General features: G+C 70.8%; 52 protein-coding genes, 2 tRNA genes and 2 pseudogenes (1 of these 56 running past the window's edge). 23 read left to right on the top strand and 33 right to left on the bottom strand.

Features of this window, described 5'->3' with window-relative positions; translation table 11 throughout:
* Positions 1-203: the end of an FAD-dependent oxidoreductase gene (locus ACFWZH_RS25180; protein WP_384435357.1), read on the top strand. 1,012 nt of this gene lie to the left of the window's left edge; the window shows 203 of its 1,215 coding nt (coding positions 1,013-1,215); its start codon lies off the left edge, out of view; the stop codon is at positions 201-203.
* A 58-nt stretch (positions 204-261) separates the two neighbouring features.
* On the opposite strand, the gene ACFWZH_RS25175 is transcribed toward ACFWZH_RS25180, so the two are convergent.
* The 3 genes from ACFWZH_RS25175 to ACFWZH_RS25165 form a co-directional block, all read right to left on the bottom strand.
* Positions 262-1,326, bottom strand: coding sequence for a hypothetical protein (locus tag ACFWZH_RS25175; protein ID WP_384435355.1), 1,065 nt, complete (start codon positions 1,324-1,326; stop codon positions 262-264).
* Positions 1,327-1,432: 106 nt separating this feature from the next.
* Positions 1,433-2,500 (bottom strand): MerR family transcriptional regulator, encoded by a 1,068-nt coding sequence (locus ACFWZH_RS25170; RefSeq protein WP_384435352.1) that lies wholly within the window; start codon positions 2,498-2,500, stop codon positions 1,433-1,435.
* Between the two features lie 112 nt (positions 2,501-2,612).
* Entirely contained in the window at positions 2,613-3,938 is a 1,326-nt protein-coding gene (locus ACFWZH_RS25165; protein ID WP_384435349.1) for an amidohydrolase, read from the bottom strand.
* Positions 3,939-4,140: 202 nt separating this feature from the next.
* Between ACFWZH_RS25165 and ACFWZH_RS25160 the strand changes: the two genes are divergently transcribed.
* From ACFWZH_RS25160 to ACFWZH_RS25145, 4 genes are all read left to right on the top strand, one after another.
* On the top strand, positions 4,141-5,172 hold the full coding sequence (locus ACFWZH_RS25160; RefSeq protein WP_384435346.1) for a methyltransferase: 1,032 nt from the start codon (positions 4,141-4,143) through the stop codon (positions 5,170-5,172).
* 94 nt (positions 5,173-5,266) lie between these two features.
* A complete protein-coding gene (locus ACFWZH_RS25155) occupies positions 5,267-6,433 on the top strand; it encodes a low temperature requirement protein A (RefSeq protein WP_384435343.1) in 1,167 nt (388 codons plus the stop codon).
* A 424-nt stretch (positions 6,434-6,857) separates the two neighbouring features.
* Complete coding sequence (locus tag ACFWZH_RS25150) at positions 6,858-7,691, top strand: L,D-transpeptidase family protein (RefSeq protein WP_384435340.1); 834 nt, start codon at positions 6,858-6,860, stop codon at positions 7,689-7,691.
* Between the two features lie 13 nt (positions 7,692-7,704).
* Positions 7,705-8,811, top strand: a complete 1,107-nt coding sequence (locus ACFWZH_RS25145) for a P1 family peptidase (RefSeq protein ID WP_384435337.1) — start codon at positions 7,705-7,707, stop codon at positions 8,809-8,811.
* A 16-nt stretch (positions 8,812-8,827) separates the two neighbouring features.
* Here the strand turns inward: ACFWZH_RS25145 and ACFWZH_RS25140 are convergent, their stop codons facing one another.
* Positions 8,828-9,538, bottom strand: a complete 711-nt coding sequence (locus ACFWZH_RS25140; protein WP_384435507.1) for a VIT family protein — start codon at positions 9,536-9,538, stop codon at positions 8,828-8,830.
* Between the two features lie 176 nt (positions 9,539-9,714).
* Here ACFWZH_RS25140 and ACFWZH_RS25135 point away from each other — a divergent pair, with 176 nt between their 5' ends.
* The gene (locus tag ACFWZH_RS25135) at positions 9,715-10,338 is read left to right on the top strand and encodes a Yip1 family protein (protein ID WP_384435334.1); all 624 of its coding nucleotides are present in this window, start codon (positions 9,715-9,717) and stop codon (positions 10,336-10,338) included.
* 40 nt (positions 10,339-10,378) lie between these two features.
* Here ACFWZH_RS25135 and ACFWZH_RS25130 read toward each other — a convergent pair whose 3' ends face one another.
* Positions 10,379-10,693 carry a hypothetical protein gene (locus ACFWZH_RS25130; protein ID WP_384435331.1) on the bottom strand — a complete coding sequence of 105 codons (315 nt, stop codon included), beginning with the start codon at positions 10,691-10,693 and terminating at the stop codon, positions 10,379-10,381.
* A 253-nt stretch (positions 10,694-10,946) separates the two neighbouring features.
* On the opposite strand from ACFWZH_RS25130, the gene ACFWZH_RS25125 reads away from it, so the two are divergent.
* Both ACFWZH_RS25125 and ACFWZH_RS25120 read left to right on the top strand, forming a co-directional pair.
* Complete coding sequence (locus ACFWZH_RS25125; RefSeq protein WP_384435328.1) at positions 10,947-12,179, top strand: CaiB/BaiF CoA transferase family protein; 1,233 nt, start codon at positions 10,947-10,949, stop codon at positions 12,177-12,179.
* An 81-nt stretch (positions 12,180-12,260) separates the two neighbouring features.
* Positions 12,261-13,607, top strand: a complete 1,347-nt coding sequence (locus ACFWZH_RS25120) for an Ig-like domain-containing protein (RefSeq protein WP_384435326.1) — start codon at positions 12,261-12,263, stop codon at positions 13,605-13,607.
* A gap of 88 nt (positions 13,608-13,695) precedes the next feature.
* Here the strand turns inward: ACFWZH_RS25120 and ACFWZH_RS25115 are convergent, their stop codons facing one another.
* The 4 genes from ACFWZH_RS25115 to ACFWZH_RS25100 form a co-directional block, all read right to left on the bottom strand.
* The gene (locus ACFWZH_RS25115) at positions 13,696-15,690 is read right to left on the bottom strand and encodes a fructose-specific PTS transporter subunit EIIC (RefSeq protein WP_384435323.1); all 1,995 of its coding nucleotides are present in this window, start codon (positions 15,688-15,690) and stop codon (positions 13,696-13,698) included.
* A gap of 64 nt (positions 15,691-15,754) precedes the next feature.
* A complete protein-coding gene (gene pfkB, locus ACFWZH_RS25110) occupies positions 15,755-16,702 on the bottom strand; it encodes a 1-phosphofructokinase (protein ID WP_384435320.1) in 948 nt (315 codons plus the stop codon).
* Positions 16,699-17,472, bottom strand: a complete 774-nt coding sequence (locus tag ACFWZH_RS25105; protein WP_384435504.1) for a DeoR/GlpR family DNA-binding transcription regulator — start codon at positions 17,470-17,472, stop codon at positions 16,699-16,701. Before ACFWZH_RS25105 ends, pfkB begins: the two co-directional genes overlap by 4 nt.
* A 220-nt stretch (positions 17,473-17,692) precedes the next feature.
* On the bottom strand, positions 17,693-18,694 hold the full coding sequence (locus ACFWZH_RS25100; protein WP_384435317.1) for an RNA polymerase sigma factor RpoD/SigA: 1,002 nt from the start codon (positions 18,692-18,694) through the stop codon (positions 17,693-17,695).
* A 624-nt stretch (positions 18,695-19,318) separates the two neighbouring features.
* Between ACFWZH_RS25100 and ACFWZH_RS25095 the strand changes: the two genes are divergently transcribed.
* Together ACFWZH_RS25095 and ACFWZH_RS25090 are read left to right on the top strand one after the other, a co-directional pair.
* Positions 19,319-19,837: a hypothetical protein gene (locus tag ACFWZH_RS25095; protein WP_384435315.1), complete on the top strand. Its 519-nt coding sequence runs from the start codon at positions 19,319-19,321 to the stop codon at positions 19,835-19,837.
* Positions 19,838-20,305: 468 nt separating this feature from the next.
* A complete protein-coding gene (locus tag ACFWZH_RS25090) occupies positions 20,306-20,803 on the top strand; it encodes a MarR family winged helix-turn-helix transcriptional regulator (protein WP_384435312.1) in 498 nt (165 codons plus the stop codon).
* Positions 20,804-20,845: 42 nt separating this feature from the next.
* Here ACFWZH_RS25090 and ACFWZH_RS25085 read toward each other — a convergent pair whose 3' ends face one another.
* Together ACFWZH_RS25085 and ACFWZH_RS25080 are read right to left on the bottom strand one after the other, a co-directional pair.
* Entirely contained in the window at positions 20,846-22,372 is a 1,527-nt protein-coding gene (locus tag ACFWZH_RS25085; protein WP_384435309.1) for an MFS transporter, read from the bottom strand.
* A gap of 179 nt (positions 22,373-22,551) precedes the next feature.
* Entirely contained in the window at positions 22,552-23,214 is a 663-nt protein-coding gene (locus ACFWZH_RS25080) for a TetR/AcrR family transcriptional regulator (protein WP_384435306.1), read from the bottom strand.
* A 248-nt stretch (positions 23,215-23,462) separates the two neighbouring features.
* On the opposite strand from ACFWZH_RS25080, the gene ACFWZH_RS25075 reads away from it, so the two are divergent.
* On the top strand, positions 23,463-24,710 hold the full coding sequence (locus tag ACFWZH_RS25075) for a M6 family metalloprotease domain-containing protein (RefSeq protein WP_384435303.1): 1,248 nt from the start codon (positions 23,463-23,465) through the stop codon (positions 24,708-24,710).
* A gap of 107 nt (positions 24,711-24,817) precedes the next feature.
* Here the strand turns inward: ACFWZH_RS25075 and ACFWZH_RS25070 are convergent, their stop codons facing one another.
* Positions 24,818-25,459 (bottom strand): TetR family transcriptional regulator, encoded by a 642-nt coding sequence (locus ACFWZH_RS25070; protein WP_384435300.1) that lies wholly within the window; start codon positions 25,457-25,459, stop codon positions 24,818-24,820.
* A gap of 63 nt (positions 25,460-25,522) precedes the next feature.
* Between ACFWZH_RS25070 and ACFWZH_RS25065 the strand changes: the two genes are divergently transcribed.
* From ACFWZH_RS25065 to ACFWZH_RS25055, 3 genes are all read left to right on the top strand, one after another.
* Complete coding sequence (locus ACFWZH_RS25065; RefSeq protein WP_384435516.1) at positions 25,523-25,726, top strand: hypothetical protein; 204 nt, start codon at positions 25,523-25,525, stop codon at positions 25,724-25,726.
* Positions 25,723-26,025, top strand: coding sequence for a hypothetical protein (locus ACFWZH_RS25060; RefSeq protein WP_384435297.1), 303 nt, complete (start codon positions 25,723-25,725; stop codon positions 26,023-26,025). The genes ACFWZH_RS25065 and ACFWZH_RS25060 overlap by 4 nt, the downstream gene beginning before the upstream one ends.
* A gap of 239 nt (positions 26,026-26,264) precedes the next feature.
* Positions 26,265-26,337, top strand: a tRNA-Arg gene (locus ACFWZH_RS25055).
* Between the two features lie 89 nt (positions 26,338-26,426).
* Here the strand turns inward: ACFWZH_RS25055 and ACFWZH_RS25050 are convergent.
* From ACFWZH_RS25050 to ACFWZH_RS25000, 11 genes are all read right to left on the bottom strand, one after another.
* Complete coding sequence (locus tag ACFWZH_RS25050; protein WP_384435294.1) at positions 26,427-27,548, bottom strand: tyrosine-type recombinase/integrase; 1,122 nt, start codon at positions 27,546-27,548, stop codon at positions 26,427-26,429.
* The gene (locus tag ACFWZH_RS25045; protein WP_384435501.1) at positions 27,548-27,760 is read right to left on the bottom strand and encodes an excisionase family DNA-binding protein; all 213 of its coding nucleotides are present in this window, start codon (positions 27,758-27,760) and stop codon (positions 27,548-27,550) included. The genes ACFWZH_RS25050 and ACFWZH_RS25045 overlap by 1 nt, the downstream gene beginning before the upstream one ends.
* A 2-nt stretch (positions 27,761-27,762) precedes the next feature.
* Positions 27,763-29,160, bottom strand: coding sequence for a replication initiator protein RepSA (gene repSA / locus ACFWZH_RS25040; protein WP_384435498.1), 1,398 nt, complete (start codon positions 29,158-29,160; stop codon positions 27,763-27,765).
* Between the two features lie 11 nt (positions 29,161-29,171).
* Complete coding sequence (locus tag ACFWZH_RS25035; protein ID WP_384435291.1) at positions 29,172-29,372, bottom strand: hypothetical protein; 201 nt, start codon at positions 29,370-29,372, stop codon at positions 29,172-29,174.
* Positions 29,373-29,465: 93 nt separating this feature from the next.
* Positions 29,466-29,744 (bottom strand): hypothetical protein, encoded by a 279-nt coding sequence (locus ACFWZH_RS25030; RefSeq protein ID WP_384435289.1) that lies wholly within the window; start codon positions 29,742-29,744, stop codon positions 29,466-29,468.
* 22 nt (positions 29,745-29,766) lie between these two features.
* Positions 29,767-29,955, bottom strand: coding sequence for a mobile element transfer protein (locus ACFWZH_RS25025; protein WP_384435286.1), 189 nt, complete (start codon positions 29,953-29,955; stop codon positions 29,767-29,769).
* A 12-nt stretch (positions 29,956-29,967) separates the two neighbouring features.
* Positions 29,968-30,690: a DUF2637 domain-containing protein gene (locus tag ACFWZH_RS25020; RefSeq protein WP_384435283.1), complete on the bottom strand. Its 723-nt coding sequence runs from the start codon at positions 30,688-30,690 to the stop codon at positions 29,968-29,970.
* 68 nt (positions 30,691-30,758) lie between these two features.
* Positions 30,759-30,941 carry a hypothetical protein gene (locus ACFWZH_RS25015; RefSeq protein ID WP_384435280.1) on the bottom strand — a complete coding sequence of 61 codons (183 nt, stop codon included), beginning with the start codon at positions 30,939-30,941 and terminating at the stop codon, positions 30,759-30,761.
* Positions 30,942-30,946: 5 nt separating this feature from the next.
* On the bottom strand, positions 30,947-31,147 hold the full coding sequence (locus ACFWZH_RS25010) for a hypothetical protein (protein ID WP_384435277.1): 201 nt from the start codon (positions 31,145-31,147) through the stop codon (positions 30,947-30,949).
* A gap of 91 nt (positions 31,148-31,238) precedes the next feature.
* A complete protein-coding gene (locus ACFWZH_RS25005; protein ID WP_384435274.1) occupies positions 31,239-32,582 on the bottom strand; it encodes an FtsK/SpoIIIE domain-containing protein in 1,344 nt (447 codons plus the stop codon).
* Between the two features lie 2 nt (positions 32,583-32,584).
* On the bottom strand, positions 32,585-32,914 hold the full coding sequence (locus tag ACFWZH_RS25000; RefSeq protein WP_384435271.1) for a hypothetical protein: 330 nt from the start codon (positions 32,912-32,914) through the stop codon (positions 32,585-32,587).
* A 138-nt stretch (positions 32,915-33,052) separates the two neighbouring features.
* Here ACFWZH_RS25000 and ACFWZH_RS24995 point away from each other — a divergent pair, with 138 nt between their 5' ends.
* Together ACFWZH_RS24995 and ACFWZH_RS24990 are read left to right on the top strand one after the other, a co-directional pair.
* Positions 33,053-33,919, top strand: a complete 867-nt coding sequence (locus tag ACFWZH_RS24995) for a GntR family transcriptional regulator (protein WP_384435268.1) — start codon at positions 33,053-33,055, stop codon at positions 33,917-33,919.
* A complete protein-coding gene (locus tag ACFWZH_RS24990) occupies positions 33,909-34,592 on the top strand; it encodes an HAD family hydrolase (protein ID WP_384435266.1) in 684 nt (227 codons plus the stop codon). Before ACFWZH_RS24995 ends, ACFWZH_RS24990 begins: the two co-directional genes overlap by 11 nt.
* 1,176 nt (positions 34,593-35,768) lie before the next feature.
* On the opposite strand, the pseudogene ACFWZH_RS24985 reads toward ACFWZH_RS24990, so the two are convergent.
* Positions 35,769-36,306 (bottom strand): annotated as a pseudogene (locus ACFWZH_RS24985) (tyrosine-type recombinase/integrase); the annotation flags it as partial.
* Positions 36,307-36,621: 315 nt separating this feature from the next.
* On the opposite strand from ACFWZH_RS24985, the gene ACFWZH_RS24980 reads away from it, so the two are divergent.
* Positions 36,622-37,071 carry a very short patch repair endonuclease gene (locus tag ACFWZH_RS24980; RefSeq protein WP_384435263.1) on the top strand — a complete coding sequence of 150 codons (450 nt, stop codon included), beginning with the start codon at positions 36,622-36,624 and terminating at the stop codon, positions 37,069-37,071.
* On the opposite strand, the gene ACFWZH_RS24975 is transcribed toward ACFWZH_RS24980, so the two are convergent.
* Genes ACFWZH_RS24975 through ACFWZH_RS24960 form a run of 4 tightly spaced genes read right to left on the bottom strand, consistent with a single transcriptional unit; the run spans position 37,022 to position 42,829 of the window.
* Entirely contained in the window at positions 37,022-37,642 is a 621-nt protein-coding gene (locus tag ACFWZH_RS24975; RefSeq protein ID WP_384435260.1) for a hypothetical protein, read from the bottom strand. The genes ACFWZH_RS24980 and ACFWZH_RS24975 overlap by 50 nt on opposite strands.
* On the bottom strand, positions 37,642-39,294 hold the full coding sequence (locus ACFWZH_RS24970) for a helicase-related protein (RefSeq protein WP_384435257.1): 1,653 nt from the start codon (positions 39,292-39,294) through the stop codon (positions 37,642-37,644). Before ACFWZH_RS24970 ends, ACFWZH_RS24975 begins: the two co-directional genes overlap by 1 nt.
* Positions 39,291-41,648: an ATP-binding protein gene (locus ACFWZH_RS24965; protein ID WP_384435254.1), complete on the bottom strand. Its 2,358-nt coding sequence runs from the start codon at positions 41,646-41,648 to the stop codon at positions 39,291-39,293. Before ACFWZH_RS24965 ends, ACFWZH_RS24970 begins: the two co-directional genes overlap by 4 nt.
* Positions 41,645-42,829 carry a DNA cytosine methyltransferase gene (locus ACFWZH_RS24960; protein WP_384435251.1) on the bottom strand — a complete coding sequence of 395 codons (1,185 nt, stop codon included), beginning with the start codon at positions 42,827-42,829 and terminating at the stop codon, positions 41,645-41,647. Before ACFWZH_RS24960 ends, ACFWZH_RS24965 begins: the two co-directional genes overlap by 4 nt.
* 850 nt (positions 42,830-43,679) lie before the next feature.
* Between ACFWZH_RS24960 and ACFWZH_RS24955 the strand changes: the two are divergent.
* The 3 genes and pseudogenes from ACFWZH_RS24955 to ACFWZH_RS24945 form a co-directional block, all read left to right on the top strand.
* Positions 43,680-43,989 (top strand): annotated as a pseudogene (locus ACFWZH_RS24955) (GntR family transcriptional regulator); the annotation flags it as partial.
* Between the two features lie 104 nt (positions 43,990-44,093).
* Positions 44,094-44,163: transfer RNA gene (locus ACFWZH_RS24950), tRNA-OTHER, on the top strand.
* Between the two features lie 249 nt (positions 44,164-44,412).
* On the top strand, positions 44,413-45,399 hold the full coding sequence (locus ACFWZH_RS24945; protein ID WP_384435495.1) for a DUF3048 domain-containing protein: 987 nt from the start codon (positions 44,413-44,415) through the stop codon (positions 45,397-45,399).
* Between the two features lie 33 nt (positions 45,400-45,432).
* Here the strand turns inward: ACFWZH_RS24945 and ACFWZH_RS24940 are convergent, their stop codons facing one another.
* Positions 45,433-46,392 (bottom strand): SGNH/GDSL hydrolase family protein, encoded by a 960-nt coding sequence (locus tag ACFWZH_RS24940; protein WP_384435248.1) that lies wholly within the window; start codon positions 46,390-46,392, stop codon positions 45,433-45,435.
* A gap of 180 nt (positions 46,393-46,572) precedes the next feature.
* Here ACFWZH_RS24940 and ACFWZH_RS24935 point away from each other — a divergent pair, with 180 nt between their 5' ends.
* Both ACFWZH_RS24935 and recQ read left to right on the top strand, forming a co-directional pair.
* Entirely contained in the window at positions 46,573-47,772 is a 1,200-nt protein-coding gene (locus ACFWZH_RS24935; RefSeq protein WP_384435245.1) for a PucR family transcriptional regulator, read from the top strand.
* 104 nt (positions 47,773-47,876) lie between these two features.
* Positions 47,877-49,898 (top strand): DNA helicase RecQ, encoded by a 2,022-nt coding sequence (recQ, locus tag ACFWZH_RS24930; protein ID WP_384435242.1) that lies wholly within the window; start codon positions 47,877-47,879, stop codon positions 49,896-49,898.
* 23 nt (positions 49,899-49,921) lie between these two features.
* Here recQ and ACFWZH_RS24925 read toward each other — a convergent pair whose 3' ends face one another.
* Together ACFWZH_RS24925 and ACFWZH_RS24920 are read right to left on the bottom strand one after the other, a co-directional pair.
* On the bottom strand, positions 49,922-51,196 hold the full coding sequence (locus tag ACFWZH_RS24925; RefSeq protein ID WP_384435239.1) for a sensor histidine kinase: 1,275 nt from the start codon (positions 51,194-51,196) through the stop codon (positions 49,922-49,924).
* Entirely contained in the window at positions 51,193-51,900 is a 708-nt protein-coding gene (locus ACFWZH_RS24920; RefSeq protein ID WP_384435237.1) for a hypothetical protein, read from the bottom strand. The genes ACFWZH_RS24925 and ACFWZH_RS24920 overlap by 4 nt, the downstream gene beginning before the upstream one ends.
* A gap of 362 nt (positions 51,901-52,262) precedes the next feature.
* Between ACFWZH_RS24920 and ACFWZH_RS24915 the strand changes: the two genes are divergently transcribed.
* Positions 52,263-52,547 carry a hypothetical protein gene (locus ACFWZH_RS24915; RefSeq protein WP_384435234.1) on the top strand — a complete coding sequence of 95 codons (285 nt, stop codon included), beginning with the start codon at positions 52,263-52,265 and terminating at the stop codon, positions 52,545-52,547.
* A 30-nt stretch (positions 52,548-52,577) separates the two neighbouring features.
* On the opposite strand, the gene ACFWZH_RS24910 is transcribed toward ACFWZH_RS24915, so the two are convergent.
* Positions 52,578-53,408 carry an isocitrate lyase/phosphoenolpyruvate mutase family protein gene (locus ACFWZH_RS24910; protein WP_384435231.1) on the bottom strand — a complete coding sequence of 277 codons (831 nt, stop codon included), beginning with the start codon at positions 53,406-53,408 and terminating at the stop codon, positions 52,578-52,580.
* Positions 53,409-53,686: 278 nt separating this feature from the next.
* Entirely contained in the window at positions 53,687-55,150 is a 1,464-nt protein-coding gene (locus tag ACFWZH_RS24905; protein ID WP_384435492.1) for a glycosyltransferase family 39 protein, read from the bottom strand.
* Between the last annotated feature and the right edge of the window lie 187 nt (positions 55,151-55,337).

Raw genomic sequence — 55,337 nt, 5'->3', positions numbered from 1 at the left:
CCGCCCACTACGACGGCTACACCTCCTGCCCCCTGGTCACCGCCCGCCACAAGATGCTGCTCGCCGAATTCGACTACGACCTTCGGCCGACCCCCTCCATCCCCTTCCTCGACACCACGCGCGAGCGCACCGACATGTGGTTCCTCAAGCGCTACGGCCTGCCGCAGCTGTACTTCAAGGGGATGCTGAAGGGCATCGCGTAGGGGTCGCCCCTGACACGGCAGGGCGAAGACCCCCAGGGCCTGTCCGAGGGGCCGGGCCCTAGAACAGATGAGGGTACGAGTGGCCGCGCACCCGGTCGTAGATGCCGCGCAGCCACGGCTGCCGGACGGCGGGGAGCCGTGCCAGCGTGTCGAGGAAGATCTGCTGGTCGGGCCATAGCGGCCGCCATGGACGCAGCGGCGGTGGATCGTCGCGGAGGACCCCGTCCGGCAGCCCGCCGCTCGCCGGGACCGGCAGCCGTTCGCGGGGGAAGGCCAAAGAGGCCCACACCTCGGCGGGCAGCGGCACGGCCCGGGCGGTGCCGGGGGGCTGCCACGGGTCCCCCGTCCGCGGGTGCCGGGGCACCAGGACGATGTCGGGGGCGGGGTCCGCGACGGGCAGGCCCGGTCCGGCCGGCGCCACGGTCCTCGCCGGCGCCCCGCCCGGGAGCAGCACGTCGAGCGGGCGGCCGAACAGGTCCCGGAGCAGGCCGCCGGGGACGTTCAGGGGTGTGCCCGACGAGGCCGCCAGCAGATGCGCCAGTCCCGCTCCGGCAGCCGCCTCCCACTGCGGGCTCCACTGCCCGGACTGGTCGACCGGCGGCGGTCCCGGCCGCTCCCGTATCGCGGCCGCCTCCCAGCCGGACGGCCCCGCGGCCGGCCCGTCGGCGGGCAGAGCGCGGACGGCGTCCGGGGCGAACCACACCGCCTGCCACAACGAGCAGTCGTCGATGCGGGTCGCCACGGCCCGTCCGCACCGCTCGCATGCGAGGTTCGGGCCGTCGCCGCCGGTCAGTCCGCAGCAGTGGCCGCCGCATCGATCCGGGATCAGGACGGTGCCGCGGGTGTCACCGGGCGCGACGACGATCGCTCCCGGAGCGCCGTAGGACAGGGCGTACACCGGCGCGAACACGCCGCGGGCGGCCGCCTCGTCCTCCCCGACCTCGCTCCACCGCCGCCATGGCGGCCCCCAGGGGTCCGGGTCCACGGCGTAGGTGCCCGACTCCATGAGCACCGGGAGCAGTACGCCGTTCCCCCACTTCTGGTGGGCGTGGACGGGGAGCGCGACCTGGGACACCGGGGCGCTCAACACCGCGTCGCATCCCGCGCACACGAACACCGTCATGCACCCTCCCCGCCCCGAACATGCGGATTATCCCGGCCCGACGATCGAGGGCCAACGGCTATTGCGGGCCGCCGCGCCGACCGGCCGGGCCTGCCCCACGGGTGTCTCAGTCGTCGTTCACCGCGGCCACGTCCGCGACGACACAGCCGATGTTGTCCGGTGCGCCGGCCCGGTGGGCGAGCCCGATCAGGTCCCGTACGGCCTGGTCGGGGTCGGCGGCCGCGGTCAGCACCTCCGAGATCGCCTCGGTCGGCACCACCCCGGACAGCCCGTCGGTGCACAGCAGGTAGCGCTCACCGGGCCGCGCCTGCAGCAACTGCAGGTCGGGGGCGAACTCCGGGCCCCCGTCGAGCGCCCGCAGCAACTGTGCGCGCTGCGGGTGCGACGGTGCCTCCTCGGGCGTGAGCCGGCCCTGGTCGACCAGGGACTGGACCAGGCTGTGGTCGTGGGTGATGCGGAACAGGCCGGAGTCGCGCAGGACGTAGGCGCGGGAGTCGCCGATGTGCAGCAGGGCCAGCTGCGAGCCGGAGAGGAGCAGGGCGGTCAGGGTGCTGCCCGTCGCCTCGTCCGCCGACGGGGCGGCGCGGTGGGCGCGCTGGGCGGCCTCCTCCAGCGCGGTGAGCGGGTCCGTCGAGGCCGGTTCCACGTCCTCCAGAGCCCTCAGTTCCGCTATCGCGGCGGCCGCCGCCGGTCCGCCGCTCGCGCCGAAGCCGTCGGCCACGGCGAGCAGCCGCGGTCCCGCGTGGGCGGCGTCCTGGTCGGCCGCGCGGACCAGCCCCCGATCGGTGCGGGCGGCGTAGCGCAGGGTCAGGGCGGGTGAAGTGGTCATGGCGGTGTCCTTCCGCTGCAGCTGATCGACGAGGAAGGCGGCCAGTTCACGGCGCGCGGCGGTGTCGGCCTCGACCTGGGCCCAGTACGCGGCGACCGCCTCGGCCGCCGCGGCCCCGGTCAGTTCGCACACCTCGCGGACGCGGGCCAGCGGCATGCCGAGCCGGCGCAGCCAGGCGACCAGCCGGGCCCGCTCCAGCTGGGCCGGGGCGTAGTGGCGGTAGCCGTTGACCGGGTCCACATGGGCCGGGCGCAGCAGACCGAGTTCGTCGTAGAGGCGCAGCGCCTTGGGCGAGAGCCGGCAGGCGCGTGCGAACGCTCCGATGGTCAGCAGTTCGGCGGCCATGTGGCGTGCTCCTCCCGGGCCCGGTCGGCCCGTCCGGCCGTCCGCCCTCTTCCTCGTACCGGGCGCTCGGGGCCCGGCACCGCCGATGCTGGGGCTTTCCCCTGGGACAAGGTCAACCAGCCGATACGGCCCCCGGGGCGAACTGGTTCAGCGCCGCCGCGGTCAGCGCCTCGACGCCCATGGTGAGGGTCGGCCGGACCACCGGTACGAAGTGCGGTGAGTGGTTGGAGGGGATGTCCTGGGCCAGCCGCCCGGCCGCCAGGGCCGTCCGGAACTCCTCGGGGTCCCAGCCGCCCAGCCACCAGTAGTACAGGGGCGCCCCGGCGGCGGTGGCCAGGAGGCCGGCGTCCTCGCTGCCGGTGGCCGGTTCGTAGGCGAACAGCCGCTGCTCGCCGAAGAGCCGGGTGAACTCCGCGTTGACGCCGTGCAGGGTCGCCGCGTCGTTGACCGTGACCGGGAAGGAGTCCAGCAGCTCGGTCTCGGGTGCGCGGCTCGCGCCGGAGGCGGTGGCCTCGGCGCGGGCGATGCGGTCGACGGCGGCCAGTACGGCGGTGCGTACGGTCTCGTCGAAGGTGCGGACGCTGAGCCGTACGACGGCCCGGTCGGGGATGACGTTGGCGGTGTCCCCGGCGTGGAAGGAGCCGACGGTGACCACCACCCGGTCCTTGGGCGCGACTTCGCGGGCCACCACGGACTGCACCCGCTGGACGAAGGACGCCGCCATCAGGATCGGGTCGACGGTGGTCTCGGGACGTGAGCCGTGGCCGCCGGTGCCGTGGAAGGTGATCTCCAGGCTGTCGGCGGCGGCCATACAGGCGCCGGGGCAGTACGCGATCAGCCCGGCGCCGAACGGGGCGACGTGCTGGGCCAGCACCACGTCGGGGGTGGGGACCAGTCCCTTGCTGTAGAGCCCGGCGTCGACCATGGCGCGGGCGCCGCTGCCGACCTCCTCGGCGGGCTGGAAGAGCGCGATCAGCGTGCCGGACCAGTGCTCCCGGCCGGCCGCGAGCAGGTCCGCCGCGCCCAGCAGACAGGTGACGTGCACGTCGTGGCCGCAGGCGTGCATCAGACCGGGGACCGTGGAGGCGTAGTCCAGGCCGGAGTTCTCGGTGACGGGCAGCGCGTCCATGTCGGCACGCAGCAGGACCACCGGACCCGGGCCGTTGCGCAGTACCCCCACGACGCCGGTCCGGGCGATGCCGGTGGTGACCTCGTAGCCGTGGTCGGCCAGCCGGCGGGCGGCCTCGGCGGCGGTACGGGTCTCCTGGAAGCCGAGTTCGGGGTGGCGGTGGAGGTCTTCGTAGAGGGCGACGAGGTCTGTGAGGCGGTCGTCGAGCGGGGCGAGGACGGCGGCGGACGCGGTCGCCCCTGCGGTCGTGGCGCGCTGTGCGGTCGTAGCGGTCTGTCCGGTCATTCCGTACGTGTCACTGTCGCTCATACACGCATTCGACCATGAAGCGCCGCCCGCCATCGAGCGGCCGCCCGCGGCCGGCCCTGGTGCCGGACACACCGACCGCTGGCCGGACTTAGCGGTTGGTCACCGCACTTACCGTGACACCGCCGCCCCCGGCTGCAACCGTGGATCACCCCGCCTGCGACCGCCGATCAGCAGGCCCCAAGTCGACGACCGGAGGCTGACGTTGGCCACTTCCACCCACCACCCGACCGGCGAGCCCCATGACCTCTCGGCCCATCTGATGGAGCACGCCATGGGCCACCTCTTCTCCGCCGCCTTACGCACCGCCGCCCACCACCGCGTCGCCGACCATCTCGGCGAGGGCCCCCGCACCGTCGAGCAGCTCGCCGCCGCCACCGGCACCCACGCCCCGCATCTGCGCCGCGTACTGCGCTACCTCGCCACCCGCGGCATCTTCCGGGAGGACGCCGCGGGCGCCTTCCAGCTGACGCCGAGCGCCGAGGCGCTACGCACTGATGCCCCGCAGTCGCTCCACCCCGCCGTCATGATGATGACCGACGACATGTTCCTGCGGGCGTCGGCCGGTATGCCGGAGGCCGTGGAGCACGGCGGCGCCGCCTTCGAGCGGCTCTTCGGTGCGCCCTTCTTCGAGCATCTGCTGTCGGATCCGGCCACCCGCGCGCTCTTCGACAGCGGGATGTCGTCCCTCTCCGGCCCGGTGGACGAGGCCGTGGTGGCCGCGTACCCGTTCCCCGAGACCGGCACGGTCGTGGACGTCGGCGGCGGCCGCGGCGGCCTGCTGCGCGACGTGCTGCGCCGCCACCCCCAGCTGACGGGGGTGCTCTTCGACCAGGCGCCGCCGCTGGCCGACCACCTTCTGGACGGCGACGAGCTGAAGGGGCGCTGGCGCACCCAGGAGGGCGACTTCTTCACCTCCGTGCCGTCCGGCGGCGATGTCTACATCCTCAAGCACATTCTTCACGACTGGTCCGACGACGCCTGCCGGCGCATCCTGCGCTCCTGCCACGCGGCCATGGCGACGGGCAGCAAGCTGCTGGTCGTCGACTCCGTACTGCCGTCGGGCAACGCCCCGCACTTCGCCAAGACCCTGGACGTCGCGATGATGGCGATCCTCGACGCCCAGGAGCGCACCGCCGAGGAGTTCTCGACGCTGCTGGGTGCGAACGGCTTCCGGCTGACGCGGGTGCTGCCGACCGCGGCCTATCCGTCGATCGTGGAGGCCGTCGCCGAATGACGGCCGCCCCGCGACACACCCGCTCCCCTCATGGGCGCCGCCCCCGGCCCGCGCTCTACTGAACACGCCGCCCCGGTCGACGTCAGGAGCTCAGGTGCCGGTCCTCATGCGTGCCCGCAGCCGCGAGGAGGCGCACCGCGCCGCCACACCGCTGGAGCTCTTCTTCGACCTGTGCTTCGTGGTGGCGGTCGCGCAGGCCGGCGGCCAGCTGGCGCACGCCCTGGCCGAGGGCCATCCGGGGCACGGCATCACCGGCTATGTGATGCTCTTCTTCGCCGTCTGGTGGGCGTGGATGAACTTCAGCTGGTTCTCGTCGGCGTACGACACCGACGACGCGCTCTACCGCGTGGTGACGCTGGTCCAGATGGCGGGGGTGCTGGTACTGGCCGCCGGGGTGCCGCGGGCGTTCGACCACGGCGACTTCACCGTCGTCTGGTTCGGCTATCTGGTGATGCGGCTGGCCATGGTCACCCAGTGGCTGCGGGCCGCCCACGGCAGCCGCGGCGCCGAGCGGCGCACCGCGCTGCGCTACGCCCTCGGGGTGACGGTGTGCCAGGTCGGCTGGCTGGGTCTGCTCGTCCTGCCCCAGGACGAGCTGCCCTGGGTGTTCGTGGTCGTGGGCCTGATGGAGCTGGCCGTCCCGGTATGGGCCGAGCGCGAGCGGCAGACGGCCTGGCATCCGCATCACATCGCCGAGCGCTACGGCCTGTTCACCATCATCGTGCTCGGTGAGACCATCGCGGCGGCCACCGTGGCCGTGCAGTCGGCGCTGGACGAGAACGGCGAGCTGGGCACGCTGCTGCCGATCGCGGGCGGCGGGCTGCTGGTGGTCTTCGCCGCGTACTGGATCTACTTCGCGGTGCCCATCCACCTCCATCTGCGCTCGAACACCCAGGCGTTTTTGTGGGGCTACGGCCACTACCTGGTCTTCGGCTCGGCGGCCGCGGTCGGCGCGGGCATCGAGATCGCGGTGGAGGAGGCGTTCGGCAAGGCGCATCTGTCGCCGTACGGGGCGGCCGCCTGCGTCACCGTGCCCGCCGCGCTGTACATGTTCACCGTGTGGCTGATCCACTCCCGCCACCAGAAGCGCGGCCCGGCCCAGCAGCTGGTGCTGCCGGTGTCGTCCGTGCTGGTCCTGGCGTGCACCTTCGCCGGGCAGTGGGCGGTCCTGGCGGCCGGCCTGGTGGCCTCGGCCACGGTCGCCGTGGGCGTCACCCTCACGGCACGTCAGGGGACCGCGCTGACCGAGCCGCGACCGTAGCCGCTTCGTCGCCCGGCCGGCCGCACTCCGCCGCGTCACCCGTCTCGACGAGCCGGCCGGCGCCGATCCGGGCGAGCCCGCGGAAAGGGCGCCCCGGCCCTTCCCCCATAAGCGTGCCGAACGGCCGTACAGGCCCCGAGATCACCCTGATCCCGCATCAGATTCAGCCATCTTCCGCCATGGCCCGAAGAGGGCCTTCACCAGCACGGCGGCACCCGCCCGCTACCCCATTCCCCGTCAATTACCCACCAATGGACCTCACTTCCCGGAGTGTCGCCCTCTTGTTCCCCACCGCTCACGACGGCCTCCGGAGGCGCCCCGACGCAGACGCGGTAGGGTGCAGATTGCCCTTTTTATGACAGGGGGCCTCCTACGGGAAGCCCTCGGGGCCGTCCGCCGCCCGCACCTCTAGGAGACGTCAGCCATGGCCCGCCACGCTCAGTCCCGCGCGCGGACGAGACTGTCCCGGCGCAGCAAGGCCGTGGGCGGTCTCGCCCTCTCCACACTGGTCGGCACCGCCCTGTGGGCGTGGCCGGCATCGGGCGACGACCACGACAGCAGGACCGACGCCAAGAGCACCACGTCCACGACCGCATCCGGTCCGGACACGCCACGCACTCCCGCCGTCGCGGCGAAATCCGCCCCGAACGCCGCAGGGAACGCCGCGGCCGATCGGTCGATCCCCGGCCTGAGCGACGCCACCCGCAAGCGGATACCGGCGAATGCCCGGCAGGTGCTGGTCGTCTCGGGCCAGGACATGAACTCCTTCCAGTCCCGGGTCGTCCTCTACACCCGCGAGGAGGGCTCGAACGACTGGCAGCCGGGTCCCTCCTGGTCCGCGCACAACGCCGCGCGCGGCTGGACCAGCGACCACCGCTACGGCGATCTGCGCTCCCCCATCGGTGTCTACACCCTCACCGACGCCGGCGGCCGGCTGCCCGCCCCCGGCGGCACCAAGCTCCCCTACGACCGCAACGACAGCTTCGTCGCCGACGGCACCGGTGTGGAGGGCGAGCCGCTGGCCGGCGCCTTCGACTACGTCATCGCCATCAACTACAACCGGGAGTCCGGCGCGTCCCCCCTGGACCCCCGGCGCCCCATGGGCGACGCCAAGGGCGGCGGGGTCTGGCTGCACGTCGACCACGACGGCCCCACGCAGGGCTGTGTGAGCCTCAAGCCCAAGGCGATGCGGGAGCTGCTGCGCACCCTCGACCCCGAGCTGCACCCGGTCATCGTGATGGGACCGGCCGATCACTGACCGGGCCGGCGCCGTGCCGTACCCCGCGGGGCCACGGGACGCGCTGACCGACGTCGCGGGCCTGCGGGTCGGCCACGCCCAGCGGATCGGTGACGGCGCCCTGACCGGCACCACCGTCGTTCTCGCCCCCGAGGGCGGCGCCGTCGCGGCGGTCGACGTACGCGGTGGCGGTCCCGGCACCCGGGAGACCGACGCGCTGGACGCGCGCAACCTCGTCCAGCGCGTCGACGCGGTCGTGCTGACCGGCGGCAGCGCCTTCGGCCTCGACGCCGCGTCCGGTGTCGCCGGGTGGCTGGAGGACCGGGGCCGCGGCTTCCGGGTGGGGCCGGACCCCGCCCAGGTGGTGCCGGTCGTCCCGGCCGCGGCGCTGTTCGACCTGGGCCGCGGCGGCGACTGGCGGGCCCGCCCCGACGCCGCGCTGGGCCGGGCCGCGGCCGAGGCCGCCGCGGCCACCTCCCCCGGCGCCCCGGTCGCACAGGGCACCACGGGCGCCGGCACCGGCGCGGTGGCCGGCGGCCTCAAGGGCGGCATCGGTACCGCGAGCGTGGTGCTGCCCTCCGGCACCACCGTCGCCGCCCTCGCCGCCGTCAACGCCGCGGGCTCCCTCGCCGACCCGCTCACCGGCGCCCTCTACGGCCTGCTGTTCGAAGGCCCGGTGACGCCGCCCGCTCCGGAGCGGCACGCCGCCGCGCTGCGCCGCCTGGCCGAGGCCAGAGAGGTATCCCGGGCCCGTGCGGCCGCGTCCGTGTACCCACCGCTCCACACGACCCTCGCCGTGGTCGCCACCGACGCCGCCCTCACCCGCGCCCAGGCCCACAAGCTCGCCGGCACCGCCCACGACGGCCTGGCCCGCGCCATCCGCCCGGTCCATCTGCTCACCGACGGCGACACGGTCTTCGCCCTGTCCACCGCCGCCCGCCCGCTCGCCTTGGAAGGGGCCCCGGCCACCCCGGCGTTCGGCGTCCACCCGGAGGCCGGCGCCCTGAACACCGTGCTGGCCGCCGGCGCGGACGTCCTCACCCGCGCGGTGGTACGCGCCGCCCTGGCGGCGGAGTCGGTGGACGGCCCCGGGGGCGTCTTCCCCTCGTACCGGGAGCTGTACGGGGCCGCGGCCGGCTGAGCCGCGGCGAGCGGCCTCAGACCCCCACCGCGCCCAGCGCCGAACCCGCGGCGTACGTGACCGCCATCGCCAGCGCCCCGCCGCCCACGTTCCGCAGCACCGCGCGGCCCGCCGGGGCGGCACCCAGCCGGGCGCTGCTCCACCCGCACAGCGCGAGCGCGACGAGCACCGCGACCACGGTGATCCACAGCCGGTGGTCGGCGGGCGGCAGCACGATCGCCAGCAGCGGCAGCAGCGCCCCGGCGGTGAAGGCGAGGAAGCTGGCGCCGGCCGCATGCCAGGGGTTGGTGAGTTGGTCGGGGTCGATGCCCAGCTCGACCTCCGCGTGGGCGCGCAGCGCATCGTGCTCGGTCAGCTGCTCGGCGACCTCCCGGGCGAGCTGGCGCTCCAGTCCCTTGCCGGCCAACAGCTCGGTCAGCTCGATGAGTTCCGCCTGCGGCTCGGTCGCCAGCTCCCGCTTCTCCTGCGCGAGGGCGGCCTTCTCCGAATCCCGCTGGGTGGAGACCGAGACGTACTCGCCGGCCGCCATCGACATGGACCCGGCCAGCAGTCCCGCCAGACCCGCGGTCAGCAACGTGCCGCGGGCGTCGGTCGCTCCGGCGACACCGACGACCAGTCCGGCGGTGGAGACGATGCCGTCGTTGGCGCCGAGCACCGCGGCCCGCAGCCAGTTGAGCCGGCTCCCGAGCCCGCCGCCGTGCGCCTCGTCGTGCTCCGGTGTCTGCATGGTCACCAAGAGAGCGTCTCATTCCTCGGCGGAAGCATCCCCTACGACGCGACCGCACGGCGCCCGGCTCGCTCCGCCCCTGCCCGTTCGATGCGCCCCGGCAGCCGTCAACGCGGCCGTCCCCGCGCCCGACGCCCCTGCGGCGCCCCTCATCTGCCGGTGGTAGAAACGGCCTTATGTCCGCACCACCCCCCTCTCATCCTCCACCGCCCCCGCCGCCCACGCTCCTTCAGCCGGCGCCGCGCGAGCCGGCGCCGCGCCGGCGGTTGTGGTGGCACCGGCTGATACTCGGGCTCTGGTACCGGCCGGTGGACGTCATGGACGAGGCGCGGGACCGCAGCGCCTGGAGCGCGGCGATAATGCTGTCCTTGATCAGCGGCGGTATCGGGGTCGTGTCGATGGACGCGTTCCCCGGCCAGTGGGCGGCCGACCGCACCGAGGCGCTGCAGCTCGTCGGGCTGGCCGAGGCGGGGGTGCTGACCGCCAGCCTCGCCCTGGGCGTGGTCACCCACGCCATAGCCCGCACCCTCGGCGGCAGCGGCCGCTTCGCGCCGACCGCGAGCCTGTTCATCGTGCTGTTCTGGGTGACGGACCTGCCGCGGCTGGCGATCGCCGCCTGGCTGCCGACCGGTGCCACCTTCGTCCAGGCCGCGACCTGGACGACCTGGGGCTTCGGTTACGTCCTCGCGGTGCTGCTCATACGCGGCCAGCACCATCTGCCGACGTGGAAGTCCGCGCTGTCGGTGTCGGTGCAGATGCTGGCCGCGCTGGCGCTGCTGAGGCTGGCTCCGATCCACTGAGCGCCCGGGGCGCGCACGGCACGCACCGGGCCGCCCCGGCTCAGCTCTGGCCGGACAGCTGCCGGACGAGCCCCTCGAACGCCGCGCGCTCCGCGGCACTGAGCTCCACGCACTCCGCCGGCGGGCCGGCCGTCCCGGTCTGCCGCGGCACCGACCCGAGCAGCTCCGGTGCCGTGGGCGGCTCTTCCCGGTCGCGCACCGCGTAGCGCATCCGCATCTCCCGCCGGTCCCGCCGCATCGCCGCCTCGTACCGCCCCCGTCGCAGCAGTCTGGACAGTCCGACGACCCAGACCACCGCCAGCGCGAAGAGCACGCCGAGGCCGATCTGCTGCAGAATCGATGCGGAGGGAAGCATGCAGTCCTCCCGGACGGATGAGGCGCTGGGCTTACGCCAGTAGACACCACACCTCGGGACTTTTGACAGGGGATCTTGGGACTTAAGTCCTGAAGTGACGCATCTCCTATGACTTTTCGTCACATTACCGGCACCGCACACGGCCGCCCCGGCAGGGTCGCGCCCGCCCCGTTGGACACCTCGGCGGCTTCCCCGCGAGGCCGGCCGTCACCGACGATGGCACCTCCTCGCCCGCGACGTCAGGAGTACGCACGTGCCGCAGCAGCCGCACCGTCCGCACCCCGAGCCGCCCACCGCCGCCCCGCCCACCGAGTGGCCGGCACGTGCACTGGAGGGCGTCCTCGTCGCCGACTTCAGCCGCGTACTGGCCGGCCCGCTGGCCGCCGCCACGCTCGCCGACCTCGGCGCCGAGGTGATCAAGGTGGAGCGGCCGGGCACCGGCGACGACACCCGCGCCTGGGGCCCGCCGTTCGCCGCCGACGGGACGGCCGCGTACTTCGACGCCGCGAACCGCTCCAAGCGCGGGCTCGCCCTGGACCTCGGCGATCCGGACGACGCGGCCACGGCCCGCGAACTGGCCTGCCGGGCCGATGTACTGATCGAGAACTTCCGCCCCGGCTCGCTCGCCAAGTACGGCCTGGACCACACCGCCACCCGCGCCGCCAACCCGGGCCTGGTGCACTGCACCATCACCGGTTTCGGCTCCGGCGCGGGCGCCCACCTGCCTGGCTACGACTTCGTCGTCCAGGCCGTCGGAGGCCTGATGAGCATCACCGGCGAGCCCGGCGGCACCCCGCTCAAGGCGGGGGTGGCGCTGGTGGACGTGCTGACCGCGAAGGACGCCGCCACCGCCGTCCTCGCCGCGCTGCGCCACCGCGACCGCACCGGCCAGGGCCAGCTGGTGGAGGTGAATCTGCTCTCGTCCCTGCTGGGGTCGCTGGTCAACCAGGCGTCCGGCCATCTGGCCACCGGCCGCGACCCGGGCCCGATGGGCAATCGCCATCCGAGCATCGCCCCCTACGAGACGCTGGCCTGCCGGGACGGGCAGCTGCTCGCGGTGGCGGTGGGGAACGACCGTCAGTTCCGGGCGCTGGCCGAGGCGCTGGACTCGCCGGAGCTCGCCGAAGACGTCCGGTTCGCCCGCAATCGGGACCGGGTCCATAACCGGACGGATCTGATCAAAGCACTGGAAGGCCGACTGGCGGCCGACACCCCGCAGGGCTGGACCGCGCGACTGGCCGCTGCTTCGGTCCCGTGCGGCCCGGTCAACACGCTCTCCGCGGCCCTGGAGTTGGCGGACCGACTCGGACTCGACCCGGTGACCTGCGTCGGCGAGGGCCGGATTCCCCAAATCGCCAGCCCACTGCGCCTCTCGGCGACCCCCGTGACCCAACCCGCCGCACCACCCCGCCTGGACGAACACGGCACCCCGCTGCGAACCTGGCTGTCGGGACCGGACGACCACCCACTACCCCCAAGAATGTGACCTTCATCACAACAACACCCGGTCCGCAACCAAATCCGCCCGTAGGTGCTGTTTACCAGCACGGAATCACAACACCCTGGTATGGAGCAGCTCGTGACATCGCCGGACAACCCCGCGCCCGCCCAGTCCCGCACCCCGCACCAGCTGCTCCTGTCGGACGAGCAGCGGACGCCGGGCAGGCCGCGCCGCACCCGTCGGATGCGCCGCACGCTGGCCGTGACCGCCCTGTTCGCGGCAGGTGCGCTGGCCCTGTCGGCCTGTGGCGGCGACGCCGAGGCGGGTGGCCACGACGACGGCAAGAACGGCCAGGCGGGCGCGGACGCCGCAGCCGCCAAGGACGCCTCGGACGCCAAGATCACGGTGTCCTCGAAGGACGGCGCGACGGACGCCAGCATCAACGACACCGGTGTGAAGGTCACCGGCGGCAAGTTGACCGATGTGAAGCTCACCGTCGCCGACACCGGGGCCACCGTGGCCGGTGCCATATCGTCCGACGGCAAGTCCTGGAAGCCCGGCGTCCAGCTGGAGCGCGGCACCAAGTACAAGCTCGTGGCGAACGCCAAGGACGCCAAGGGCCGTTCGGCCACCGAGAACGCGACCTTCACGACGGTCTCCTCGGCCAACAGCTTCATCGGCTCCTACACGCCCGACAACGGCAAGACCGTCGGCGTCGGCATGCCGGTGTCCTTCAACTTCGACAAGGTGATCACCAACAAGAAGGACGTCCAGTCCCACATCAAGGTGACCTCCAGCAGCGGCCAGCAGGTCGTCGGCCACTGGTTCGGCGCCCAGCGCCTGGACTTCCGCCCGGAGGAGTACTGGAAGGCCGGCTCCAAGGTCACCATGGAGATCGACCTGGACGGTGTGAAGGGCGGCGAGGGCATCACCGGCGTGCAGTCCAAGACGGTGACCTTCACCGTCGGGCGCTCGCAGGTCTCCACCGTCGACATGGACACCCAGATGATGACGGTCAAGCGGGACGGCAAGACCATCAAGTCCGTCCCGATCTCCGGCGGCAGCCCCGACAACCCGACCTACAACGGCCAGATGGTCATCTCGGAGAAGTTCGAGCAGACCCGGATGGACGGCTCGACGGTCGGCTTCACCAAGGAGAACGGCAAGGGCGAGTACGACATCAAGGACGTACCGCACGCCATGCGGCTGTCGTCGTCCGGCACGTTCATCCACGGCAACTACTGGGGCTCGCCGTCCATCTTCGGCAAGGCCGGCACCAGCCACGGCTGCGTCGGCCTGCAGGACAACAAGGGCGGCGGTGGCGACACCCCCGGCAAGTGGTTCTTCAACGAGTCGCTGGTCGGCGACGTCGTCATCGTGAAGAACTCGCACGACAAGACCATCCAGCCCGACAACGGCCTCAACGGCTGGAACCTGTCGTGGTCGGCGTGGCAGGCGGGCAGCGAGGCCTGACGAACGGCGCTCGCGGCACGAACCGCAAAGGCGGTGGCCGGCCCTGTGAGGGGGCCGGCCACCGCCTTTTCGTATACGGCGCCGGGGGTCAGGCCGCGACCGCGACCTGGGAGCCGTCGGCGGCCGGGGTGCCGGCCGGGCCCTCGGTCGACGGCTTGCGCAGGCCCTTGAGGACGACGACCAGGGCCGTGCTGACGAGCGTGCCCGCGGCGATGGCGAGCAGGTAGAGCAGCGGCTGGCCGATCAGCGGGACGACGAAGACGCCGCCGTGCGGGGCCCGCAGGGTGCAGCCGAAGGCCATCGACAGGGCGCCGGTGACCGCGCCGCCGGCCATCGCGGAGGGGATGACCCGCAGCGGATCGGCGGCGGCGAAGGGGATCGCGCCCTCGGTGATGAAGGAGGCGCCGAGCACCCAGGCCGCCTTGCCGTTCTCCCGCTCGGCCTTGGTGAAGAGCCGGCCGCGCACGGTCGTGGCCAGCGCCATCGCCAGCGGCGGCACCATGCCGGCCGCCATCACCGCGGCCATCACCTTCAGGCTCCCCTCGTTGGGGTGGGCCAGGCCGCCGATGGCGAAGGCGTAGGCGACCTTGTTCAGCGGGCCGCCGAGGTCGAAGCACATCATCAGGCCGAGGAGCACACCCAGCATGATCGCGTTGGCGCCGGAGAGGCCGGACAGCCAGTCGGTCAGCCCCTTTTGCAGCGCGGCGATCGGCTTGCCGACCACGAGGAACATCAGGAAGCCGACGATCGCGGAGGAGACCAGCGGTATGACGACGACCGGCATGATGCCACGCAGGACCGGCGGCACACCGACCCGCTGGATCGCCCGCACCACCCCGCCCGCGATCAGTCCGGCGATCAGGCCGCCGAGGAAGCCCGCGTTGATGGTGAGGGCGACCGCGCCGCCGACGAACCCCGGTACGAGGCCGGGCCGGTCGGCCATGCCGTAGGCGATGAAGCCGGCCAGGACCGGGACGAGGAAGCCGAAGGCGACGCCGCCGATCTGGAAGAGCAGGGCCGCCCAACTGGCGGACTCGGTCCAGACGAAGTGCTCGGCGACGGACGGCGCCTTGTTGATCGCGTAGCCGCCGATGGCGAAGCCGAGCGCGATGAGCAGACCGCCCGCGGCGACGAAGGGGACCATGTAGCTGACGCCGGTCATCAGCCACTTGCGCAGGCGGGTGGCGAAGCCGTCGGCGGCACCGGCGTCCTGGTCCATGGGGGCCGCGGCCCCTGCGGGGGCGGTCACCGCACCGCGTTCGGCCTTCTCGCGTACTTCGGCGATGAGTTCGGCGGGGCGGTTGATGCCCGCCTTCACCCCGACGTCGACGGTCGGCTTGCCGGCGAAGCGCTCCTTGTCGCGCACCTCGACGTCGTGCGCGAAGATCACCCCGTCCGCGTCCGCGACCAGCTGCGCGTCGAGCCGCTTGAACCCGGCCGAGCCCTGCGTCTCGACGAACAGCTCGACGCCTGCGGCTTCCGCGGCCTTCTCCAGCGACTCGGCGGCCATGTAGGTGTGCGCGATGCCGGTGGGGCAGGAGGTGACGGCGACGATACGGAAGGGGGCGGGCTCCTGGACGGGCACGGCGGGCTGCTCGGCGGGCTGCTCGGCGGCCGCGGCGGGCTCCTCCGCCGCCTCCGGCTCGTCGCCGCGGATCAGCGCCGCCGCGCGGGCCGGCTCGGTGGCGGACCGCAGCGCGCCGGTGAAGTCCTCGTCCATCAGATGGCGGGCGAGGGTCGAGAGGATCGACAGATGGTCCGCGTCGCCGCCCGCCGGGGCCGCGATCAGGAAGACCAGGTCGGCCGGGCCGTCCGGCGCGCCGAAGTCGATGCCGCCGGCGCTGCGCCCGAAGGCCAGCGTGGGCTCGGTGACATGGGCACTGCGGCAGTGCGGGATCCCGATCCCGCCGTCCAGCCCGGTCGGCATCTGGGCCTCCCGCGCGGCCACGTCCGCGAGGAAGCCCTCCAGGTCGGTGACGCGACCGGAGGCGACCATCCGCTCGGCCAGTGATCGCGCGGCGGCTTCCTTCGTCTCGGCGGACAGGTCGAGGTCGACCAGTCCCGCGCTGATCAACTCACTCATCACGCGGCTCCCTTGCTCGCAATCGGCATCAAACCCGTCAGCCCCGGGCCGGGCCGGCGGCCGTTCATGGCGCCGGCTCCGTGAGCTCCCGGTCCAGCGGCACCGCGTCCGTCACCCGCACCGCCGAGGGGTCCAGGTCCTTCGGCGCCGGCATCAGGCTGCCCGGCAGCTGAACCGCCGCCGCGCCATGGGCGAGGGCGGCGGCCAGCGCGGCCACGCCCGTGCCGCCCGCCGCGAGGAACCCGGCCAGCGAGGCGTCGCCGGCACCGACGTTGCTGCGCACGGCGGCGACCGGGGCGCTGCCGAAGTGGATGCCGTCCTCGTCGACCAGGAGCTGGCCGTCCGCCCCCAGGGAGGCCAGCACGGCGCGGGCGCCACGATCCCGCAGCTCCTCGGCGGCCTTGACCGCGTCGCCAAGGGTCGCGAGCGGACGGCCGACGGCCTGCGCCAGCTCCTCGGCGTTGGGCTTGATGACGTCCGGGCGTTCGCGCAGTGCGGCGGTCAGCGACGGCCCCGAGGTGTCCAGCGCGATCCGGGTGCCCGCACGATGGGCGCGGGCGACCAGTTCGGCGTACCACTCGGGCGCCAGACCGCGCGGCAGGCTGCCGCAGCAGGCGATCCAGTCGGCGCCCGCCCAGCGCTCGCCGACCTTCCGCAGCAGCGCCTCGGCCTCCTCGGCGGTCAGCTCGGGCCCGGCCGCGTTGATCTTGGTGAGCGTGCCGTCGGGTTCGGCGACCGAGATGTTGGAGCGGGTCTGGCCGGACACCGGCACCCCCGCCACCTCGATGCCCTCGGCGCCGAGCAGCCCGGCCAGCGCCGCGCCCGCGGGACCGCCCAGCGGGAGTACGGCCAGCGTGTGGTGGCCGCCGGCGGCGAGCGCCCGGGAGACGTTGACGCCCTTGCCGCCGGGGTCGATGCGGTCGGTGGTGGCCCGGAGCACGGCCCCGCGGTCCAGCGCCGGGACCTCGTACGTACGGTCCAGGCTGGGGTTGGGGGTGACGGTGAGGATCATGCGCGTACTACTTCCGTGCCCGCGCGTTCGATGGCGAGGGCGTCGTCGGGGCTGAGCCCGGTGTCGGTGATGAGCAGGTCCACGTCCGACAGCTCGCCGAAGCGGGCGAACTGCTGCTGCCCGAACTTGGCGGAGTCGGCGAGGAGGACGACCCGGCGGGCGGCGCGGATCAACGCCCGTTTGACGGCCGCCTCCGCGAGGTCCGGGGTGGTCAGACCGCCGTCGAGGGAGAAGCCGTTGGTCGCCAGGAACAGCACATCGGCGTTGATCTCGCGGTAGGCGCGCAGCGCCCAGTCGTCGACCGCGGCGCGCGTGCGGTGCCGGATCCGGCCGCCCACGAGGTGGAGGGTGAGGCCGGGGTGGTCGGCGAGCCGGGCGGCGACCGGCAGGCCATGGGTGACGACGGTGAGCTCGGCCTCCAGCGGGATCTGGGCGGCGAGCCGGGCGGCGGTCGTGCCGGCGTCCAGGATCATGCTTCCGGAGCCGCTCTGGCCGCCGGGGAGCTCGGCCAGCGCGGCCCGCGCGATGCGCTGCTTCTCGTCGGCGGCGACCGCGTCCCGCTCGGCGAGGTCCGGCTCGAAGTCCAGCCGGCCGGCCGGGATGGCGCCGCCGTGCACCCTGCGCACCAGGCCGGCCCGGTCCAGCGCCTTCAGATCGCGCCGTACGGTCTCGGCGGTGACCTGGAACTGCTCGGCGAGGGAGAGCACATCGACCCGTCCGCCCTCACGGGCGAGCCGCAGAATCTCCTGCTGGCGCTCCGGTGCATACATCAGCGTGTGTGTCCGTTCCATGCCCGAACCTGTGGTTTCACTGCGATACTACGCCTGGATTTCCGAGAAGTAAATGCATTCGGACTTGATGTGGACCCAAACGGGCACCACGTGCCAGGCGACGGCAGCAGGCGGGGTGGGGCGGGCGCCGGGCACCCGGACACAACAGAGCCCCGACGCCGGAACCGGCACCGGGGCTCGTCCTATCGGAAGGGGAGTACTACGCGGCCGCGTCGAAGCCCGTGTCGCGCGCCATCCGCTTCAGCTCCAGCAGCGCGTGCTTCTCGATCTGCCGGATCCGCTCGCGGGTCAGACCGTGCTGCTTGCCGACCTCGGTCAGCGTGCGCTCGCGACCGTCCTCGATGCCGTAGCGCGCCTTGATGATCGAGGCGGTGCGGTGGTCGAGGCGGTCGATCAGGTCCTCCAGCTCCTCGCTGCGCAGCAGCGTCAGCACCGACTGCTCGGGCGAGGCGGCGGAGGTGTCCTCCAGCAGGTCGCCGAACTGGGTGTCGCCGTCGTCGTCCACCGACATGTTGAGGCTGACCGGGTCGCGGGCCCAGTCCAGCACGTCGGTGACGCGGGCGGGCGTGGAGCCCAGCTCGCCGGCGACCTCCGCCGGCTCCGGGTCACGGCCGTTCTCGCGGTTGAACTCGCGCTGCACCCGGCGGATCCGGCCCAGCTCCTCGACGAGGTGCACGGGCAGCCGGATCGTGCGCGACTGGTCGGCGATGGAACGGGTGATGGCCTGGCGGATCCACCACGTCGCGTACGTGGAGAACTTGAATCCCTTGGCGTAGTCGAACTTCTCGACGGCGCGGACCAGGCCGGCGTTGCCCTCCTGGATCAGATCCAGCAGCGGCAGCCCCGCGCGCGGGTAACGGCGCGCCACGGCGACGACCAGCCGGAGGTTGGAGCGGATGAAGACGTCCTTGGCCCTGACCCCCTCTTCGGCCAGCGCCTCGAGCTCCTCGCGGCCGGCGCCCGCGGCATTGCCGTCGGTGATCTCGCCGTCCAGGATCTGCTGGGCGTAGACGCCCGCCTCGATGGTCTGGGACAGCTCGACCTCCTTGGCGGCGTCGAGCAGGGGTGTACGCGCGATCTCGTCGAGGTACATGCCGACCAGGTCGCGGTCGGCGATCTCCCCGCCTACGGCGCGAACACTGGTGGCCCCGTCAGAAGCGCTGCTGCTTTCCTGACGACGGGCGACGGCACGGGTTGCCATGCGTGTGCTCCCTTTGCGATGTTGGGGTCTCCCCTGCTCGAGCGAAGCCGAGAGCTTGGGGAAGGTCGCGGGACGTTGGGCGAGCCGATTGGTGGTGCACCCACTGCGATGCTTGCCGGGTGGCCCGTCCGAAGGAAACAACGGCTGGAATCCGGACAGAATTCCCACACCGCGCTTCTATTTTTCTGATCATGCAGTACCCTGCACCCCGCACGGGGAGCTCATACGCTGCGCGAACAGCGGGAACCGCAGGTCAGAGCGGACACCGAAGCGGATCTCCCACCCCTTGTGGATCTTTATCGCCACCACATCCGTGAGACGTGCATCACGTTCGGAGTAGCGCCCATCCGTTCCTGCCGTCCTACCGGCGCCGCTCGTGCACCGCTCTCCCACCCCCCAAGACGACCCGCACCGCGTTCTGGTTGCCCAGGAGGCGGTGGACGGCGCACCGCCCGCCGCCGGGAGCCACCGCCCGGCGACGTGACCGGCGGCCCCCGCCGAGGTCGCCCCGCCCGCCGTTCCGGGCTGATCCAGTTGACGGAAGCGACCCCCGGGTGTCGCCTGGACAGAAGGGCACGGGAGCAGCAGGACACCGGGCGCAGGGGCGATCGAGAGGAGCCCGCCATGGACCAGCACGCTCAACGGCACGGCGCGAGGGCGGCCCGCTCGCACGGCAGCGTCGAACTCGAACACGGCGCGACGGCGGGCACCGGCGACCGGCCCCCGCAGCGGCCCTCCCGGCCGGCCGCCATGGCCGAGCGCGTTCCGGCGACCGTCTCGCTGCCGATCGTCGCGGCGCTCGCCTTCGGCTGCTTCACGATCTTCCGCACCCACACCGCCGGCACCGAGGGCGGCCCCGCGCTGCTGTACGGGGTGGCCGCGGCCGTCGTCACCGGCGCACTGGGACTCGTCCTGGTCCACTACCAGTCGTCCATGCTCACCGAGACCCGGGCGCTCGCCTACGGCGCGCTCTTCGGCGCGGCGGTGGGCTGGAACTACAGCCTCGGCGGGGAGACGATCCTGAAGTCGTGCGGCTTCGGGCTCGTCATGGGCGTGATCATGTTCGTCGTCTCGCTGTACGTCTTCCGGACCCACCGCACCCGCGAGCCGCACGGCCGGCATCGGTCCACCGCGTTCGGCTGACGTCGCGGGCGGCGGCCCCGACGTCGCGGCGGTGGGGCGCGTAGGCCCTCGGGTGCGCGCTGGCGACGGCCGCGGACTCCCTTGACGGCGAGTCAGGACGGACCGGCCCTCCGCCCCCACCCAGGTCGGCCGCAAGGGCGGCAGGCCCTGGACTTCCAGGGCCTGCCACCCCCGGTCGTCGCACTCCCCCGGCCGGGCGGGCGCCGCCTGGCCCTCAAAACGGGCTGTCGGCCGGACACCCCGCCCCTCCACGTACCGACGGATTCTGGACGGGCACGGGCGAGGAAGCCGCTGCGGCCGGCATGGGCGACATATCAACTCTGCGGCGTCACACTGGGCGGTATCGGCACACCGGAAACATTCAGTCACCGCACTCTGCAGTACTTGAACGTTCAAGCGTAGGAATCCAGCCTAACCCGACGTTGTTAAAACTTAAAGAACTCTCTGAGCGGTGAGAGAGTGGATGCTATGAGCACCGAACCCGCAGCCGAGCCGCGCTGGCTCACCGACGAGGAGCAATACGCCTGGCAGTGCTACCTCCACGCCACCACGCTCCTTGAGGACCACCTCGACCGTCAGCTGCAGCGCGACGCCGGGATGCCGCACGTCTATTACGGCCTGCTCGTCCAGCTCTCCCGGGCACCGCGGCGCCGGATGCGGATGACCGAGCTGGCCCAGAACGCCAAGATCACCCGCTCCCGGCTCTCGCACGCGGTCGCCCGCCTGGAGAAGAACGGCTGGGTGCGCCGCGAGAACTGCCCCTCCGACAAGCGGGGGCAGAACGCGTACCTCACGGACGAGGGAATGCGGGTGCTGGAGAAGGCCGCCCCCGGTCATGTCGCCGCCGTCCGCTCCGCGATCTTCGACCGCCTCTCCCCGGAGCAGGTCCGCCAACTGGCCCAGATATGCCAGGTGATGACCGAGGGGCTGCAGCCGCAAGGCGCCGACCTCCCCTGGCTCCGCTGACGTATCAGGGGAACCGGAAGAGGCCGGCGCCTGCGGACCGGCTCAGTGCGCCAGCACCGGGACCGGCACCTCGTCCTCGGCCACGGCCTTGCCCGTACCGTCCCCGGACGAGGCCACCGGCGAACCGCCGCCCGGCCGCCCGGTGTTGATGAGGGTGAAGGCGATCGCCCCGGCCAGGAGCAGGATGCCCACCGCCCACCAGATGGCGGTGGTGTAGCCGTGCACCATCGACTGGAGCTTGAGCAGGTCGGCCGAGCGCGCGCCGGCCGCGTGCGAAGTGGCGTACGCGCTGGTGGCGCTGGCGGCGATGGTGTTCAGCAGAGCCGTACCGATCGCACCGCCCACCTGCTGCGAGGTGTTGACCATCGCCGAGGCGACACCGGCGTCCCGCGCCTGGACCCCGTGCGTGGCCAGCGACATCGCCGGCATGAACGCCGTACCCATGCCGAGGCCCATCAGCAGGAAACCGGGCAGGATCAGCGCCGGGTAGGACGTGTCCAGGTCGATCTGGGTCAGCACCAGCATGCCGGCCGCGGCCACGGTGAATCCGGGCGCCATCAGCAGCCGCGGACGGACCCGGTTCATCAGCCGGGCGCCGATCTGCGTCGAGCCGGTGATCATGCCGACGATCATCGGGAGGAAGGCCAGACCGGTCACGACCGGCGTGTACCCCTTCACGATCTGCAGGTAGTAGGTCAGGAAGAGGAAGAGGCCGAACATGCCGATCACGGCGAGGCCCAGCGAGGCGTAGACACCGGCGCGGTTGCGCTCGGCGACCACCCGCAGCGGCAGCAGCGGGGCCTTCACCTTGGACTCGACCAGCACGAACGCCAGCAGCAGCACGGCGGCCGCGGCGAACAGGCCCAGGGTCGGGGCCGCCAGCCAGCCGTCGGACTCGGCGCGGGTGAACCCGTAGACCAGCGAGACCAGTCCGAGCGTGGCCAGGATGACGCCGGGGACGTCCAGCCGGGAGGGGTTGCGGCCCTCCGCGGGCTCGCGGATGACCAGGAAGGCGCCGGTCGCGGCGACCACGGCGAACGGGATGTTGACGAAGAAGGTCCAGCGCCAGTTCATGTACTCGGTCAGCACACCGCCGAGGATCAGGCCCACGGCGCCGCCGCCACCGGCGATCGCACCGAAGATGCCGAACGCCTTGGCGCGCTCCCTGGCCTCGGTGAACGTCACCGCGAGCAGGGACAGTGCGGCCGGCGCCAGCAGCGCGCCGAAGACACCCTGCAGCGCCCGCGCGCCCAGCAGCATCCCCTCGTTGGCCGCGGCCCCGCCGAGCGCGGAGGCGACCGCGAAGCCGATCAGCCCGATGATGAAGGTCCGCTTGCGTCCCCACAGGTCGGCGATGCGGCCGCCGAAGAGCAGCAGGCCGCCGAAGGCCAGTGCGTAGGCGGTGATCACCCACTGCCGGTTGGCGTCGGTGATGCCGAGGTCCTCCTGGGCGGAGGGCAGCGCGATGTTCACGATGGTCGCGTCGAGGACGACCATCAGCTGGGCGAGAGCGATGAATATCAGCGCTTTCCAGCGCCGGGGATCGACGGAAGGGACGGTTTCAGGCATGGCGGGATCCACCTAGTGGTGCGGTGAGCGGACGGAGGCGTGGGCGAGCGGGAGCGTGGGAACGGACGGGACGCTCGGGCCCCGTGGAACGACGAGTGGGACGGGTGTGGGGTGTGACGTGCGGGGTGTGTGAGACCTGGGCCGGCGGTGTGTGAGACCTGGGCCGGCGGCCGGTCCGGTTACCCGCGGCGCCTGAGGTCTTCGAAGGTGGCGGCGGACCCGGGCAGTTCGGAGCGGGCGGGCGCCTGCAGGCCGTCCAGGAACAGCTGCAGGTGCCGGTGCACGAACCTGTCGAAGTCCACACAGCCACTGCCCGGCAACGGCCGGGTGAGCTGGGTGAGCGCGACCATCAGATCACCGACGGCGATGTCGGGACGCAGCTGGCCGCTGTCGCGCGCGGCGCCCATGACGGCCTCGATGGCCGCCTCCAGGCGTTCGCGCGCGGCGAGCAGTTCGGGGTGGTCACGGTCGATGCTGTCGGAGAGCATCGGGCACAGGGCCCCGATCCGCTCCTCCACCGCGTCGTGGACGAAGCGCCTCAGCGCTTGGAAGGCATCGGGCTCCTCGGCGAGAGCACTCTCCGCGCGGTCGGCCGTACGGGACATGACGGAGAGCGTGACGTGGTGGATCAACTCCAGTCGATCCGTGAAGTGACGGTAGAGCGTCGCATTGCCGACACCCGCACGTCGAGCGATTTCATCGAGCGGGACCTCGGCCCCGAACTCCATCACCGTCTCGCGAGCGGCCGCGATGATCCGCTCCCGGTTTCGCAGGGCATCGGCCCGCAGGCGGGGCGAGGGCCCCTGCTTCCCGGTCTTCGCGCAGTGTGCGACGGCGGTCATGCGGCTCACTCCTCTCGGTCTGCGGGTCCGGACGCCGGGCGGCGAACCGGGGAGACGCTCCCCGCTTCAGTCGGACGTCTGGTTAAACGGGGAGAGCGTCCCCGGATATTTCACGCTGCCATGTGACCTGACACACAGTTCCCCGAGCCGCCTCCCGGCCCGGTGTGCGAGGCCGGATGACGACGCCATGCCTCCAATTGACGCAACACCGCGCGCGGGGGAACACCCGGCGATCCAAGGTGATCGTCATGAGGCGCAAGATATCCGCGGTGCTGGCCGTCGGCGCGGCCTGCGCGACCGCGGCCGTCACGCTGGGCTCGCCCCCCAGCGCCGTGGCCATACCCCCGGGGCCGGGCGTTCCCCCGAGCGGCCCCTGCGCGCTGCGCGGCATCACCGACGACGTCGCCGAATCCGCCGACACCCCCGCCGGTTTCGCCCGCTCGTCCGGCGTCGTCAGGGCACTGACCCTCTTCATCGACTTCCCCGACGCCCACGCCCCGATATCGCCCAGCGCCCGTTTCGCCGAGTTCTTCCCGGCCGCGACGGACTACTTCCGGACCAGCTCGTACGGCAGGCTGAGCTATCTGCCCGTCCCCCTCTTCCGCTGGATCCGTATGTCACGGCCGGTCGCGGCGTACGGCATCGAGCGCGGCGCCAGCTTCGACCCGGCCTCGGACGGCGGCTATCACGCGCTGGCCCAGGAGGTCGTCCGCGCCGTCGACGGGACCGTCGACTTCCACGACTACGACGTCGTCAACATCATCGCCACACCCAACGCGGGCCCGCCCGCGACCCGTACGGTTCTCTCGGTCACCTTCAGCGGTGGCGACATGGGCATGAAGACGCCCGACGGGGTGCCGTTCCGGAACGTGTCGTTCATATGGAGCCGGCAGATCGGAGCGAGCGCCTTCCGCGTCCTCAACCACGAGAACGCGCACAGCTTCGGCCTGCCGGACCTCTACTACAACGACGCGCGCCATGCCCCAGCCCCCGCGGGGCACTGGGACCCGATGGACGAGGACTGGGGGCCGAGCAACGACTTCGTCGGCTGGCACAAGTGGAAGCTCGGCTGGCTCTCCGCCGACCAGGTGCACTGCGCACCGCCCCGCGGAACGCCCGCCGAACACACCCTCACACCGATCTCCGTCCCCGGCGGCACCAAGATCGTCGTCATCCCGACCTCACCGCACACCGCGCTGGTGGTCGAGGCCCGCACCCACGGGCTGCTCGAACCGGCGGTCTGCCGGCCCGGCGTCCTGGTCTACCGCGTCGCCACCGACGTCCCCTCGGGCCGCGGCCCGCTCCGCGTCGTGGACGCCACCCCGCGCAGCGGCGGCTGCTACCAGAAGGACAAGTACGTCGACTCGGAACTCACCGACGCCACCTTCCGCCCCGGCAGCACCTACACCGACCGCGCCAGCGGCACCTCGGTCACCGTGCTCACCGAAAGACCGGACGGCACCTACCGCGTACGAGTGACCCCGGCCCGCTCCTGACACCCACCGCCACCCGCGCCCACGGCACCAGGGACCGCCACAGGTCCACTGGGGCCACCAGGCCCACCCGCCCCACCGAGACCTACTACTCCCTACCCCCCTACTCCCTACTCCCCGCCCTCCTCCCCCCAGTGCCGCCGGCCGATGCTGATCAGCCGCAACTGCCGACGGGCCGTCCGCACCACCCGTTCGGCCGCGCCCTCGGCCCCGTCCTCCTCGGCGTCGAGCAGCGCCGCGGCCGTGGTCACCAGCCGGTCCACATACAGCTCGGCCAACATCCGCACATCGTCGTCGCGCCAGCCCTCCGACACCGGCTGGGACTTGAGAGCCGCGGCGACCTCCTCCGCGAACCGGTCCAACTCCCCCGCGATGGCCTGCCGCACGGCCCGTACGCCCCCGTGCCGCTCCCGCGCCACGAACCGGATGTGCAGCGGGTACGTGCGCACGTGCTGCTCGACGACCGCGACCGTACGGTCGATCCGCTCCTCGGCCCCGTCCTGCTCGGCGAGGATCGCCCGCACCATCACATGCAGACTGCCCAGCGCCTCCTCGACCAGCGCGACGCCCAGTTCGCCCAGGTCCCTGAAGTGCCGGTAGAACGCGGTCGGCGCGATGCCCACCACCCGCGTCACCTCCCGCAGCCCCAGACTGCTCAGACTCTGCTCCTCCAGCAGGCCGAGCGCCGCGTCGAGCAGCGCCTGGCGGGTCTTCTGTTTCTGGGCCTGCCGGACCCCAAGGGTGTGACTCATGTCATCCAGTAAACAACCGTTCTCCGAACTTCTCCACCCGTGGGGAGTCGTATGCTGGAGTCAGTGAGTGAACAACTGTCCTCCGAATCGGAAAGGCGGATCATGCTCTTCCTCGTCGCTGCCCTCCTCCTGATGGGGATCGCGCTGGGCACCGCGGCACACCTCCCCCTCCCCGCCACCCTCGTCGCGGCAGCCGTCATCGCCGTCTGGCTGCTCGTCTTCTCCCTGCGCGAACGCCGCCACCGGACCGAGGTGACCGCCCGATGACCGCGCTCACCCAGGCCACCTCGACCGCCGCGGCCAAGTCCCCCCGCCGGTCGGACCGTTCGCGCTCGCACGCCGACGGCATGGCCGTGGCCTCCTTCGTCCTCGGGCTGCTCGGCACCCTGGTCCTCAACCTCGTCCTGGGCCCCTGCGCCCTGATCCTCGGCGGCCTGGCCCTGGCCCGTGGCACCACCCGCCGCGGCCGCGCCCTCCTGGGCCTCGCCCTCGGCGCCGCCGACCTGCTCGTGCTCGCCCTCCTCGTCACCCTCGACGGCACGGTCAGCTGGCACATCGGCGGCTGACGACCACACCCCACCCGGCCGAGCGCACCCACGCCCCCAGGGAGGCGGCCGCGGGACGCCGGCCGCCCCAGGGAACGGCCACCGCTCCCCCGGAACGCCCCCTGAGGCACCGGCCGTCCCTCATCACCCCGCCCCCATCCGCTACGCTGTCCTGGGCTCCCCTCAGGGGCGTCCAGGCCCTTGCCGAGACCGGATGTATTTCCCACGCACCACCGCCATCCACGTCTCCCACAAGGCCCGCCTCCGTAGCTCAGGGGATAGAGCACCGCTCTCCTAAAGCGGGTGTCGCAGGTTCGAATCCTGCCGGGGGCACATGGCTAAGGGCCAGTTCAGAGGCTTGATCCTCTCGAACTGGCCCTTTCGCGTGATCACGGTCGTGCCACACACGTGCCACAAGCCCGCTAAGAGTCCTCCCCTCGCTCCTTGCGGATCATCGAGCCGAGCCGATCAGCGATCTCCCGATCACGGCCGTTGACCATGTGCTGATAGATCAGCGCCGCCCGGGGCGTGCTGTGCCCCATCCTGGTCATCAGCTCACGCAGGCTCGCGCCGGACGCAGCGAGGGTGTTTCCGGTGTGCCGAAGATCGTGGAAGTGGACATCGGCCGTGACGCCCGCCTTAGTCCGTGCCTTGATCCAGTCATCCCGGAAGTTGCTCCGGCGCAGCCGACCGCCCTGGGGCCCGAGGAACACGTGACCGTCACGGCCAGGCCCGGCGTAAGCGTCGAGGTGCTGCTTCACGTCCGGCAGGAGTTCGGTCGGGAAGGCCACCGGCCGAACGCCGGCATCGGACTTGGGCGCCTTGTCGAAGAGACTCCCTGTCTGCATCTCGGCCTGAGATCGCCGGACCATCAGCGCAGCACTCTCTGCATCGACATCCCTCCGCCGGAGCGAGGCCAGTTCCCCGAAGCGCAGACCGGTGAAGGCAGCCAGGAGGACCAGCATCCGGTATCGCGACGTGATCGCGTCGGCCACGGCGTACACCTCCGCCACGGTGAGTACCGGCCGCTCCGGCACGTCGTAGCGATCGGCACCCTTGATCCGGCACGGATTACGCCGGATCAGCTCATCATCAACGGCCGTGTTCAGAATCGCCCGCATGATCTGGTACGCCTTGACCACCGTCGGCTCACCGGTCCGTGTAAGCCACGCCGTACGCCAGGCTCGAACCTGAGCCGTCGTGATCGAGGACAACGGCCGCTCGCGAAAAGTGGGCAGCAGATGCAGCCGAATCACCGACTCATGACGCTCATGCGACCGGTCTGCCAGCTTGCGATCCTTGAGCCACGCAGTCGCGTACTCACCGAAGTGGACCTTGCCCGCATCAGGGTCGGACCACTGACCACGAGTGATGTCCGCCTCGATGTGGGTCAGCGCGACTTCCGCGTCCGTCTTGGTCGCGTACGTCTCCTCAGCGCTGCGGAGCTGACCGGTGTTCGGATCACGGTAGCGAACCTGCCAGCGGCCGGACTTGAGCTGACGGACCGAGCCGAACCGACGCCGCTTGCCCTGGTTGTTCGCCATCAGGCAACCCTCCTGAGCACGGAAGGACGAACGATCACCGGGTGGACGGTGTGCTCAGCGACGTAGGCAGACAGGGCGCTCTCCGGGATACGGACATGCCGGCCGACCTTGACGAAGGTTATTCGCCGTTCCTCGATGAGGCGTCGAGGGAAACGGACACCTGTGCCGAGCAGTTCGGCAACTTGCTGCACGTTCAGCAGCCGATCGGCCATGGTCACCAGTCCCCCTCGATGTCGTCTTGGAGCTCCGCCAAGGCTTCGCGGGCGGTGTCGCGATTGGCTTTGATCTCGCGTGCGAGCTGTTCAGCGAGCCAGGATTCGCCGGGGGTGTGGCCGTGGCCGGCGTAGGCCCAGTGGGCGACGGTGAGCGTGGTCGCCTCGGGGCAGTCGTCGGGGTCGGGTAGGCCGAGGGCGGTGCGTTGCTGGGCGGCGCGGTAGTCGGCGCGGACCTGGCGCAGGGCGCCGAGGGTGGTGGAGTAGCGACGGGACTTGGTGGAGAAGTGGCCCCGGAAGCCGAGCATGTGAGCCCACTGCCAGAGCCGCCGGTCCGGGTAGAGCTCGTCGAGGTCCCAGCAGGCGCGGATGAGGCGGCGAGTGTGGTCGGGTAGGTCGGGGCGTTTGTCGAGTTCGGCGAGTTCGCCGATGCGGCGGTCGACGGTGCCGGTGGTCTCGGCGGCTTTGGTGGCGTACTTGGCGACGTAGGAGGCGACGGCTTGTTCGGTGAGGTCTTCGCCGCTGCCGAAGGCGCCGATGGGCTGGACGTCGAGCTGGGTGCCCCAGCGCAGGGTCCGGGCCGGCTGGTCTCCGGCTGGAGGTAGGGAGACTTCGGCGCGTGCTGCGGCGGCGCGTAGGGCGTCGGTGAGCAGGTCGAGGGTGGCCCAGGCCGGGGGTTCGGTGTCGGGGCCGTCGGGTCCGTCGAAGCGGATGACGGCGTGGAAGTGGATGGCGCCGCGCTTTTGGTACTCGGCGACCTTGCCGTAGGAGACGCGGAGTTGGGCCTTGAGGTCCTTCTGAGTGAGGCCAGCGCGCTTGGCCAGCTCGCGGGGCAGGTAGATCGTCACGTAGCGCCAGAGGTGTCCGGCGTGGTTGTTCCACAGGACGGCACCTGCGTAGTCGTAGTTGGTGGGGTTGAGGGCGGTGCCCAACTCGGGTGCGTCTTCGGGGTGGTGGGTGCCGCAGCGGCAGGGGCGGTTGCCGGGGCGGTTGTGGACGGGGCCGAAGGACGGGGCGGTGAGAGTGGCGAAGACCCGGGGGTGGTCCCGCACGGTCTCTGGGGTGCCTTTGGCTTCGTCGCCGGTGAGACCAGCGCGGATGAGGTGGTAGGTGTCGCCGGCGTAGGTCCAGGCGCAGGAGGGGCAGCGCGAGGCGCGGCGGTTGCCGCAAGCCACCCGGAGCCGACCACCGGGCTCGTGGTCGGTGCTGTAGGCGTGCAGGACGGTCTTGGTGGCCGGGTCGAGGGTCTTGGTCGAGCCGACCAGGTGGATGGGGTCGGAGCAGCCGCCGGTGCGGCGGATTTGGTCTTGCCAGCGGTCGAAGCCGGGGGATCCGGCCACCCGGAGCAGGTCGCCCAGGGTGGTCGGGTCCAGGCCCGCCAAGGTGGCGGCGTCGGTCATAGCCACGGCGGTCAGCGAGTGGCCAGGGTGAGGGTGGACTTCCAGTACCGGGGCATCCGGGCGATGACGCCCAAGCCCCAGCAGGCGGGGCAGTCCTTGGGCGCGGTGAGGCGGTGGCCGTGCGAGTCGCGGAGGCCGCAGTCGATGACGACGGTGGCGAAGCCGTCGCAGTGCGGGCAGACGCGGGCAGCGAAGGGATTGTTGTGGTGCATGATGGACTCCCCTTTCGGGTCGGTGAGGTCTGGATGGGGTGCCGGCGTCCGGGGCGGCGGAAGTTTGGCGACCGAGGCCGTCCCGGGGGCCGTTCAGCTCTTGTGCTGCTTGCGGGCGAGCTTGATCGTGAGGCTGGCGCCGCCGATGGTCGGGACGGCTGCTGCGGCAGCGGCGGCCGCGATCTGGAAGGCAACGGCGAGCACGATCAACACGACGGAGACGCCGAGGGTGATCGCGATCGTGAGCAGGATCGGCCCGGCGTAGGAGCGGGGCGGGGCCTGGACGATGACGACGTTGCGCGGGTCGACGCCGGGCGGGATCAGGTGTGCCGGGCGGTGGTTGGCACGCAGTTGGGCGTCCGGGTAGCGCACGGGGTTGCCTCCCTTCGGCGGGTTAGGGGTTGCAGCGGTGGGTGCGGGCGGCGAGTTCGGCGGCGGAGCGGTCGCGGTAGTCGGCGGAGAAGCCGCAGCCGGGCGCGGTGCAGGCAGCAGTGTGCTTGGTGCGGCCCCGGCCGTCGTAGTGCGAGCCGACCTGGACGGGGCCGATGCGGATCACGTCGTAGAAGCGGTTCGGACGAGCCATGTGAGCCTCCTTTCAGGCGAGTTGGGCAGTGATGGCGTCAGCCAGGACCGGCGGGACGCCCAGACGATCGCGCAGGGTCCCGGGGTCGATCGGTGAGCCGGTCGTGGCGCGGTGGGTGTCGGCGATCTTCCGGGCGTGATCCAGCAGGGCTGGAGGCACCGCGGGGACCGGGGCTGCGGCCGGCTTGGTGGCCGGGGCAGACGTGGGTGCAGGGGCGATGGGACGGGTGTCTGGCTCCTCGACCGGCACGGGCGCGATCTCCGGCGCAGCCGGCACCTCGGGCAGGACCGGAGCCGGAGCAGTCTCCACGTCGATCTCGTCGTGCTCGTCGGCCGGGGCAGGCGTGGGGCCCGGTGCTGCATGGGTGGGTGTGTGGGCGAGGAGGGTTCCGCCGAGGAAGGCCAGGGCTGGCCATCCGGCGACGAGGATGCGCAGCCAGGCCGGTACCGCGTTGAGGTCGAGGAGTCCGGCGGTGGCGATGTTGGCGCCGAGGGATGCGGCCAGGGCGATGACGAACCAGGTCCAGGCGGATCGGGCTGCGTGGTCGTTGGCTCGTAGGGTGCGTAGGCGTCGCCAGGCGGCGACGAAGAGCAGGTCGACGCTGACGGGGTAGGCCCAGGCCTTCCAGCCGTGCTGGCCGGCTGCTTCGGCGATGTCGTGGAGGTGGGCGAAGGACAGGGCACCGGCGATCACGGCCTGGACGAGCACGGCGTCCAGACGCATCTTCGATCGCATCGCGGTACCTCCTTCCGGGATCAGGCCGGGTCGGGCGGGGTTGAGGTGTCCGCCTGGCGCGCGGCAGTTCAGTTGATGGGGGCTTCGCCGGTGCCCCAGCAGGTCAGGCACAGGGCCTCCTGCTTGTGCGGGCTGTCGTGCTTCTTGCGTGCGCCGACCTGGAAGGTCTCGGAGGTCTGTCCGGCGTCCTTGCAGTCCGGGCACGGCTTCTTCGTCGCCGTCTTGCGAGCGGCGGCCTTCTTGGCGGCCATGCCGGTCAGCTCTCGTTGCTGGGGTAGCCGTGGCCCTCCGGCGGGTACTCCTTCGGGCTGGTGGTGACGCAACCGTTCATGACGACCGAGGCGAAGTCGGAATCCGCGTCGTCGCGGTAGCAGTAGGACTGTGCGGAGTGCTGCAACTGGCCCGTCAGACGACGGTCGTTGGCAGAGTCGCTGTTGCTGCGGCGGTCGCGTGCCATAAGTGATCTCCTTCGCTTGAGCCCGATTCGGGCATGACGGGGTAGGGACTTGGCGTGAGGCGGTCACGCCGACCGTGTGAAGCAAGGGGTGTTAGTCGGTAACGGGCCGGGTCTTGACCAGCGACGGCGACTCGCCGAGCGTCGGCTCAGCAGCAACGGCCGGCCGGAACGGAGCCAGCGCCGGGATGTCCGGCGTCAGGTAGGCGAACTCTCGGCAGACCGCCGCAGCCTCAGCAGGCGAGGTCTCGGGGGTGCGGATGCGGGACCAGCCGCCGGACGTGTCACCGGCGACCGCGACGCCGGGCCGGTCGGCTTGGATCGAGGTTGCGGCGACGATCGCGTCGGCCCCGATGTCCCCAAGGCCCATCTCGGCGGTCTGCTTGTCGTTGACCCGGTGCACCACACGGCCGGTGAGCTGAGCGCGCAGGGCGGTCGCCCCCTTACCCAGGTCGGAGCCGAAGCGCTGGCCGCAGACCTCCAGGTAGATGCCGATGGCTCGGGCCATCTGGCCAAGGCGGACCAGTTGCATGACCGTGTGGTCGCGGGCCGGTTCCTCCTTCTTCGAGGTCACGAAGAACAGCTCCGCGATCTCGTCGATCAGCACGACGAGCGGCACAGGGCGAACCTCATCGGACAGGTCCCACAGATCCGAGACGCCATGCTCGGCGAGCAGATCGAAGCGATCTTCCATCTCTGCGACCAGCACATCGATCAGTGCGGAAGCCTGCTCCGACGTGATCGCCAGGGCGGACAAGCGAGGCGCGTAGGCACTCTGCTCCACCCCGCGCTTGCAGTCGATGCCGACCAGGCCCACCGGCAGCTTCGCCAGGCCCTTGATCAGGTTGCGCTGATACATCGACTTACCGGACTGGTTCGCGCCCAGCGTCAGCCCGTGAGGGGCCTTGCGGTAGTCGCGTACGAACGCCGTCCCGTCCTCACGCAAGGCCACCGGCACAGCCATCGATCCGGCCTTGAGGCGGCGCGGCATCCGGACCCGCTTGAGCACGTCGTAGCCGGTCATCCGCAGCTCCACCACACCCGGCTTCGTCTCGACGACGATCACGGAGTGGACGCCCCAGGCATGCCGGAGTCGCTCGGAGGCCGCCGCCACGTCCGCCGGTTCCAGACCGGCCGGAAGCCGGAGCGAGACCCGAAGCCCGGTCGAAGTGCCCCTCAGCCGGCGGACTTTCGGCGGAACCGGCTGAACTTCGCGGCGGGCGATGTTGCGGGCCATGAACGCCCGCAGGCGCGACGGCTGCACCGTCAGCCCGCACACATCCATCGTCGAGCGGTACGTCACCGTGAACCGACCCCACGTGACCGGCAGACCCACCAGCGACCAGTACACACGCGGCGCGCGAGCCTTCGCGTAGCCGAGGCCACCCACGCCAGCCAAGGCGCCGGTCGCTTCGAGCACGGTGGTCAGGTCCGACATGATCAGGCCCCGGCAGTGATCGCGACCGCGCGGAACGAGATGCCGTGCCGCTGCTTCCCGTTGATCTCGTTCTCCCAGTCGCGAGCCTTCAGGCCCACCACCGACACCGGCATGCCCGGCGCCAGCCCCTCCGGGACGCCGGTCTGCGGGATGGCCACCTGGTAGAGGTTGCCCTCCCCCTCATCGGAGACCAGCAGGCCCACCGTCATCAGCGTGGCGCCGGTCTGGATGTCGATGGCCACTTCCCCGGTCTTCGCGTTCTTGAGCTTCGGAGTCGGCGGAGTCGCGACGAAGACCACAGCGGTCGAAGTGTCGATCTTGAACGAAGGCATGAGGAACTTCCCCTCAGAAGGTGACTGACTTGGCTAGCCTTGTTGGCTACATGACTAACGTAAGCAACATGGCTAGTCATGTCAACACCTGACTGACCTGGCTGTCCCACTGTCGGTAGGGCCGCGTAGCATCGGGCCATGACCTTCGCTCCCGACCCGCTAGACCCGGACGACGACCGGCCGCCGTATGAGCAGGTGGCAAGCAGCCTCGGAGCGGCCATCCGAACCAGGAAGCTCGCTCCCGGAGAGAAACTCCCGTCGCACAAGACGCTGACGGAGATGTACGGCTTCGCACGGGCGACCATCCAGCGCGCCCTTCGGGACCTGGAAGACGAAGGTCTGGTGGTGTCCCGGAAGGGCAGCGGAGTCTTCGTCCGTAATCGCACTGAGCGGCCCGCCGGCCTACGCCCCTACGTCGAGCAGGCTTTCTCCCGCAAAGAGGTCACGATCGACTTCGCAGGGTTCTCCAGCGAGACGCTTCATGGCGCGCTGCAAGAGCCCCTAGACAAGATCCGCGTGGGGCGTCTGACTCCGACCAGCATCACCGTCCGGATACTCGTGCCGGACATGTCAGTTCCTCAGGCCGCACCGGTGCGCCGCGAAGACGGCGAGGACGACGTGAGGCTCCGCAACCGGATGCACGACATCATGGTTGGCTACACGCGAAGCATCCGAGATTCGATCACGGAGCTGGAGCACCTCGGGCTGGTACCGGAAACTCGCGTCGACGTACGCGTTCACAGCGGGACGCAGTTCTTCAAGCTGTATGTGATCAACCGCGAAGATGCGTTCTTCGGCTACTACCCGATTAAGCCCAACAAGGTCGTTGCCCAGGGCGAGGCGATCGAGATCTACGACCTGGTGGGCAGGGACACCGTGCTTTTCCACCACTCGGTGAACGACAGCGATTCATCCAGTGGCACTCAGCAGGTACAGCAGGCCCGCATGTGGTTCGACAGCGTGTGGGAGACGATCGCGAGGGACTTCGATCTCGATGGCCAGTGACGACCTCAGCAAGACGCTGGCCCGAGCGTCCGCAGTGCTCTTCGACTTCGACGGTCCGCTGTGTGACGTGTTCGCTGGTCTACCAGCGCCTAAGGTCGCTGACGATTTGAAGCGCCAGGTTGCCAGGCAGGAACCGACGCTCAGCATGAAGCTCACTGAGACAGACGACCCGATGGAAGTCCTGCGCCTGAGCTACGACTTCAACCCTGGACTGGGCTTGCAAGTAGAGCGGGCCCTTACCGCTGCTGAGATTGAAGCTGTAGCAGTCGCTGGAGCCCCCACGGCCGGCGCAGTAGCTGCGCTCAAAGCAGCAGAAGCCGCAGGGCGCCGGGTTGCCGTCGTGAGCAATAACTCTGCTGAATGCGTCCGCGCGTTCCTCGCACGACACTCATTGAGCAACCACGTGCGCGAGGTCGTTGGCCGTGCTGCTGATCGCCCCGACCTGATGAAGCCGCATCCTCACTCGTTGCTACGAGCTGCCGAGCTCCTTGAGGTTGGGCCATCCGAGTGTGTGCTGATCGGCGACTCAGTCACTGACATCCAGGCCGCCCACTTGGCTGGGGCCACGGCCATCGGCTATGCCAACAAGCCGCACAAGGGCGAAGCGTTCACGGAAGCCGGAGCCGAGGCGGTAACTGACCGGATGGGGGCCATCGCCAACGCGATGCGATGAGGCGGGGTGAGTTGTTACAGGTTTCTCTACCTCATCAAGCCCCGCCCTTCGGCCGGGGAAGTGGGGGAGGGGGAGCACTCCGGGAACTCTCGCGGGTGGTGCCGTTCCCTTGCCGGGGCTCCAGGTGTCGATCGCTCGGTCTCTGCCCGTTGAGTCCGTGGAGTGCCCATCGAGGCCAGCAGTAGCCGTGTACCTCGTTGGTCAGCGTCTTGCGGACCGGTCCCCGCCGGGAGGGCTTGCGGCTTGTGGCTTTGGCCTTGTGGGTGCTCTTGCCTTCGGCATCCGGCGCGCAGGCCAACGGCTTTGACAGCCGCCGCTACGAATCACACCCCACCGGCCCGCCACGCGGGCCGGCGCGGGCTCGGGGACTGGGGCGACGCTCCTGCCTGCGGCCCGCTCCGCCCCGCCCCCGGCCCCGCGCCACCACAGTTGCCACGGGGTGATCCGTTAGACGCTTTGTCCCGCCCAAATGCAGCGCCGGACCGAGCAGACACCCCACCGGCCAACGCCACCACCGAGCCATCCAGCAGCCTGGCCCCAGTCACCCACCACCAGGACGAGCTGAGCAGCCGCGAAGGCGCCATGCCTCAGGAGCAGGTCCATGCGGGGCCCCGAGGGCGGCGAGGAAGTGCGGAGAAGTTGGTGGTGAGGTGGGGCGGAGACGGTGAGCGGTTTACATGGCGGGCTCGCTGCCGACCGTGCCATAGGTCTTGGTTCCGTCGACAAGGCTGGCTACGGGAGGAGTGGGGGGTGGCAGGGCTGAGCGCTCCGGGCATGCAGGCCGGCATGGGCGGGCCGCCGTACCGCCACCGTCACGGATGCGAGCGCGTGAGCGGACCGGACCCTGGTCCGTGGCTGAGGGGGAGCTGTCTGCTGCCGCGATGTGGCTCAGCCCGCCATGGGCGCTCCGCTCACTAACCCACCGTCGTGGCAATTCCGGCGTGCCACTTGTGTGCCAGATCCAAGGGGGAATCACGGGGAACAGCGGCCACGGGCAGAGCAGCGGGCAGTCACGACCCGAAGGCACAAACGCCCAGCTCAGCTAGCTAGCCCACCTACCTCGCTCCTAAAGCGGGTGTCGCAGGTTCGAATCCTGCCGGGGGCACCAGTGAGAAGGCCACCTACCGATCTTGGTAGGTGGCCTTCGACATCTACGTCTGACATCAATGGGGGCGGTCACTGACGACCGGGACGCCTCCTGAGCAGCCGGTCCATGTGACTCATCGCCTCGCGTTGCGTGTCTTGGACCACGTGCGCGTACACGTCCATGGTGATGCTGATCTGAGGAGTGCCCGAGGATCTCCATCACGACGCGGGGTACGACTCCCGCAGCTGTGAGGAGGGTGGCCGTGCCGTGGCGGGCATCGTGCGGCCGGATGATACCGGGACCGGCGGACTTGGCGACACGCGTGAACGAGCGCTACACGATGCGCGGCTCGACTGGGCGGCCGGTGCGAGTGGTGAAGACGTAGTCCGACTCCGCCCAGGCCTCCCCGGCCTTGGCACGAGCAGCTGCTTGCCGCATCCGGCGCCAACGCAGGGGCGCGATGCAGAGGCCCGGAAGCAGGACGACTCGACGACGACGGCTCTTCAGATCGTCGTCGTACAGGACGCCACGGCGGCGCTGCGTCTGCTGGCGCACGTGGAGGACGCGGCTTTCGAGGTAGAGGTCCGACCAGCACAGGCCGACGATCTCTCCACGGCGGAGACCCAATGTTCAGGAGCTTCGCCACCTCGGCGACCTTCCGGCTCGAAGCGACCAGATCGAGGATGGCGGCGGGGCAGACCACCTCCACCAGACCCCGAGCGGTTCAGTGCCCGCAGGCTGGACTTCGGTGCCGTGGGACGGGCTGGAGTCGGTGTTACGCTGCCGTCCAGTTTCTCGCTTCGCCCATACGACCGGCGACTGGTGGGTCTCGGCTGTCGACCTCGTCGCGGACTTCGTCCCAGTGGATCTCGTCGGCGCCTTGATGGACGTGTGGACTGCCGAGGCCGCCGCTGGAGTCCAAGAGTTCGGGTGGAGGGTCTGATGTCTGCTGGTTTCGACCCGGTCGTCAGTGCGCGTATGTCCCGAGTCCGAGGGCGAGACACCGCACCCGAGATAAAGGTGCGTCGGGAGTTGCATCGGCGCGGTCTCCGGTACCGGGTGAACTTCAAGCCTGTGTCCACGTTGCAGCGGACGGTCGACATCGCCTTCACCAGGCAGCGGGTCGCCGTCCTGATCGACGGGTGCTTCTGGCATGGCTGTCCGGAGCACTTTCGGCCAGCGAAGGGAGATCGAAAGGAATTTTGGGCGGCCAAGGTCGCGGAGAATCAACGGCGTGACCAGGACTCCACCAGAGCGTTCACGTCGGCGGGATGGGCCGTTCTTCGTTTTTGGGAGCACGCTGACCCAGTCGAGGTGGCCGACAAGATCGAGAACGAAGTGATTAGACGGTCCGTAAGTCGGCGGTCGCCTTCCGAGAGACCGCGTAGGTGACCTGCTCGCATCGTGCTCTCAAGATGGTGGCTAGCGAGAGCGCGAGGTGCCAGTCGTCGTCGGGCAACGGTGCGGTGTTGGGCTTGGTGACGGCGATGGTGATCAATTGCGACTCGGACTCCGCTCGACGTAGGCAGGCGTGCCAGACCATGCCCTGCAGGCCGTTCATTGGTCCCCAGGTGACGAAGGCCGACTCACCTTCGGGTCCATCGGCGAGGCACCTCATCGGCTTCACGTCCAGTGTCTGCGCGCGAAGGGTCCATCCCGAGCCCATGGCGAGCCGAATGACCGCCTGCGGACCGGGGTACTCGCGTGTCGTCATCTGAGCCATCGGCCCCACACCTTCGAGCGCCCGACGGTACTGCTTGGCCGGCCCGTCCTTGATCCACGGGCGTATCTTCTCCGTCGGCATGAACCTAGCGAGTCGCCCCCCGATCTTGGGATCCTTGACGAACCGGTCGTACATCTCAGTCGCTGCGGGCGAAGAGACCTCTTCCCACCGCATGGCGTCGAAGTGGCGGGCTAACTCCGCAAAGATCTCCAAGCGGATCGGTTCCGGAAGGGCCGCCATCAGACCCCCTCGATGGGCGGGAACTCCAAACGGACGCTGTCGTCGGCTCCCCCGAGGTCACCCACGTCGGCCATCCATTGGTCCAGGAGTCCCTTTACCCTCAGGTCCTCGAACTCGAACTGGTTCCGTCCGACCGACACCTGCTCGATCTCGCCCTCGGATACCTGTTCTCGCATGTCGTACACCTCGGCCAACCGTCGGATGTCGCTGACGAAGTCCAGTACCTCTACGTGGGTCTTTCCCCTGCGAAGGCGGAGTCCGCGGCCAAGCTGCTGCACGAAGATGCGTCGGCTGTGGGTCACCCTGGCGAAGCAGAGAATGTTGACGTCGGGCACGTCGACGCCCTCGTTAAGGATGTCTACGGCAACGAGGATGGGCACTTCTCCTGAACGGAACTTGAGCAGTCGTGCCCGCCGCTCCCGCGTCTTCAGCTTGGCGTGCAGCGTCTCGGACCGTTCCCAGCCGGGACGTCGGGCGAGCAGGTCGCGCATCCGCTCGGCGTGCTCGATCGTCTGGCAGAAGATGATGGCCCGCGGGTTCGTGGTCTGGTCCCAGACCTTCTCGAGGTGTCCTCGGACCGACTCGTCCCGCTCCGGGATGAAGAGACGCTTGTTCAGGTCCTTGATGGAATAGCCGTGCTCGGAGGCGTGGCGGACGAAGTCCCAGTCGATGTTGTCGGCGAACACGCGGTACTTCACGTCGGCGAGGTAGCCCAGCCTCATGCCCTCCGAGATGGACACTCGCTCGACTGGTTCACCGAAGGTTCGCTCGATGTCGTACTTGTCGCCTCGCCAGGGCGTGGCCGTCACACCTATCCGTTTGGCCTTGGGGAGCAGACCCATCATGGTGGCGTAGGTCCCGGTCTCTCCCACGTGGTGTGCCTCGTCCACGATCACCAGCTGGGGGTCGTAGCCCGATTGGATGTAGTCACGTGCTGTGTTCGATACGCCGAAGGTGACGCCTGGCAAGGAGTCGGGTTTCGAGTCGCCGTGCAGCAGACGCGTCGGTACGTGCTTGGGGACGTCCCGCCACATCGCCCTTTCGAGTTGCTCCACGAGATCGATCATGTGCGCGGTGACCAGCACCTTGGACCCCGGGTTGGCGAGCAGGAATCGTCGCAGCACCCTGCCGGCGACGACTGTCTTACCAAGGCCCGTGGCGAGGTAGATAAGTGCCTCACCGGTGTCCTCTAGGGCGGCCCAGGCCGCTTCCACGGCGCGGTCCTGATAGGGGTGGAGGTCAAACGGTGTGACTCGCTCCGGAGCGCGATCGTAGATCGTCGCCAGCCGTCGGCCGTCCCAGAGGGTCACGTTGACTCCGACATCCCTCAGCGCGTCCGCTCGCTCCTTGGCCTTCTGGGTGAACAGTCGGTTGGTGACCACGACCGCTCGGTGGATGGCGTAATGCCGCATCGCCGCGTGGGTTTCGTCCACGGCTTCGCGATCCACGTTGCCCGACTTCTTCCATTTCGACTGGAAGATCCAATCCTCATCGTTGAGTCGGCCAAGGAGGTCAGCGCCCTTATCGCCGGGTCCATCGATGTTGACCACATCCGTGAACGAGACCAGGCCGAGCAACCGCTCCAGCTGGCGTGTGAAGCCCTTCGGGCCTTCCTCGACAAGGAAGGCCGACTCTAGGAATGATCTATTCATGTCTGGACGATCTCCGCGTCCAGTAGGTCCGCGGTAAGGAGCAGGCGGGACAGTTCCAAGGTGTTCTGCAGGGGTGGGCCCACAACCATCCGCTTGAGGTCGGTGAGGAAGGCGCTGACACGGGCCACTTGGTCCGCCTGCGTCTCCTCGCCGAGCGCAGCGTAGGTGGTGCGGAACAAGCCGCCGTCCAGTACCAGTTCGGGACCGCTCGCAACGAGGTCGAGGACGCCTTCGACTCCCAGGTAGCGTGCAAACTCGCCGTTTTCGACTGCCGCCTTCCAATCGACGTCCGGTGCCACCGCGATGGCATAAGACTCGGCGGCCCGCTTCGACTCGCCGGACAGCGCGGACCAGAACGTGGACGCGTCCTTCGAGGTGAGGTCGGCGAGCCGATCGCGCAAGCCCTCCAGCAGCATCTCCGCGCGACTGCGCACCGCGCTGGAGTCCACCCGCCGGTCAGGGAACTGCTCGAGGATCGAGGTCACCAACCCGTCGATGGAGCCCGATACTGAGTACACGCTCTTCAACTGTGGTGCCGCGCAGACGAGCGCGACATTCAGCGAGGACCACCCGTACCGCGCGATCAGCGCGGTACCGGAGTCCACGTAGATCTCGACCTCGCCAGCGACGATCCGAACCACGGCCGGCTGCCGGTGACCGTCCTTGAGCAGTTCGACTCCGGAGGTGACGTAGACGCGAAGGATCGCCTGAGCGGTACCGAGGCGCACTCCACGGTCAGTGTCGGGGAGCAGCACCGCGTGCTCCCTGTACCTCGCGAAGCGTTGCTCTTCGGTCTCCGGCCGTGTCTCTGCGACTGGCTCCGGCTGCCTCTGATCTTTGGGCGGTGTGTGACCGTCGGCCGCCCCCGTCCCCAGATGTCCGAGCCCCTCCTGCTTGAGCCAGTCATCCTCGTCAGAGGGCAGTGCTGGCTCCGGCGGCGGTCCATGCTTGACCCGATCATGATCGGCTGCGGCCTCGTACCATTTCCCGTCGGTCTGATACTCCGGATCCCCGCTACGGAACTTCTGTGCCCATCTCTTCGCCTCATTGTGGATGGCGGTGCTGCCGTTGCCGGGCATGAGGTACCGGAGACCCGGCTTGTTCTCCCGGAAGGCGTTGAAGAACCGGCTCATCGGAGAGTCGTTCTCACGATTGAACAGGCGCTTCGCGAGCTGTGGACGCAAAGGCAGGTCGCCTCGCACCTTCTCAACCATGTACCGCCACTCCGGCGACGACGTGTCGAAGTTGGTCTTGCGGACGTTGACCGGCGCGTGGTCGAGGTGGATCTCGCCGACGATGCGGCCCATACCGAGTTCGATCGGATACTCCAGCTCGATGTCCCCGTCTGGCCCCTCCCAGTCGAACAGCGACCTGTCCCTGGTCGTGATCGCGCGCCCGCTCCGGAGGAACGTCAGACCGAAGTCGGACTTATCGGCGAACCTCTGCACGGCCAGCCACCCCACGATCCGGCGCTCTCGCTCCTGGATGTCAGTGCTCTCGCAATCAACGCACTGGTCGTACCTTGAGGTGTACCAGCGCCCGCAGTTCATGCAGGCGAACGCGTTGGTCAGTGGCACGTGGATTCGTTCCGCAGCAGGCACCTTCCCAGCCTTGTACGTGACCGACCGGGTCGGGTCCCAGATGCACGGCACGAGAGGAGACACCTGGCGAGCGTTGACGTACAGGCGCTGGTTCAATCCGCCCATCAACTCCGCGCCCGAATGAGGACCATTGGGATCACGCAGCATGTATGTGTAGATACGCCCCAGGTTCTTGCTGACCTCCCGGGTCGAACTCGCCGACTTCAACTTGTCGACCACGTCTTCGCGGAGGTTCGTCACCGACACGAGGGTGCCGTGCTCGTCGGGATCCTTCCGCTCGTAGCGCAGGGGAACCTCGTACGACGACCGCCGCTGCATCTCTCTAAGGTCGATGGTGGCGGTGATCCAATGGTCGTCGCCACGTCGTCCCGTACGGACCTCCGTTACCGTGCCCAGGCGGGCCGTGGCGATGTTGAAGCCCATGCCGAACAGGCCGAGGCTGCCGAACCGTTGCTTACCCGACGTGCCGGCGCTCAGGGCGTACCGCAACTCCGCCTGAGACATCCCCCGGCCGTTGTCGCTCACGATGACCTTGGCGCCCCTGTTCACCTTGCCCGCCGTGGGCAGGGTGATGTCTATTCGAGGTTCCAACGTTTCATCGACACGGGTGGCCTCGACGAGCTCGTCGAGGCAGTTGTCGATCAACTCGCACAGGCACTGGTGCAGTTGGAGGTCGACCTCCGCAATCATCTCCAAGATTCGAGGGGACGGCGTCAGGTTGAGGGTGCTGGGTCGCGTCTCCGTCTCCGTCATGCTTCGGCTCCCCCCGCGCACAGGGCGGCGTGGACGCTGTCGGCTACGACCCGCGCCAACTCGACGGGGACAGCGTTGCCGAGCTGGCGCATCGCCTTGCCCCAAGGACCATGCAACTCGTAGTCGTCCGGGAAGGTCTGCAGGCGGGCGCTTTCTCTGACCGTGAAGTAGCGGATGGAGCCGTCCGTCTCACGCAGCATGTTCTCGCCGCCGGGGACCCCGTGATGCCCGGCTTTCAACGTCTTCGCTGGCCAGTCCATCGGGCTGCCGGTGTGACCAGGATAGGAACGAGCTCCGGGTTGAAGGACGTGGTTGAGGACGCCCTTAGTGCCTGTCAGCGTTGGCTCGGGAAGACCGGTCAGCGCGTCCCGTATGGTGCGCCAGCGTGCTTGGATCTCGTCCGGCCCCAGTTCCGCAGGGATGGGGACGTTGGGCCGTTCCGGGCGTTTCGCCTTGGGCACTTCGTGTTCCTGCCAGTACTCGCCGGTGGTCCACTGGGCATGCAGAAGCGCGCGCTTCGAGTGTGTGACATGCGGGAATTCCCAGGTCACGTCCAGATCATTTCGGAAACCGACCAGGAAGACGCGCTGGCGCTGTTGCGGCACTCCGTAGTCTGCCGCGTTGGCGAAGGCGGGGACGACCCGATAGGACAGCTCTTGGTTGCTGGTGTCCTTGTCTGCCGCCCGGAGCCGCCGCAGGTGATCCGCCCACAGTTCGTCGGACTTCGCGGCGAGGAGGGGCAGTGAAAGCCTGGCCTGGATGTACTGGAAATAATCGGCGAACCTTGGGCGCGCCAGACCCCTCACGTTCTCGATGATGAACGCGCGGGGCCTCAGATGGGCGATCGCCTCCACCGTGGCCGGGAACATGTCACGTTCGTCGTCGTCCGCCTTGCCGCGGCCGCCAATGGAGAATGGTTGGCACGGCGGGCCAGCAGCGACGAGATCCACCTCGTCAGTGACGCGGGACCAGTTGAAGTCCCGCACGTCGCCCTCTTCGACGTGCCAGTTCGCGACGAGCGCGTTCCCTCGGGCCTGGTTCTGTCGCACCGTGTCACAGGCCCACTTGTCTAGCTCCAGGGTCGCCAGCGGGTCGAAGCCAGCCTCCTGACAACCCAGCGCAAGTCCGCCAGCGCCAGCGAATAACTCCACGCTCGCGAGCCGGGCGGGCGTGTTCCTCATCAATAAGAGGGAAGGGTGGCGAACGGTAACGCTCGCAGGAACGACCGCAGTCTCAGACATGCACTTCTTTCCAACCATAGCCTTAGTCCGAATATCATGATGCCGCACGATCCGACGACCTCGCCAGGACCTGTTGGTCTCCTGATCGCCTTCCGGGCCGTGACCGCTTGGCGCCACGGTTCAGGCGGCGTCGCCGAGGTAGCCTGCGACCGGATGTGCGCGGTCGCCTGCGCGCCGCCCTTGGCCTTTCACCAACCTGGCCGCCGCCTGCCGTGCCTGGCGCGAGCAAGTCAACAACCCCGCCAGCATGTTGCCAACGGCGTAGTTCAGCGTGCCGCACAGGGGATCCACCACCACTAGCGCACAGCGTTGGCGGCACCTTGCTGCCCGCCTTCCTCGCCGAGCACAGCACCCTCGGGCGTGCGGTACGGATGACTCTGAGGATCGTCTTCTCGGCCTCCACATCGGCGGTGGTGACACAGTCCCCGGTGCCCTTGTCGATGTGGTTGAGCCGCTGGCCGTACATGTTGCGGACCACGTCCGCACCAGCCCGCTCCCCGGCTATCGCTGCGCGGAGGAACTCGTAAGCAATGTCAGCGGCTTCGGTGCACCTACAAACGCCCTCGCGGCGGTCCCGACCTAGACCGTCTTGGTCGAGGGCACGAAGGCGGTGCCGGTCGACCGTGGACTATCCGTGGACTCGTCCCGCCTGATCTGCCACGTGCAGGGCCGTGTCCTGCCGCATTGCCCAGGTCCCAAGGAGACTCCGGAGCCGCGTGCCCATAGCCGTCCAGTGGAGTTCACAGAGGCATGCACGCCTTCGCCACGGTCAGGAGTTCCGTTGGTGTAGCAGCCCGAAGGGTCCCCGTTCCGCGTGGACATGAAGGCCCTGGGCAGGCAAGGCGATTGGGAGAGCCGGACCGACGACAAAGTCCCGGCGCCGACAGAGATCGCGGCGTGGCTCGGAATCGCCGAAGGCGACCTCGACCTCTGCGTTCCGCCGAGGAGGCGTCGCTACTGGGCATCCAGAAGGGCACGCGCTCGTCACGCACATCCGGCGGACGTACTACTGCGACCAGGGGCGGCCCGCGGAGACGGCGGGCTTTGTGGTGCCCGCCGCTCACTGCGAGATCGCCTATGAGATCCCGATCAACCGGTAGCCGACGCACGCAGGACGACATCTGACATCCACGGCTGACATCAACGAGGCCGGGCGGCGGCGCACACCGGCACCACTGCCCGGCCGTCGCACCAGAGGACAGCGGCCACCGGAACGGGCTCGGATCGAACTCCTAAAGCGGGTGTCGCAGGTTCGAATCCTGCCGGGGGCACCAGTGAGAAGGCCCCGGACCGATCATGGTCCGGGGCCTTCGGAGTCCCGGCCCGGGGCGACCGCTGTCGGCTGACGGCCGGGGTGTGCTCCCGGTGTCCGGCCCAGGTGGCTCATGGGCTCGTGTCGGGTGTGTGGGAGTGGGTGCGTTTTCGGTCGGGGGTGTCATCCTGATGGGGTGTACCGAGTGAGCGTGCACCTTCGATTGCCCTTCGGGCTGCGGCTGTTCCGCCGGGGCGAGCGCCGCGGGCCGCTGTGGGGCGGGGTCCGGTCGGCGGCGGTGGCCGGGCTGGTCTCGTCGGTGGCGGCCCTGGTGGCGGTCGGGGTCTCGGGGTGTACGCGGGCCGGGTCCATGGAGGGGGCGGGTCCGGCGCGGCCCGGGGGGCGGGCGGTCTCACCGTTCACGGGGCTTTCGGCGCGGTCCGGGCCGGTGCTCGCGGTCAAGATCGACAACGTCGGTCCGGCGCGGCCGCACACCGGCCTCGGTGCGGCGGACCTCGTCTACGTCGAGCAGGTGGAGGCCGGGCAGACCCGGATACTCGCCGTTCTGTCGTCGCGGCTGCCCCCGAAGCTGGGGCCGGTGCGCAGTGCGCGCGCGTCGGACATCGAGCTGCTGGGGCAGTTCGGCAGGCCCGCGCTGGCGTACTCCGGGGCGCAGTCGAGGCTGAATCCGCTGATCACGGCCGCGCCGCTGTACGCGCTGCCGCCGGGAAGGGCGCCGGGCGCCTACTTCCGCGACGGCGGGCGGGCCGCGCCGCACAACCTCTACCTGCGGCCCGAACGGCTCCTGGCCCAGGCGCCGGAGGCGTCCGCGGCGGCGGACATCGGCTTCCGGTTCGGGCCGCCCCCGGCGGGCGGGCGGCGGGAGACGGGGTACACCGTGCGGTATCCGGCCGCCCGTTACGACTTCACCTGGTCGTCCGCCGGCAGGAAGTGGCTGGTGGCGATGGACGGCGTGGCGTCGCGCACCACCGACGGCGGCCGGCTCGCCGCCTCCACCGTGGTCGTCCAACGGGTGCAGGTCCGCGACTCGGAGTTCCGGGACCGGTGGGGCGCGGTGTCGCCGTTCACCCAGACCGTGGGCTCCGGCTCCGCCCTGGTCCTGCGCGACGGCAGGGCGTACGACGCCCGGTGGCACCGGAACTCGACACGGGACGGGACGGAGTTCACCACACCGTCCGGAGCGCCGCTGAACTTCGCCACCGGGCAGGTCTGGGTCGTGCTCACCGGCGACCGGTGAACACGCCCCGGACGGAGCCGGCGCTCGGCCGGATCAGCGGCCGAGCGCGTGCAACACCGCGTCGGCCATGGCGCGTTCGCCGGTGGCGTTGGGGTGCAGCGGCACGGCCGGCGACGTCGGGATCAGGCCCTCCACCCACTTGTCCGCCGAGCAGCTGTCATGGCCCTTGGTCGGGCCGAGCGTGTCGACGTACGTGGCGCCCGCGCCGGTGGCGGCCTTGGCGACCTTGTCGTTGAGCTCGCCGAGTACGGAGCGCAGGAACGTCAGGTCCCCGGTCGTGACGGGCATCTTGCCCAGGCACTTCGCCGGGTCGTCGGGCAGCACGGACGGGTAGCCGACGACCAGCACCCTGGCCTTCGGGGCCTTGGCGCGCATCGTCCCGAGGTCCTTGGCCAGCCGGGCGGTCGCGGAGTCCAGCCAGGTGCTGAGCGTGTCCTTGTACAGATCGCGGCAGGGCGCACCGAAGGGGTTGGTCAGGGTCACGGCCGAGCAGACGACCGCGACATCGCCGAAGCCGAAGTCGGAGCGGCCGAGGTTGTTGCCGGTGATGGTGAGCGTGATCAGGGAGGTGTCCGCGGTGACGGCGTCGAGCTGGGGGCCGTTGACCACGATCCCGGCGTCCTTCTGGGGCTCGGTGAGCGCGCTCACCTTCGCTCCGGCGCAGGTCTTGTCCACGTACGACGACGGGGCGAGCGCCGCGGCGACGAGATGGCCGTAGTTGTGGTCCGAGCGCATGCACAGGCCCGCGGACTGCGCCAGGACCCCGGCACCGGCGGCGTAGGAATCGCCGAGCGCCACATACTTGCCGGTCCCGGCGGTGTCCGCGGCATGGGCGGGCGAGACGCCGGTGGTGAGAGTGGCGGCGAGGAGCCCGGCGCCGGCCAGGGCGGATGACCACTTCTTGGCGCGTGCGGTGCTCTGTGGTGCGCGGGTGTTCGCAGTGCTGCGTGGTGTGTCGGTGTTCGCAGTGCTGGGTGTGACGGCTCTGGGCACAGTTCCCCCTGAGGAAGCAGCGAGACGGAAGCAGGTCCGATACCGGCCGGTAACGTCTCCGACATCGTTGCGGCCCTCAGCCGTACGAGCCATGTGCCGGCGCACAGCAACACCACCGTCCCCGTTGTCCCCGGGCACAACTCCGTTCATCTGCGTGCCGGTCTTTGTAATCTGCGGTTCATGCCCCGCGTACCTGTCCCGCCTGCCGAAATCACCCCCATAGCGGCCACGCTGCTGGGCCGCGCACCGGAACTGAGCGTGCGGATGGCCCGCCGTATCCGGGCCGAGGTGACGTACTACGGCAATGAGGAGCGTGTGCCGTTCGAGGAGCTGAGGGCCTCCTGTCTCAGCAACGCCGAGCTGGTCTTCCAGAGCCTCATCAGCGGCTGCGACACCTCCGACATGACCACCGCGCAGGACACCGGCCGCGAACGGGCCCGTCAGGGAGAGCCGTTGGCCGAGATGCTGCACGCCTACCGGGTCGGCTCCGAGTTCCTGTGGTCCGAGCTCGCCGACGAGGCCCGCTCCGCCGAGGGCGTCACCACCGACACGATCGTCTCCCTGGCCGCGTGGTGGGTGAACGAGGGCCTCGCGGCGGCGGCCAGCGACGCCTACCGCGAGGAGGCGTCCGAGCTGGTGCTCCAGCGGGAGCGCGAACGATCCGCCCTGGTCGAGGCGCTGTTCACCGGGGTGCTCAGCGATCGCACGACCCTGTGGGAGGCCGCGGACGCGCTCGGCCTGCCGACCGGCGGGCCGCATGTCGTCGTGGCGGCCGAGGTGCCCGCCCCGGGCCGGGAGGCGGTCCCCGGGATCGAGGCGCGCCTCCTGGCCGAGCAGCTGCGGTCGGCCTGGCGCCTGCTGCCCGACCTCCAGGTCGGTGTGATCGCCGTCCACCATCCGGGGGCCGAGGAGGTCGCGCTACGGGTGCTGGGGCGGTCCGCCGCCTCCCGGGTGGGCGTCAGTCCCGCGTACCGCGATCTGCGGGAGACCCCCAGGGCGCTGCGGCTGGCCCGGATGGCGCTGGCGGGCGGGCGCGGGCGGGCGGCGGGCATCGCGCGGTTCGACGACAGCCCGGCCGCCCTGCTCGTCGCCGCGGCCCCGGAGGAGGCCGGGCGGATCGCGCGGGCGGTCTTCGCGGGCGTACTGGAACTGCCGGTGGTCGAGCGGGACCGCCTGCTGCGGACCCTGGAGTGCTGGTTCGCCTCGGCCGGCTCGACCGCCGGCGCGGCGGAGCTGCTGTACTGCCACCGCAACACCGTGCGCTACCGGCTGCACCGGCTGGAGGAGCTGACCGGGCGCTCCCTGAAGGACCCCCGCGCGACCGCCGACCTCGCCGTGGCGCTGCACGCGCTGCCGCTGCTCTCCTTCGACCAGCCCTGAGGCGCCTTCGCGCGCCCACCGGACCGGTGCGGCCCGGCAGCGTCCATGACAGGAGTTGTCCACAGGCCCGGCGGCACGCCCGCGGAACCTCGTAGGCTTCTGGAATGGCTCTGGCGGACGTGGAAGTGGTCGTGGACATGGATGTGGAAGACGCTTCGGAGGCGAACGAGGCGGTGCAGGTGCTGCGCCGGGTGTTCGGGTATGAGGCGTTCCGCGGCAGCCAGCAGGAGATCATCGACCACGTCATAGGGGGCGGGGACGCCGTCGTCCTGATGCCGACCGGTGGCGGAAAATCGCTCTGCTATCAGATTCCGTCGCTGGTCAGGGGCGGTGTGGGGGTCGTGATCTCCCCGCTGATCGCCTTGATGCAGGACCAGGTCGACGCCTTGCGGGCGCTCGGCGTGCGGGCCGGGTTCCTCAATTCGACACAGGATCTGGAGGAGCGGCGGCTCGTCGAGGCCGAGTTCCTGGCCGGGGAGCTGGATCTGCTGTATCTGGCGCCGGAGCGGTTGCGGGTGGAGCAGACGCTGAGCCTGCTCGACCGGGGGAAGATCTCGCTGTTCGCGATCGACGAGGCGCACTGTGTCGCGCAGTGGGGCCACGACTTCCGGCCGGACTATCTGGCGCTGTCGATGCTGCACGAGCGCTGGCCCGAGGTGCCGCGGATCGCGCTGACCGCCACCGCGACCGAGGCCACCCATGCCGAGATCACCTCACGGCTGCGGATGGCGGACGCCCGGCACTTCGTGGCGAGCTTCGACCGGCCGAACATCCAGTACCGGATCGCGGCGAAGAGCGAGCCGAAGAAGCAGCTGCTGGAGCTGCTGCGGAGCGAGCATGCGGGCGATGCGGGGATCGTCTACTGCCTGTCGCGTGCCTCGGTGGAGAAGACCGCCCAGTTCCTGGTGGACAACGGCATCGACGCGGTGCCGTATCACGCCGGGCTCGACGCCCGTGTCCGCGCCGCGAACCAGGCCCGGTTCCTGCGGGAGGACGGGCTGGTCGTGGTGGCCACGATCGCGTTCGGGATGGGGATCGACAAGCCGGATGTGCGCTTCGTGGCGCATCTGGACCTGCCGAAGTCGGTGGAGGGCTACTACCAGGAGACCGGGCGCGCCGGGCGGGACGGCCAGCCGTCGACGGCCTGGCTGGCCTACGGGCTGCAGGACGTGGTGCAGCAGCGGAAGCTGATCGACGGATCGGAGGGGGACGAGGCGCACCGGCGCCGGCTGTCGGCCCACCTCGACGCGATGCTGGCGCTGTGCGAGGCGGTGGAGTGCCGTCGGGTGCGGCTGCTGGCCTACTTCGGTCAGCAGAGCACCGCCTGCGGCAACTGCGACACGTGCCTGGTCCCACCGCAGACCTGGGACGGCACGGTCCCCGCGCAGAAGCTGCTGTCGACGGTCGTCCGGCTGCAGCGGGAGCGGGGGCAGAAGTTCGGGGCGGGGCAGATTATCGACATCCTGATGGGGCGGAAGACCGCCAAGGTCATCCAGTTCGATCATGACGCGCTGAGCGTCTTCGGGATCGGGGCCGACCTCCGGGAAGCCGAATGGCGGGGTGTCGTACGGCAGTTGCTGGCACAGGGCCTGCTCGCCGTGGAGGGCGACTACGGCACGCTGGTGCTCACGGACACCAGCGGCGAGGTGCTGCGCAGTGAGCGCGAGGTGCTGATGCGCCGGGAGCCGGAGAAGGCCGCGCGGGCGGCCAAGGCCAAGGCGAAGGCCAAGCGGGCGCCGGTGGACCTGCCGCAGGAGGCGCTGCCGCTCTTCGAGGCGCTGCGCGGCTGGCGGGGCCGTACGGCCAAGGAGCAGGGCGTGCCCGCGTATGTGATCTTCCACGATGCGACGCTCAGGGAGATCGCCACCGTCCGGCCCACGACGGCCGCCGAGCTGGGCACGGTCAACGGGGTCGGCGAGAACAAGCTCGCGAAGTACGGCGAGCAGATCCTGGATGTGCTGGCGGGACGGGACGGCGAAGCAGCAGAAGAAGGAGAAGGAGGGCGGGCGGACTCCGCGGGGGGCGCGACGGTCGGCGCGCCGGCCCGGGGCGGCCCTGCGGCAACGGAACCGGAGCCGGAGGAGGACGAGGCGCTGCCGGAGCCGCCGGACGACATCGACTGGTAGGAGGGCCGGTGGGCGCCGGCAGGTCAGGGGGCGTCCGCGGCGCCCTGCGGTAGGCGCAGGACGGCACGGGCGCCGCCGTCGGGGGCGTTGGAGAACCGCAGGTCGATGCCCAGCACGGCGGCCTGCCCGACGGCGATGGTCAGGCCCAGGCCGTGGCCCTTGCCGCGCCCGGGTGCGTCGGTGCGGAAGCGCTGCGGCCCGTGGTGCAGCAGCTCGAGCGGGTAGCCCGGCCCGTGGTCGCGCACCTCGATGGTGGGAGGGCCACCGGGCGGGGCGTCGACGGTGACGACGACCGGCGGCCGGCCGTGCCGGTGTGCGTTGAGCACGAGGTTGGCGACGATGCGGTCGAGGCGGCGCCGGTCGGTGTCGACGACCGTGTCGGAGCCGATCCGCATCTCGGTGTCGAGGCCGGTGGCGCGTACCGAGCGTTCGACCAGCGCGCCCAGCTCGTACGCGGCCAGGTCGGCGTGCTCGGCGCCGGAGTCCAGCCGGGAGATCTCCAGCAGGTCCTCGGTGAGACGGTGCAGCGCCCGCAGCCGATCGTTGATCATCTCCTTGGGACGGCCCTCCGGGAGCAGCTCGGCCGAGGCGAGGATGCCCGTGAGGGGCGTCCTCAGTTCATGGGCGACATCGGCGGTGAAGCGCTGTTCGGCCCGTAGCCGGCTCTGCAGCGAACCGGCCACCGAGTCCAGGGCGGCCGCCACCGCCGCCACCTCGTCCTGCCCCGCGGGGCCGCCACCGGCCCCCCGACCTGGACCGCTGCCGACCCTGGCGTCCAGGTCGCCGGCGGTGATCCGGCGCGCCACCGCCGCCGTGGTGGTCAGCCGGCGGCTGATGCGGTGGGCGAGGAAGAGTCCGGCCAGGGCCACGGCCGTGGCGGCGAGCACGGCCGAGCCGAGGATGGCGGTGTCGAGGGTCTCCAGCGAGCTGCGGGTGGTGCCGTACGGCGACCAGACGGCCATCACCTGGCTGTCGGCCGGAGCCGCCGCCCACATGACGGGGCGGCCCCGATATGTGCCGACCATGCTGCCCCGGCGGCCGGAACGCACCAACTCCCGCAGCTCGTCCGGCAGTTCCGAGGGGTTGAGGACGGAGTTGATGCCCTCGCCCGAGGTGCCGTACTCGAAGGCGTCCAGGGCGGTGTCGAGGTTGGCGCGGGTCTCCTTGCGCAGCTGACCGACGGTCTGGCGGGCCACCGCGTTGTGCACCAGGACGCCGAGGGCCGCGGCGACCGCGCAGCTCACCGCCATCACGGTCAGCGCGATCTTCCAGCGGAGGGAGACCGCCGGCCGCCTCACGGGCTGCCGCCGCCGGTGGGCGCGGTCGGCCGCTTGCGGGGCTCGTCCAGGGTGAGGTCCCACAGGGACATCGAGTCTCCGTCCCAGACGACGTCGGTGACGGAGACATAGCGCGGGTCCTTGGTGGGCTCACGAATGGTGAGGTGGCCGGCCGCCAGCTCCACCCCGGCGAGCACCGCGGGCAGCGCCAGGACCCGGGTCACCACCCCGTGCCGGGCGCTGTAGACCCGCAGCTCGCTGTTGCGGGAGTCGAGGTCGATCACCGTGATCAGGTCCGGTCGGCCGTCGTGCGTGACGTCGTGGAACCGAGGGCTGCGCACGGTCTTCGGGGCGGGCGGACGCCGGCCCTCCGCGGTGAAGTCCGCGTCGAGGACGGCCAGTGCGTCCGCGTCCACCATGCTGCCGCTGGGGATGCGCGGTACCCCGCGTACGGGCTTGAGCGCCGCGGGGTTGTCGTCCCGGCCGAGCGGGGCCGGCGTGTACTGCGGCCACAGCGCGAGGGGCGCCCTGACGTCCCTGGCCCGCCCGTCGTTCCGCAGGCCCTCCAGGCCGGCACAGCCCCCGAGGAGGGGGAGCACGGCGAGCGCGGCAGGGACGGCACGTACGACACGCCGGCCCCGGCCGGTCAGCGGCGCGCGGGGGCGCCACCACCGCGGGTGGCACCGCGCGCCGCCGCACACGGCATCGCCACCGTCGCATGGCATCGCCACCGCCTCCCTGTACTCCGTACGCGCGCACCCACCCCACACGCGCGCAACACCGTGAACGGGAATCAACTGACCCTGCGGCACCAAGCTATCCAAGGTGGCCGGTGGGGGAATCTTCAGCGCGGCCATTCCGACGGCGCGGCGCCGCCGATGCGGCCGCGCGACGCGCGACGACGCCTTGGCGGCCTTTGCGGTCTTTGACCGGGCCGCACCGGACGCCCCGTCACAGGACCGATCCCAGAGATCCCGCTGACTGTTACACAACGTATGGATCGCCGTTAAGGACGCTCCGTAACGTGCTGTCTCGTTACCGCGCCCCTACGGCGGCCCGATCCGAGCCGCCCCGACGAGGAGTACCCATGCGGGCCCAGTGCCGCACCGTGATCCGTACCGCCACCGTCGCGACCGGCGCGCTGGCCGTCCTGCTGCTTCCCGCAGGCGCCGCCTCCGCCGCCGATTCCACCGTGCCCACGGAGAGCCGTACGTCGATCATGCTGCCCGACAACGGGCTGGCCGGACTGGCCGAGAAGGCCGGCCACCTGCCCAAGGCGGGGCTGCTGGGCGGTGTGGGCGCGCTGGGCGTGGCCGGTACCGTCGTCGCCGTACACCGGCGCCGCCACGGGGCCCGCAGCCCGCAGGCCTGAGCCGCCGGGACCGCGGCCGCCCGGCGGCCGCTACTCCCCCAGCAACCGCTGCACCTCCTCGTATCCCAGTAGCGCACCGCCCCCTCCCGCCACCTCCGGCAGCTCCCGTCCCGTACGGATGGCGTCCGCCGCCCCGAGGGTGGCCGACAGGGCCGTACGGAAGAGCAGCGAGCCGGTGCTGATGCGGCGCACACCGAGCTCCGCCAGTCGGCTGACGGTGTGCCGCCCGGGCGCGAAGAGGATGTTCAGCGGCGCGGGAACCTCGCTGACCAGCGCCGATACATCGTCGTCGGCAACGATGCCCGGCACGAAGATGCCGTCCGCCCCCGCCGCCAGATAGCTCTCGGCGCGCGCGAGCGTCACCGACAGCGGCGGCGGAGCGTCCACCAGCCAGTGGGTGTCGATCCGGACGTTGAGGAACAGCCCCGGCGCGCGCTCCTTCGCCGCGCTGATCAACTCGGCCTGACGGACCGGATCCTGCAGCCCCGCGCCACCGGGCAGCCCGTCCTCCAGATTGAGCCCCGCGGCCCCGGCCTCCGCCAACTCACCGGCGAGTTCGGCGACTTGCGCCGGATCGCCGCCGAATCCGCCCTCGATGTCGACGGTGTACGGACAGGCCAGCCGGCCGTTGAGGCGCAGCGCCAGGGCCAGGGTGGCATCCCGGACCTCGGCGAGGGCGCGCCCGTCCGGATAGCCGTGGGCCGCGGCGACCCCCAGGCTCGTCGTACCGATCGCCGCGAACCCGGCCCCGGCGAGCGCGACGGCCGAGGCGACATCCCAGGCGTTAGGCAGCAGCAGCGGCTGGTCGGCGTGGTGCAGCGCGTGGAAATGGAAGGTGGCGTACTCCGGGGAAGCACTCATACGGGCACCGTAGGCATGTCTTGCTTCGGTAGCCACCGAAGACTCGCGGCGGACAATCGAGTCATGACCACTCCGGCGTACAGCACCGAGCTCGCACGGCTGGCCGCGCTGCTCGCGGACGAGCTGGGCATCGGCCCCACCGCACGCGGTACGCCTCACCCACGGCGGGGCGACGGCGCTGAAGGACCTGCTGGGGATCGACGGGGTGGCGGCGGATCTCCTGTGACGGGCGGTCCGCCCCGGGGCCGGCCACGCCCCATGCGCAGAGGCCTCGCGCCTCAGCAGCCCCCCGCGCCCCCGTCGCCCGTGCCGCCCGTGCCGCCCGCCCGTGCGTAGAGCGCCATCCGGGCCCCCCGCACCTGCGTGACCTCGCACTCCACGAACGCCGAGCGCAGCGTGGCCCGCTTGGCGATCTCCTGGTCGCTGGTGTCCACCGGCTGCCCGGCCGGGTCCCCGGCGACCACGATGCGGCGGCTGGCCAGTATCCGCGCGCGGATCGCGTCGCCGGACAGCTCCGTCCCGTAGAGGGTGTGGGACGCCGAGGGGCTCCCGGCCAGGGCGAGGTCGGTCAGGCCGCGGAAGTCGTGCGGCCGGGTCGCCATCCAGACGCGGCGCCGGGACGGCATGAAGAGCAGGCCGTCGCCCGGCTCGGCGATCTCCCGTACGACCCGGGCGACCGCGCTGACGTCGTCGACCCGGCTGTCGGGGCTGCGCAGATGGACGTCGACGGGAAGCAGCGCGGCCGCGACCGCGGCCAGGGCCAGCGCCCGGCCGAGCCGTCGCGTCCGGGTCCGGCCCACCTCACCCGCCGGGCGGAGGAACCGGGCCAGCGCGGCGCCCGCGAGCAGCGCGAAGCCGACGACGTAGTAGAGGACATAGCGGTCGACGTAGGCCGGTTCGACGTGCGAGAGCAGGAGCAGCAGGAGGGTGGGCAGGAGGAGCAGCGGGATGCCCAGGGCGCGCAGGCCGATGGGGCCGCGGGAGCGCACCCGGACGCGGGCGCAGGCCAGGCCAAGGACCGCGAGCACGGCGAAGGTCAGCAGCTGCAGCGGGTCCGGCCACATGAGCCACCCGATCTGCGCGGACTGCCGGGTGCTGAGGACCGCGAGCGGGGCCAGGCCGGCGAGGACGGCGACGGCGGACAGGGCCCAGGCGCGCAGCACGCGACGCGGCAGGCGCGCCAGGATCACCGCGGCGCCGTGTGCGGGCAGCGCCAGACACGCGAACTCGTGCAGCAGGCAGGCGCACAGCATCAGCGCCGGGTACCCGAGCCACAGCCTGAGGCGCTGACGGGCGGCGCTTCGCACCAGCAGCTGCGTGGCCCAGACGACCAGGGCGCAGACCGTCGCGTAGGAGCGCCCTTCCTGCGCGTACCGCTGCACGACCGGGATCAGCGCGAAGGTGAGGCCCGCGAACAGACCCGCCCGCCGCCCGACCAGGTGCTGCCCCAGCAGGGCGACGCCCGCCGCGGCGAGGGTCATCGCGGCCACGGACGGCAGCCGCAGGCCGACCGCGGCACCGAGGACGTCGCCGAGGGTGGGGTCGTAGAGGCGGAACCAGCCGTGCATCAGCGCGTAGTACAGACCGTGCACGGCGTCGACGTGCTGCAGCGTGCGGCACAGGTCGACCAGGCCGCGGTGTGCCATGTCGTAGGTGACCGCCTCGTCCCGCCAGACGGCGTCCTGCCGGCGGATGCCCCACGCCCCCAGGAGCAGCATCAGCCCGGAGGGCACCAGGACCACCGCGCCCTGGGCGAGCCGCGTGCGGCGGGTGGTCGTCGCGGGCGGGCACGCCGCCGGCGCCTGCGGCTGCTGTGACGCCGCTTGCTGTGCCTGCGCTACGTCGATGACGGGCTCCGGTGACGGAGGGGGCCGGGGGGAACGGAGCAGAAGCGCAGGATGCCGGGGTTCCGGGCCGGCGGGCGTGGAT

The organism is Streptomyces sp. NPDC059008, assembly GCF_042749045.1.
Lineage (GTDB): Bacteria > Actinomycetota > Actinomycetes > Streptomycetales > Streptomycetaceae > Streptomyces.
The sequence above is the reverse complement of the archived record's forward strand: the minus strand, read 5'-3'. Positions and strand labels throughout refer to the sequence as shown.

Bases quoted from the DNA above. Each gene is read 5' to 3' on its own strand.
- ACFWZH_RS25060 (WP_384435297.1), top strand. From the start codon at position 25,723: ATGACCGCGCTCACCCAGGCCACCTCGACCGCCGCGGCCAAGTCCCCC.
- ACFWZH_RS25070 (WP_384435300.1), bottom strand. From the start codon at position 25,459: ATGAGTCACACCCTTGGGGTCCGGCAGGCCCAGAAACAGAAGACCCGC.
- ACFWZH_RS24920 (WP_384435237.1), bottom strand. From the start codon at position 51,900: ATGCCATGCGACGGTGGCGATGCCGTGTGCGGCGGCGCGCGGTGCCAC.
- ACFWZH_RS25120 (WP_384435326.1), top strand. From the start codon at position 12,261: ATGGAGCAGCTCGTGACATCGCCGGACAACCCCGCGCCCGCCCAGTCC.
- ACFWZH_RS24960 (WP_384435251.1), bottom strand. From the start codon at position 42,829: ATGAGGAACACGCCCGCCCGGCTCGCGAGCGTGGAGTTATTCGCTGGC.
- ACFWZH_RS24990 (WP_384435266.1), top strand. From the start codon at position 33,909: ATGGCCAGTGACGACCTCAGCAAGACGCTGGCCCGAGCGTCCGCAGTG.
- ACFWZH_RS25100 (WP_384435317.1), bottom strand. From the start codon at position 18,694: ATGGCAACCCGTGCCGTCGCCCGTCGTCAGGAAAGCAGCAGCGCTTCT.
- ACFWZH_RS25130 (WP_384435331.1), bottom strand. From the start codon at position 10,693: ATGCTTCCCTCCGCATCGATTCTGCAGCAGATCGGCCTCGGCGTGCTC.
- ACFWZH_RS25045 (WP_384435501.1), bottom strand. From the start codon at position 27,760: ATGGCCGATCGGCTGCTGAACGTGCAGCAAGTTGCCGAACTGCTCGGC.
- ACFWZH_RS25135 (WP_384435334.1), top strand. From the start codon at position 9,715: ATGTCCGCACCACCCCCCTCTCATCCTCCACCGCCCCCGCCGCCCACG.
- ACFWZH_RS25095 (WP_384435315.1), top strand. From the start codon at position 19,319: ATGGACCAGCACGCTCAACGGCACGGCGCGAGGGCGGCCCGCTCGCAC.
- ACFWZH_RS25080 (WP_384435306.1), bottom strand. From the start codon at position 23,214: ATGACCGCCGTCGCACACTGCGCGAAGACCGGGAAGCAGGGGCCCTCG.
- ACFWZH_RS25050 (WP_384435294.1), bottom strand. From the start codon at position 27,548: ATGGCGAACAACCAGGGCAAGCGGCGTCGGTTCGGCTCGGTCCGTCAG.
- recQ (WP_384435242.1), top strand. From the start codon at position 47,877: ATGGCTCTGGCGGACGTGGAAGTGGTCGTGGACATGGATGTGGAAGAC.
- ACFWZH_RS25075 (WP_384435303.1), top strand. From the start codon at position 23,463: ATGAGGCGCAAGATATCCGCGGTGCTGGCCGTCGGCGCGGCCTGCGCG.
- ACFWZH_RS24980 (WP_384435263.1), top strand. From the start codon at position 36,622: ATGTCTGCTGGTTTCGACCCGGTCGTCAGTGCGCGTATGTCCCGAGTC.
- ACFWZH_RS25105 (WP_384435504.1), bottom strand. From the start codon at position 17,472: ATGTATGCACCGGAGCGCCAGCAGGAGATTCTGCGGCTCGCCCGTGAG.
- ACFWZH_RS25150 (WP_384435340.1), top strand. From the start codon at position 6,858: ATGGCCCGCCACGCTCAGTCCCGCGCGCGGACGAGACTGTCCCGGCGC.
- ACFWZH_RS25140 (WP_384435507.1), bottom strand. From the start codon at position 9,538: ATGCAGACACCGGAGCACGACGAGGCGCACGGCGGCGGGCTCGGGAGC.
- ACFWZH_RS24965 (WP_384435254.1), bottom strand. From the start codon at position 41,648: ATGACGGAGACGGAGACGCGACCCAGCACCCTCAACCTGACGCCGTCC.
- pfkB (WP_384435320.1), bottom strand. From the start codon at position 16,702: ATGATCCTCACCGTCACCCCCAACCCCAGCCTGGACCGTACGTACGAG.
- ACFWZH_RS24975 (WP_384435260.1), bottom strand. From the start codon at position 37,642: ATGGCGGCCCTTCCGGAACCGATCCGCTTGGAGATCTTTGCGGAGTTA.
- ACFWZH_RS25165 (WP_384435349.1), bottom strand. From the start codon at position 3,938: ATGAGCGACAGTGACACGTACGGAATGACCGGACAGACCGCTACGACC.
- ACFWZH_RS24935 (WP_384435245.1), top strand. From the start codon at position 46,573: ATGCCCCGCGTACCTGTCCCGCCTGCCGAAATCACCCCCATAGCGGCC.
- ACFWZH_RS25025 (WP_384435286.1), bottom strand. From the start codon at position 29,955: ATGGCTCGTCCGAACCGCTTCTACGACGTGATCCGCATCGGCCCCGTC.
- ACFWZH_RS25175 (WP_384435355.1), bottom strand. From the start codon at position 1,326: ATGACGGTGTTCGTGTGCGCGGGATGCGACGCGGTGTTGAGCGCCCCG.
- ACFWZH_RS25090 (WP_384435312.1), top strand. From the start codon at position 20,306: ATGAGCACCGAACCCGCAGCCGAGCCGCGCTGGCTCACCGACGAGGAG.
- ACFWZH_RS25020 (WP_384435283.1), bottom strand. From the start codon at position 30,690: ATGCGATCGAAGATGCGTCTGGACGCCGTGCTCGTCCAGGCCGTGATC.
- ACFWZH_RS25085 (WP_384435309.1), bottom strand. From the start codon at position 22,372: ATGCCTGAAACCGTCCCTTCCGTCGATCCCCGGCGCTGGAAAGCGCTG.
- ACFWZH_RS25010 (WP_384435277.1), bottom strand. From the start codon at position 31,147: ATGGCACGCGACCGCCGCAGCAACAGCGACTCTGCCAACGACCGTCGT.
- ACFWZH_RS24995 (WP_384435268.1), top strand. From the start codon at position 33,053: ATGACCTTCGCTCCCGACCCGCTAGACCCGGACGACGACCGGCCGCCG.
- ACFWZH_RS24915 (WP_384435234.1), top strand. From the start codon at position 52,263: ATGCGGGCCCAGTGCCGCACCGTGATCCGTACCGCCACCGTCGCGACC.
- ACFWZH_RS25035 (WP_384435291.1), bottom strand. From the start codon at position 29,372: ATGCACCACAACAATCCCTTCGCTGCCCGCGTCTGCCCGCACTGCGAC.
- repSA (WP_384435498.1), bottom strand. From the start codon at position 29,160: ATGACCGACGCCGCCACCTTGGCGGGCCTGGACCCGACCACCCTGGGC.
- ACFWZH_RS25005 (WP_384435274.1), bottom strand. From the start codon at position 32,582: ATGTCGGACCTGACCACCGTGCTCGAAGCGACCGGCGCCTTGGCTGGC.
- ACFWZH_RS25170 (WP_384435352.1), bottom strand. From the start codon at position 2,500: ATGGCCGCCGAACTGCTGACCATCGGAGCGTTCGCACGCGCCTGCCGG.
- ACFWZH_RS24970 (WP_384435257.1), bottom strand. From the start codon at position 39,294: ATGAATAGATCATTCCTAGAGTCGGCCTTCCTTGTCGAGGAAGGCCCG.
- ACFWZH_RS25015 (WP_384435280.1), bottom strand. From the start codon at position 30,941: ATGGCCGCCAAGAAGGCCGCCGCTCGCAAGACGGCGACGAAGAAGCCG.
- ACFWZH_RS25000 (WP_384435271.1), bottom strand. From the start codon at position 32,914: ATGCCTTCGTTCAAGATCGACACTTCGACCGCTGTGGTCTTCGTCGCG.
- ACFWZH_RS24910 (WP_384435231.1), bottom strand. From the start codon at position 53,408: ATGAGTGCTTCCCCGGAGTACGCCACCTTCCATTTCCACGCGCTGCAC.
- ACFWZH_RS25115 (WP_384435323.1), bottom strand. From the start codon at position 15,690: ATGAGTGAGTTGATCAGCGCGGGACTGGTCGACCTCGACCTGTCCGCC.